The sequence below is a fragment of the Chishuiella sp. genome (assembly GCF_032109125.1).
Classification (GTDB): domain Bacteria; phylum Bacteroidota; class Bacteroidia; order Flavobacteriales; family Weeksellaceae; genus Empedobacter.
The window spans coordinates 1-50,435 of the sequence record NZ_DAMCLZ010000019.1; the positions used below are offsets into that span (position 1 = coordinate 1).

Genomic DNA, 50,435 nt, shown 5'->3' on the forward strand with positions numbered 1-50,435 from the left:
TAGAGCGCCGGATTGTGGTTCCGGAGGTCGTGGGTTCGAGACCCATCATTCACCCAGAAACAAAAAACTCTCAATTTATATTGAGAGTTTTTTATGTTTATAAACGAATTATTTTAAATAATTTCTGTTACATTTTCTTTAGATAAACGTAATTTAGGATTTAAACTAGGTTGATTAAAATCTTCATCATCTCTATAACCTACAGCTACAGCAACAATTGTTTTATAACCTTTTAAATCTAAAATTTCATTGTATTTATCTTTTTCTATTCCTTCCATTGCTGTGCTATCTAATCCTAAATCAGCACAAGCAGAAAGAAAGAACCCTAATGAGATATAAATTTGGTTATTAAACCATAATTTTATTTCATTTAGATCTTTATTTTTCATTTTTTGATTGTAATAATCAATATGTCCTTGTGATAAATTTTCATGAAGCTGTTTTTCGAATATATTGATATCATCTATTGCAGTAAAAACAACCAATAAACTAGCTTCTTTTATTTTTTGTGTGTTATGGAAAGAAACTTCTGCTAATTTATTTTTTATCTCTTCATTTTTTATAAAAAGAAATTTCCAAGGTTGACTATTAATTGATGAAGGACTTAATCGAATGATTTCTCTTAGTTCTTCAATTTGCTCTGAACTAACTTTTTTATTTGGATTGTACTTTTTTGTTGTATATCTATTATTAGCTAAATCTAAAAAACTCATTTTATTTTTAATTTAAATAAAGATAAAAATAATATCTATAACATTTGTTGGTTAATAGCTATATTCAATTAATTTAGAATATCAATTATTTATAAAATGCAAGACATAGAGAAACTAAAATATCCGATAGGAAAATTTGAAATGCCAGAGATTATTGATAAAAATATTATTGATAAATGGATTCATAAAATTGAAGAATTTCCTGAAAAAATAAAATTTGAAACAGAAAGTCTTTCAGGAAAAGAGCTTGAAAAACAATATAGACCAAATGGTTGGACAATTCGACAAGTTGTTCATCATTGTGCAGATAGTCATATGAATAGTTTAATTAGATTTAAGCTTGCTTTAACGGAAGATATCCCTACAATAAAACCATATTCAGAGAATTTGTGGGCAGAATTATCTGATACAAAAAAATATCCTATAGAAAGTGCATTAAAACTTTTGGAAGGATTGCATGAAAAATGGGTTTATTTGCTTAAAAATTTGAATGATTCTGAATTAGAAAAAGAATTTTTGCATCCAGAAAATGAAGAAAAAATTGCTTTGAAAACGAATATAGGTATTTATGCTTGGCATTGTGAACACCATTTAGCACATATAATAAATGCAAAAAAAGGTTTTTAATAAAAAAGTTGTCTTACAATATTATTTGAAGACAACTCTTTATTTTAGTAAAACATTGTTTTATCTGTAAATATTTTGCACGTCTTTATATTGGTTAACAATAGAAACTTGAGTGTTGTTCAATAATTTTCTGATTGTATAAGATATAGGTGCAGCAGTTAATAAGAATGAATCATCATTTCCTAAGCTCAAATATTTTATAAAGCTATCATAATTTGTAACAATTGTTTTTGCATCTCCCCCTATAATAGAAACTTTTACTTTATTGGAGCTAAATAATTTCTTGAAATTTTCATTGTAATTATAATCTATATTACCTCCTATTTTTCCTATCCCAACTTTAATAGAAGATTCTACCATTTTTTCGGCTTCTTTAGTACTAAGATCAGTTTCTATATTAATATAAGCCGCTCTACCATAATCTATGCTACTAATGTATACAGGTTCATAATCTCCTGCTTCTTTTTTAGATATAGAACCTTCTATCCAATCTGTCTGATATTTGGGATCTATTCCGGCTGAATATATCGTTTGATTAAGTTTGACTAACACATATTTCTTTTTTTCTACTGTATTTTGGCTATTAGAATAACCAAACGAGGCTGAAGCCAAAATAGAATAGTTAGCTTTTGCATGTACTTTGCTTGCTTTTATAAATGATTCTTCATTGTTTATTTCTGTACTTTCATAGCTATAATTAGCAGGAATATATTCAACAGAAAATTTATCTTTATAGTTTCCTAATAAAGTAGAAATTCCATTATTAACACTACTTCCTGTTGGATTTACTTGTATTGATCCATTTAATCCATTAGATTTTATGGTCAAAAATAAATTAACTGGTTTAAAAGAGTTTTTTAGAATAAGAGGATCGTAAACACCATTTATAAAAGAAGATCCTCTTAATATACTTCCAGGATATAATAATGTAGATTCTATACCAGATTCTCTACTAAGGGAAGGAACATCTACCATATCAGATTTCTCTGTAGTGACTGAATATTCTTTTTTCGCTTCACCATTTATAACGGCAGTATTTCCTGTAGCTTTTGCAGAAATTTCTTTGTCTGCTTTCATTTCGAATGAAATTGCTTTCATTCCATTTATATCATTGTCTGAAGATGAATTATCATCATTAGAACAAGATGAAAATAGAAGTACAGAGAGTAAGATTGAAAATTTAAATAAATTCTTTTTCATGTTTATTTAGGTTAAAAATTATTTTTTCCGTCATTTCCCCAGGAATCTTGTCTTCCAAAATAAGTAACGGGAATATTATCGTAAGTTATTTTAACTCTATCATTTCCTACTTCTTTAGTAAAAGCTATACTATTTATAAGAGTTGGTTTTATAGAGGGATTACTACCTCCTTCGTAATTTTGGACTGGATAAAAGTCAGAACTTAAATTTTTTTGGAAATTCTCGAATGTACTACTTAAGTGTAAAAATTTAATATCGTATTTAGAATTATTTAGAAAATTATCATTTTTTTCAAAACCTGTTTCTACATATATTTTATTGTAATAATTCCATCTTGAATGATTAAAAGTTCCACCTTTTTTAGTTTTAGTAATATAACTATAAGCAACAATTTTTACAGCATTAAAAAAAAGATTGTATTCGTCCTTATATATTTTATTGGCTTTATTTTCTGCTGATAGTATAAAAATATTATCAAAATTTCCAGCTCTTTTAATCAAATATTTGAATTCTCCTTCTTTATTGTTTGTAACAATTTTATTCACTTTTATATCATTAAAAAATATTTCATAATCTTTATTAATTACCTGATGTTTTTCCGTTATAGTGGAAATTGGTGAAATTTCATAAGGATTGTCTGATTCGAAATTCGAAGTTATTGTATACTTAAAAGTTAAGGTATCTCCAACTTGTAAGTTTAATAAATTAGAACCTGTAGAAGTTTTTTTTAGGTTGAGTAGAAGTTTTAAATCATTTTCCGAATTTTCGATTGAAATAGCATCATCATCACTTGAACAAGATATGAACGCTAAAAAAAATGATAATATTAAATTAAAAAGTATTAATTTTTTCATAGGTAGTAGTTTTTTATTTTAGGTAAGACAAAAATATATTTTTCATTATTAACACAAGAATAAAAAATGTTAATTTTTGATTTACAGCAATTTACAATAAAGTGAAGTAGTTTAATTAAGTTACTCAATAAGTTTTGAAGTTATTTTTTTGCAAAAAATAAATATTTCAATATTTCAACACAAAGTTTTTAACAATAATAGTTATTGTTAATTGAAAATTATTTAACTTACATAGTATTAATATATAAAAAATAGTATGAAAAAAGTTTTGATTGTAATTTTTGCTTCTTTAATTGCTAATATTTCTTTTGCACAAGAAGTTGTTCAAAAAAATGATACTAATAAAGGCATAGTTTGCTCCACTGATATTTCTAAATTAAAAGCTAATGATTCTTTATACATTTTAAATAATGTCAATGTATCAAAAGAAGTATTTACTAAAATAAATCCTAGTGATATTTTAACAATTAATGTTGATAAAAATATAGTAATTGTAGATGGAATAAAATATTCAGGTAAAGTAGTTGTGACTACAAAAGAAGTTTAATATTAAAAAAAAGAAGTGTAGATAAAAAATGGTTGTATTGTTATTTAAATAACAATACAACCATTTTTTATTCAAATTAGCAAAAAAAAGTATTTAAAAATATCAAAACACAACATTTGTCATGAATTGAATCATGTTTTTTTTATTAATTTAATATTGGAATAATATAAACCTCAAAAAAATGAATCAAAATCGTAAAAAGGATGCGTTGGATTACCATTCTATGGGACAACCAGGAAAAATTGCTGTAGTACCTACAAAGCCTACAAAAACACAAAGAGATTTATCTCTTGCTTATTCTCCTGGAGTAGCAGAACCTTGTTTAGAAATTGAAAAAGATCCAGAAAATGCTTATAAATATACAGCAAAAGGAAATCTTGTTGCAGTAATTAGTAATGGAACAGCAGTTCTCGGGTTAGGAGACATAGGCGCTGTAGCATCTAAACCTGTAATGGAAGGTAAAGGTCTTTTATTTAAAATTTTTGCAGATATAGACGTTTTTGATATCGAACTGGATACAAAAAATGTAGATGAATTTATAAATACTGTAAAAGCATTAGAACCAACTTTTGGAGGAATAAATTTAGAAGATATTAAAGCGCCAGAGTGCTTTGAAATAGAACAACGTTTAAAAGCAGAAATGAATATTCCTGTGATGCACGATGATCAACATGGAACTGCAATTATTTCTGGTGCAGCTCTTATTAATGCATGTGAATTACAAGAAAAGAATATTGCCAATGTAAAAATTGTAGTAAATGGAGCAGGAGCTGCAGCAATTTCTTGTACCAATATGTATATATCTGTCGGGGCAAAAAAGGAAAACATTGTTATGTTAGATAGTAAAGGTGTTATTCGTAAAGACAGAACAGATCTTAATGCAACAAAACAAGAATGGGCAACAGAACGTGATATTTCTACCTTAGCAGATGCGGTAAAAAGTGCAGATGTTTTTATTGGATTGTCTACTGCAGATGTTCTTTCGGCTGAGATGTTAAATACAATGGCACCAAAACCAATTGTATTAGCAATGGCAAATCCAAACCCAGAAATTGCTTATGATTTGGCAGTTGGGACACGTAATGATATAATTATGGGAACAGGAAGATCTGATTTTCCTAATCAAGTAAATAATGTTTTAGGTTTCCCATATATTTTTAGAGGAGCATTAGATGTTCGTTCTACAACTATTAACGAAGAAATGAAAATTGCAGCTGTACATGCAATAGCAAAATTGGCAAAAGAACCAGTTCCGGAAGTTGTAACACAGGCTTATAACAATCATTCTATTAAGTTTGGAAAAGATTATATTATTCCAAAACCAAATGATCCTCGTTTATTACCAGAAGTATCAGCAGCAGTGGCTAAAGCTGCAATGGAAACTGGAGTTGCAAAAAATAATATAACAGATTTCGAAGAGTATAAAATATCTCTTATAAAACGTATTGGTAAAGACAGTACGATTATGCGTAATCTTACACAAACAGCAAAAACAAACCCTAAACGAGTTGTATTTGCAGAAGGAGATAGATTCGAAATTCTTAGAGCGGCACAAATTGTAAAAGAAGAAAAAATTGCGATTCCAATCATTTTAGGTAATAAAGCTAAAATTCAAAAAATGATTAAGGAATATGTTTTAGAATTGGATGATGTAGAAATTATAGATCCTATTGCAGAAGAAGATTCTGATCGTTATAATCAATTTGTAGATTTTATTTATAGTAAACGTCAAAGAAAAGGAGTTACTATTTCTGATGCCAAAAAATTATTAAGAGATCGTAATTATTTTGGTTCTTGTATGGTTGAGTTTGGTTTTGCTGATACTATGATTTCTGGGATGACAAAAAACTATTCTCAATCTATTCGTCCAGCTTTAGAATTAATAGGAGCAGAAGAAGGACAAAAAGTGGCGAGTATGTATATGATGTTAACAGAAAAAGGACCAATCTTTTTGGGAGATACAACTGTCAATTTAAATCCTACTTCAGAAGATCTTGTTAATATGACAATTCAGTTCAATGAAACGGTGAAAAAACTTCGAATTGAGCCTAAGATTGCATTATTGTCTTATTCTAATTTTGGTTCAAATAAAGGTGAAACAGTATCTAAAGTTCAAAATGCTGTCAATTATTTACATAAAAATCATCCAGAAATAAAAGTAGATGGAGATTTACAAGCAAATTTTGCAGTAAATAAAGAAAAATTACAAAGTAATTTCCCTTTTTCTAAATTAGCAGGAACACATGCAAATACGTTGGTTTTTCCAAATCTAGAATCTGCAAATATTTCATATAAATTATTACAGGAATTAGGAAATATAGAAGCAGTAGGACCAATTTTAATTGGGATGAAAAAACCAATTCATTTATTGCAGTTAGATAGTACAGTGAGAGAAGTGGTAAACATGGTGACTATTGCAGTAATAGATGCTCAAAAAAGATAATTTTAAATTATAAATAGAAAGGATATTTACATGAAGTAAATATCCTTTTTTATATCAATTAACTTGTTTAAAATAATAGTTTTATTGAATTTTAATTATACTCTTGTTTCATGTCATGCTGAGCCTGTCGAAACATAAATTTTTTAGAAATTTCATAAACTCTTCTATAGGCTCAGAGTGATAATTGGCAAGTTCAGAATGACAATCGACACTCTTATATAATATAAATTCAAATCTATTAATCATCTCTAATATTCTAATTTTATATATTCTTTATAAAAACGTCTGTTTTTGACTTCTTTTTTAGAAAGTGTTTTCAAAAATTCATTAATATATTCTCTATAAGGTGAATCTTTTGCCAAAGCATCATGTTGCGAAGCTGTCAGCACCTGAACAATTCCATACATTTCTTCTCCATCTTCAAAGCTAGAAGCAATTAATGTAAAAGATTCTGGAGCTTCATTAATTACATTTCTATTTTTCCAAACCAATAAAATTTGATTGTCTTCTGTATATAAAACTTTATCCCATTTTCCGAACCAATCAAACAGCATTTTTTTAGCAACCAATGGAGTTTTGAAACTTTCAATTTTATATTCTGTTTGCGCATTAGCAGCAATAGAGAAAATAAACAGAGCAATAAGTAACAATAATCTTTTCACTTTTTTCAATAATTTGAAATATAAAGGTATCGAAAAAACTATGAACCAACTTAACAACTTACAATTTTGTAAGTTCTTGTTTTCAAAAAAGTAGAGTAATAGATTTGTGTAAATAGTATTATAAAATGAATTTATCAGACAATATCACAGCATTTCATCATTATTCAATAAAGGTCATAGATTTCGATAAAACACTAAAATTTTATGAAGCATTAGGATTCAAAGAAGTTCATTCTTGGTCACTTCCTATTTTTCAATTAAAAAAAGGAATGATGATTTATAGCGAAAAAATAAACACATTTATAGAACTTTTCGATAAAGATGCTGATATTCCTACACAAGGAAGAAAAAGAAAAGAGAACGAAGAATTTGTAGAAAATTCAATATTACATATTTGTTTTACTGTAAAGAATGCAACGTTAGCAAGAGAAGAAGCCTTAAAAAACGGTGCAAAAGATTTAAGTCAAGGTGTTTTTGAAATAAAATTGGCTAATCATCAAAAGTCTATTAACGTGAGAAATAGTTTAGTATATAGCCCAAATGGAGAAGTTATAGAATTTTTAGAAAATGTAAATTTCCAGTAAGTAATCATAAATCTAACTGATTAATATATTTTAATAAATTTAGTATTTTTTTACCTTTTTCAGTTAAAAAGTAATTGGATTGAGTTTTATTTTTATCATTTTCTATGATATCATTTTCCTTAAGTTCAGATAATTGTTTAGATAAAACTCTATCCGTTATGTCAGGTAAGATTAATTTAAATTCAGAGTAAAGTTTTTTATCCTCTTCCAAAGAAAAAATAATAGAAACCTTCCATCGTCCAGTAATTTCAGATAAAACATTGTGTGCATTACAAAAATTTCTCAATGCCACAGCATTTATTGAATTTGTAGAATTTTCTTTTTTCATTTTTGTTCAATAAAGTAAAAATAAATATGATTTTCAAAAATTTAAATAACTTTATTATTTATTAGTATTCCCATTCAATCTTATCGGGGAACATTCTCAGATATTTAAATTCATCAAAGTCTTTGAATAATTCAATTTTCGGAAAATTTTTATCATCATTTTTACCTTTCCATGTCAAATGGACTAGTGCAAATTGTTGTTCAATTTTTTTACTATTAATTTCAAATAAAACATTATTACAACCAGATTTTATGGAAAATGCAGAAAAAGAAGAACCAGCTAAAATATGATTAGAATTTATTTCTTTTTTTAATTCATTTTCAAAAGCTAATTTTTGTTCTATAGAAATACTTTCCCAAGGTTCTTCCAAAAAAGTTCTTGTATTATTAATAATAAAATCTTCAATTATTTTGGTGTCAACTCCAGCTAAATCAATTCTTTTTTGGTCATGTTTTAATTCTTCTACATCATCAAAAGTAATTCCTCCAATGGGCATTAAAAACATTTCATTTTCTAGTTGAATATTAAATTTCAGGGAATTCCATTCTTTAAAATCAGTGTTTTTAGAAGACCAAAACTTCCAGACATATTTTTGAATTTTTGAGAAGTAATTATCATTAGGATAGAAATCGCCATATAATCCTCCCATAGAAAAATCTCCAACCTCTAAATTTGTAGTTCCTATTACATCTTTATTTGAAAAAATTGTAGCTTTCATTACTCAATCTATTTTAGAGCACTAATTTATATTATTTTAATTTGTGTAATAATATTATAAAAAATATAAGCCATCTTGTCAGAATGGCTTATTGTAGTAAATCTAGGTAGGTTCAACAACTTTAATATAAAAACAATTAATAATCAGATTTTATATTCGTTGTCCTAACCATGTAATTATAGTTTGTATTTTATAACTTTTTATAAGTTTGATCAACCAAAAATGTTAATGCATCTTTTATTTTCTCACGTCCATCTTCTTTTTGTAAATCTATCCCACAAAAAATACTTCCATTAATCTGTGCATAAAGATTCATATAATAAATTCCAGAAATTAATATAGCCATAATAGCTCTAAAAGTTCCTGAATTTTCTCCAAAATGGGAATCAGCAAATGCATTAAATAATAATTCTCCATTTTCTTCTTGTTTATCTGTTAAATTTCTTAATGAACCCCTTTCTTCTGAAAGTCTCCAAAGTATTATTTTTTGAAATTCTTTATTTTGAAAAACATAATCAAACTGATTGATTAAAGATTCTCTTGTAAAATCTTTTCCGTCAAATTCTTTTTTATCGTTTTCTGATTCCGTAGTCACATTACTCCAAAAATCTTGTGATAATATGTATTCGTCTAATAAACCATTTGTATTACCAAAATACCTATAAATTAATTTTTTATCTAGTCCAGCTGTTTGAGCAATGTCATTTACTTTTAAGCCTTCATATCCTTTTTCTTTTAAAATACTTGCTACGGCATCTAGAAATTTTTGTTTGCTTTTATCTTTATTTCGTAGAGGTATTTTTTTTTCTTGCATTTAAAATTATTTTGGTAATAGTTAAGCAAATATAAAATAAAAAATATATTTTGTCACTAATTAGTGACTTTTTTTATATTTGTAAAACAAGTATTTATAGTAAATGAAAAAAGTATTATTATTAATTATAGTTACAGCTAACGCATTTGTTTATTCACAAAAGAGTAGACAAGAAAATCAATTAGATAGTATTTTTACTTTTATGTATAATCAGAATCAATTTAATGGAACTGTTTTAATTTCTGATAAGGGAAAAATAATTTACAATAAAGGTTTTGGATTTAGTAATGAAGTAAAGAAGACTAAGAATAATTCAACAACAATATATGAGCTAGCTTCTTGTTCTAAACAATTTACTGCAGCAGCAATTGTATTACTTAAACGAGATGGAAAATTAGATTATAAAGATAAAATTTCTGATTATTTACCTGAATTAGAATTCTGGAATAATGTAACTATTTTAGATTTAATAAGACATACGAGTGGAATACCTGAATACTTAATTGATTTATCAAAAAATATAGATGATAATACGATAGCTACAAATCAAGATTTAATTAATTATTATGCTGTAAAAAAAGATTCATTACAATTTTTACCAGGACAAAAACATAGATATATAAACACTAATTATGCTTTATTGGCAACTATTATAGAAAGGGTTTCTGGAATAGAATATTCAAGATTTTTAGAAAAAAATATCTTTAAACCTTTGAAAATGAAAAACACTTTTGTATATAATCGTAGACAATCTCCTAAAAAAATTAAAAATTATGCAATCGGTTATGTTTGGGCGAAAAATACTTTTGATAAAGTAATTTATGAGGCTCCAGGTTATGATGATAAAATGGTTTATAAATTAGATGGAATTGTAGGAACTGCAAAAGTAAATTCAACTGTAGAGGATTTATATAAATGGATTAATACCTTAAAAAATAATACTTTTTTTTCTCCTGATGAATTTGATTTAATGACCTCAGTTACTAAAACAACAGAAGGTCAAAATATAAATTATGGATTTGGTTTAGACCTATCTAAAGGAGAAAATAAATTTTCATTTGGTCATACAGGAAGTTGGGATGGATATTCAACATTTGTTTATCATAATATGGTAAAAGATCGAACAATAATTGTATTACAGAATTTTAAAATGGGAACTTATCCATATGCTAATATCAATGAGATTTTAGATTATAAACCTCTTTCTATTGAGTACAAAAGAAAAATTAATTCACCTGAATCTGAAATAAAAAAATATATAGGAACTTATATAGATGAAAAAGATGAAAAACAATTTATTACTTATCTGGATGGATATCTTGTTCATAATTCATCAAGAGTCGCTTGGGATATGAGATTTTTCCCTGTAGATGAGAATGAATTTCAGGCAGTACGTCAAGGAGGAACCGATGGAGTTCTTAAATTTATAAAACAAGAAGATGGAAAAATGAAATTAGAAATGTTACAGTATGGTTCATTAATGGGATCAGGAATCAGAAAATAAAAATTATATATAAAAAAATAACGTTATCAGTTTTAGGTAACGTTATTTTTTTATATTTTTTGAACTTGTTAAATTTCTATTTTTGAATATATTTTAAAGCATTCTCAGCTTTTATCTTAACATCAGGTTTTACGCCATGAAAATCTTTATCATTTGTTCCAACAGTATAAAATTGTTTGGTAGAAATAGATAAAGGAATATTTGATTCGGGTAACTTAGTTATAATTTTATCTCCATAAGAAACAATCCAACCACCAGTTTCTTCACCAATGATTTTACCAATTTTATAATGTTTAAATGCTTGAGCAAAATTCATCGCAGATGAAAAAGTTCTTGAACTTGTTAACAAATATATTTTTCCTTTAAATTGTTTTTCTTTTGGATATGGTAATATTAAATCTTTGATTGAAAAAATATCTATTTCTCCATTTTTTTTAGATTTTATATAATTATATGTTTCACAATATTGTGAATCATTTTTACAATAATCATCATAAAAATCTTTTTGCAGTTGACTATATTTAATTAATGTTTTGTCAAATAATCGGAATGGTTCTTTAGAAATATATTTCATCAATTCTTCTGCTAGAACTGAATTTCCTCCACCATTTTCACGTATATCTATAATTAATTTTTTTATTTTTTTTGAGTTAATATGTTCAAAGCTTTCTTTTAAAAAATCTTCAAACTTTTTTTTATCGTCAAAAGAATGAATATCTATAATAGCTGTTTTGTTATGATTATCAATATCTAACGAAAATGATGGGATTTCTTCAATTAATTTATTGTTTGAAGAAGGATTTCTTTTTTTTGCAATTTCCATTAATTCATTTAGTGTAACAGTTGGAATTGTAATATTGTGATTTTTGTTTTTATAATTATATTCAACATTTGTATTTTCTTTTAGCTCATGAAAAGAACCAAAAAGAAAAGCAAACATATTAAAATCTGCTCCCATTTTTAACCTATAAATATCACTTTCTCCACTTGTATTTTTAATAATTTTCTGAATTATTTCTTCTGAAGTTAGATTATCTATTTTTAAAATTTCAGCATCGACAGGAATTTGCATATACTCGTTACTTATATTTTCAGTAACTTTTAAGTAGGGTTTTTCTATAGATGCTTTTATGATATATGGAAAAAGATGATCATCTGAATTTAGAAGTTTACGACCAGGGAAAGTTAATGATGTATGCCCATCGTGTAACGAAGCTACAAATGGAGCTATAAGTTGATAGTAAGATTTAAGGTTTAGAGAATCTTTGAAATTAGTTTTGATAGAGGAAACCTGATAATCAAAATCAGATTTAGAAATCACAGAATAAGGATTGGGATGAGTTTCTTTTATTGATTTTACCAAGAAATCAAAATCTTGATTTAATTTATCTTTCGTAATGTATTTTGAAGTTGTTTGAGCATTTAGATTAATGGTTAAAATAATCGATAAGCTTCCAAGAATAGTTTTTAAATTCATTGTGTTAAATATGTTAAAACTAATTTAAAGTAAATGAATTATATGTGCAATATTGTTTTTGAGTAAGTTATAATTCAAAATTAAAATATTCTAAATAAATAATAAAAATATAAAGCTCATTTAATAATTTAAATGAGCTTTATATTTTTATTATTTACAAATTGATTATTGATTAAGATGTTCTTCAACAAAATGGATCCAATTATAATCTTCTATTGTACCATCAATAAAAATATCAGGTTGTAAACCAATATCATCAACAGCAAAATCAGGAATTCTAAAACTTTTAGATAAACCATAATATAATTCGAAATCTTTACATGGAGATTCAACAATGTTTACATTAGAAATGTCTAGCATTCCTTTTGTTGTTTTTCCGTATAATTTTACTTTTTTACTCTGTTTTGCATTAAGTAAAAATTGTTCTGTTGTACTTCCATTTTTATGATTAATTACAATTCCAATATTTTGAGGATATTCATAAACACAATCTAATTTTGTAATGTTAACTTCTTTATTAAATAGATCAACATATTTTCCTTTTGATGCATCTAATTTTTCAAAATATCCTTTGAATTTTTTTCTTGATTCTTCATCAAAGTCAGGATTATTGGATAACTCATACATTCTTTGATTATTTAATTCCGTAGAATAAAATAAAGCACTTACAGTTCTTATAGGTTGTGTGTATAAGAAAGGAATTAGTTGTTCGAAGGCATTATCACTTCCTCCAGGATTATTCCTTACATCAATAATTAAATTTTTAGTAGATAGTATAATTTCTTTATTTTTTGCAATTACACTATCAATTAGTTTTTTTTCAGTTATTTCAAAATCGGGGATTCTTAAATAAGCTGTGTTTGAATCTAATTTTTCAAAAAAAGGCTTTGTTGAAGTTAATTGTTGATAACCTTTTTCAATCGATTGATCTTGATTTACCTTTGGATAATCTTTTTTCAATAAAATATCACCTAATTTTAAATATGAATTTCCAATTTTTTTAATAGTAGATATTTTATTTTCAATTTTATTAGAAGAATAAAAAAGACCATCATTTTCATTAAATATTGTTTTTACTTCTCCTATTGCCCAATTTTTGCTATTTGTATTTAGAATAAAACCTTTGTATTGATTTTTAATCTTTACAATTCCAATTTTTTCTCCATTGTTATCCCAAATACCTTCTATGTTATTATTAATTTTTAGTTTATCTAAATATTTTTTGAAATCTTTTTCATTATATTTTAATATTTCAAGCTGTTTACTATTTTCTTCAGGTTTTGGTTTTATGTAATTAATTCCAATATGTCCATCACGAAAAAAGCGAACCCAAGTATCAATTGTATTGGCACATTGATAATTGTTTGGAAGTTGTTTTACCTTTTCAAGAAAAATTTTATTATGAAGATCATAAGCTTCTTTTCCTTTTTTCTGTAAGATGTAATTGAACCCAGCATCATTTTCTTCAAAAGTTTTTTTTGTCCATAAAAAATTACTTTCACATGTACATTCCTGACCAAAAGAGTATGAGCAAAGACCTATGAAAAATAGAAGTAAAAAATTGTTTTTTTTCATCAAATTAGTGTTCTATCGTTTTATAAATGTGTTAATTATAAAGACGAAATTAACTTATTGTTTTTGTTAAAACAATTTTGTTATTAAAAAAGACAATAAATGTTTATTCAACTTCAAAAATGGCAGAAATAGAAACAGAAGACCCAACAGGTAATGAGTTTGCTCCATAAGTATTTCTTGTATGTTTTCCTTTTTCTCCAAAAATATCAAATGTAAGATTAGATGCCACATTCATTAAGGCAGCATGATTTGTATAATCATCTTTTGTATTAAAAGTTCCTATTAGTTGTACAACTTTTTTAACTCTGTTCAAGTCTCCACCTACAGCTTCATTTAGGATAGAAATAATATTTAACATAGTTTGTTTTGTAGCTTCTTTTACTTGTTCTTCATTTACATCTACGCCTAGTTTTCCTGGGTTTAGAATTTTACCATTTTTTAAAGAAACTTGATTGATGTAAATTAAATTTCCAGTTCGTGCAAAAAGCTCATAATTACCTACTGGTTTTGGTAATGAGGGTAGGGTGATATTTTTTTCTTTTAAAGTATTATTTATAGAAGAAGTATTCTCTGTTGAAAATTCTTTTTTAGAAATTGTTCCTTTTAATGCGAATGCAATTTTAGAAAAATTTTGACCTTGTATTTCAGCCAAATGTCGTTCACTTTTTGTAGGTCTTTCTACATCTTTTAATGAAGCAAGACTTGTAGTTCCTAAGATAGAATTTCCTTGTGGAATTGTTGTGTCAATATTTTCATTTCCTCTTATACCACTTGAAACTAATATCATTCCATGAACAGCTAGACTATTCCAAAATGATTGTAATGCTAATTCTTTTCCTGCTCCACTTCCAGCTGACATAAATACAATTGCAGGAATTCCTTCAAGTTTATGATTACTCCATAATGTTGTTGTTTTTGATAGGAATTCACTCATTCTAGTACTTATATTTCCAAAATAAACAGGAGAACCAAAAGCAATTCCATCATAGCTGGGTAACTCTTCTATTGTTGCGATAGGAATATTTTTTAATTTTGGATTTGTTGATGGTTTTACTTGTTTGATGATTGCATTTGCATTTTTATTATTTTCGATTCCCTTTACAATTTCTTTTGCTAATTCATAAGTTCCTCCATTATCTGAATGAATGAGAACTAAAATTTTTGCTTTTTTTTCTTGTGCTGATATCAAGTTTGTTGTAAGTATTAATGTGATTACAGCCAATAAGAAAACATACCATTTTTTCATTTTAATTTTGTTTTGGTGTAAAATTATGAATGGCGTTTTTATTATTATTGACAAAAAGTATATATAAAACGACAATTGATATTGCGTTAGGGATAGTCGTGGAAATCCTTTTATAAGAAAACGAATTTTTGTTTTGCTAAGTTAGTGTTTTCTTATAAAAGATTGTAACAAATAGCCCGACCGCAGGGAACGCCCTATTAAAAATTATAATGAAGTATTTGTTTTAAAATTTTATTTTTTGAAAATATTAAATACATCTCTTACCGAATGAACAGTTTTATCCTCTAAGATTTTTTCTTTATCTATTTGCTCAAATATTTCTTTTGCAGATAAAGCATAATGGAAAGGTAAATTTTCTGTTTTCAACATCTTTACTAATTCATCCATTTCTGTAATTCGTCTTTTTATATGCTGAGGATAAGTAGGTGTTGTTTTTATTAAATCTTGATATGTTCCTGGTAAAAATAACTCTAATTCATTATTCAATTCATCTATAAAACCATAATGTGATGCAGCAATCATTGTTTCGAAAAATAGACCATTTATCGATTTATTTACCATAGCAAATAATAATTTGAAAGCAGAAGCAGAAGTGATATCTGAACCAACATTTTTTACATGAAATACTTGTCCAATTATATCAATAAACTGCTTTGTGTTGGTTCCGCTTACTATAATTTTAGCATTCGTTGCGACTTTATGCGAATTACCTAAAACAGCTGCATTAATAAACAAACCTTTTGTTTTGGTAATAATTTTATGAATTTTAGATACTGTTTGTGGATTATTGGAATTCATATCTATAAAAACAGGGTATTTTTTTTGAAGTTCCATTTCTGTTGCTACAATTTCTGCAACCGAAATACTAGCTTCTGCATTGGTTAAACTAATAATATAGTTTGCTTCTTTAACTATGTTTTCTATTGTTTTTACATCTTCTATTCCAGCATTTTTTATTCTTTCTATAGTATTTGTAGAACGACCATTACTTGCAGAGATTACTCTGAAATGTGCAGAAATTAATTCTTTTGCAATTGCTTGCCCCATATCGCCAGGATATAGAATAGCTATACATGTATTATTAATAGATTTAGTCATTTTTTATATTTAGTTGAACCAAAAGTTTTATTATTTATGAGTTAAAATCTCGTTTCATCATAATATCCGTTTGTACATCATTACCGAGTTTGAAAACATGTTTGTCGAAAGCTACAAAACCATTTTTTTCATAAAAATGAATTGCTTTTTTATTGTATTCCCAAACACCTAACCAAATGTAATTTACATTTTTTATTTGAGCAATTTCTAATGCTTTTTCGAAAAGTAATTGTCCTATTTTTTTTCCATGAAATTCTTTTAAGACATAAATACGTTCAATTTCGAGTGAATTTTCTGTTTTTATTTCTGTTTGAGATGGTCCCCAATTTAATTTTAAGTATCCGATAGGTTCTTCATTATACATTGCAAAATAAAAAATTGAATTGTTATCTTGTAGTTCTATTTTTATTTTTTCGATGGAAAAACTTGTTTCTAAATATTTATTCATGTCTTCTTCGTTATTATCTGTAGAGAAGGTTTCCGAAAAAGTAAGTTTTCCTATATGTTGTAATTTAGTGATATCGTTAATTGTTATTTCTCTAATTGTAACTGTTTCCATGTTGAACTTTTTTTCTACTTATTTTATTCGTTTTTTAATTTTTTATCTGATTAAATAAAAATATTTTGACAAAGTTCTGTATTTAGTAGCATGAAAAATTTAACAAATGATAAATAATGAACTCTATTTTATATTAGCTCTTATTCGGCTTAAACTAACTTGTGTTATTCCTAAATAGGAGGCAATGTAATTGAGTTGAATTCGTTGAATTAGATTTGGATAATTTTTCAAAAGTTCTATATAGCGATCTGTAGCAGTTCCGAATTGTCTAGAAATAAGTCTTTCTTCTGCTTTGATAAGTTCTTTTTCAGCAAATTTTCTTCCCCAATTTGCAATTTCAATATTTTCTAAAAATAATTTCTGTAAGTTCTCTGTTTTCAGTTCAAAAAGTTGGCAATCTTCTAATAACTCGATATTTTCGTACCCTTTTTTATTTTCTATATAACTTTTTAGAGAAATAATAGTATCACCTTCTTTTCCAAATGCAAAAGTGATTTCATTTTCGCCAACAAAAGAAAAAGTACGTGCAATTCCTTTCTTTATGAAATAAATATTTTTTTCAATTTTATCAGCTTTTATTATTAAGTGATTTTTAGGAAAATGAATTTCAGTAATATTTTGTAGAAGTAATGATTTTGATGATTCCGAAATACTATATATTCTATCAATTATTTGTTCAATATCCATTTTAAAATAAGGCTTAGGAGTTAATTTTTATTGAACTTTAGTCGTTAAAAACTCTAAATTTTCAGTTATTTTTTTCAATATCCCAATTCCACCATTCTATTTTCAATAATTCTTCAATTTTTTCTTCAGAGAATCGTTTTTTTATTTCTTTGGCAGGGTTTCCACCTACAATACTATAAGGTTCTACTTTTTTTGTTACTGTAGAATTTGTTGAGATAATAGCCCCATTTCCAATTTTTATTCCAGGCATAATTGTTACATTGTGACCAATCCAAACATCATTTTCAATGACTGTATCTCCTTTAAATGGTAGTTCTTCATTTTTCGGAGTAGATTTTGCCCATTCTTTTCCATAAATATAAAATGGGTATGCAGTTATACCATCCATTTTGTGGTTTGCTCCGTTCATAATAAACTTTACATCAGAAGCTATCATACAAAATTTTCCAATAATTAATTTATCACCTAAAAAATCAAAATGATATTTTACATTTTTTTCAAAATTTTCTACATTTTCAAAATCATCATAATATGTATAATCACCAACAATAATATTAGGGTTTTTGATTATATTTTTCAGAAAACAAAGTTTTTTATAATGAGGAAGAGGAAACATTTCATTTTTATCAGGAATCTCCATAAACTATATTTTAGATTATATGTAAATATACTTTTTAATCTATTTTTCAACGTAAATAAAACCTTCTTTTCCAGAAGAGAAAATAGTTTTTATGCGTTTGTAACTGTCTACTTCATATTCATCAGCTTGCTGTAACTCTTCATCCGTTATTTCGAAAAGAACTCCTTCCACTTTGTCACTTGTATTTCCACTGTAGGTAAGAATTGGATGAAATTTTTGTTCAGATTTTTTTAAAACTTCCTCATCAAAAATCTCAATATAATCTAATTTATAGTTTAGTAAGAAGTCTTTTTCTCCTTCTAGTATTCTCCCAAAAGTTTCTAATTGAACTTTTTCTTTTTGTAATGTTCCGTAAGAAAATAATAAATTCATAATTTGTTGTTCATGTTATATCAAAAATACATGAATTTTAACGATAAATCGTTATATTATTTTTGGGGCAATCACTGACGTGCCGCGCTTTATCACTCCCAATCTTTTTAGATTGGTTATTGAGCGGATTCGAAAAATGACCAATCTAAAAAGGATTTCCGCTACAATCGCTATTGCAGATAGAATTGTAGTAAAAATGTATAAAATAAAAAGGTTTGTAAATTTGTAATAGATTATTTAATAATAAGTTATTCTAGATTATAAATAATTATTTTATATCTTTTTTGGGTAAAGAATATTCTTGATTTTTTAAAATAGCAATAATAGCATCGGATAGCTCAAAAATTTTACCTTTATAATTATTACCTAAAAGAATTACAGTAAATTTTTCGTCAATGTTAGAAATCATGATAGCTTCATAATTTCCAGCTCTTCCATCGTGTACATGTTCAATTAGATTTTTATTTCTATACTTAGCTTCACCCAAAGCAGATTGAGAATCATCCTCATTAAATTGCTGTCCTAATTCAAACAATGAATTTTTATTAATCAATTTTTTTGAGTGAAGACAATTTGTGAATTTTAATAAATCATTCGTTGTTAAAAAAGTTCCGCCCACTAGAAAATCTGGTTTATCTTCGACTAAATTATTATTAAATCCTTTGGCAACATATTTTTTATTTTCATCAATAGGAGTTATTTCAGATGAATTCATTTTACAAGGTTTAAAAATGTATTTATTTACATAATTTTTATAATCTTCGCCTGTGATTTTTTCAATAATAAACTGTCTAAGAAAAATATTATTATTGTTGTAGTCGTATTTTGTGCCTGGAATAAAATCTAGTGAGTCAATTTGTTTTAAATCCTCAAAAATATCTTTATTACTTTTTATTTTTTTCCAGTTTACATTTGGTATTCCACTTGTATAATACAGTAAATCTCTTATAGAAACTTCATTGGACCATTTGTGTAATTCTGGAAAAAATTTCGAAACTTTATCATCTAATTGTAGTTTACCTTCTTCTTTTAACTGTTCTAATGCAATAGCACTAAATTCTTTGGTTATGGAACCAATATTGAATGTATAATCTGTTGTTAATTCTTTTGTTTTATTTGCATCAACAAAACCGAATGAAGAATTATATATTATTTTATTATTTTTTGTTACAATGATATTTCCATTAAATAATTCATTTTTACTTGACCATTTCATTAATGAATCAATTTTGTTTATATCATTTATTTGTGAATAAATTCTATTTGTAAAAAATAGTAGAACTAATAGAAGAGAATATTGGAAATTTTTACTGTACATATTTTTAAATAATCTATTATTTTTCAATAAGGTAAAATTATGAAAATAAATAAGAAAGAAAATGATTTAATGTTTATTCATTTTTATCAATAATTTTCATAAAACTTATGTTATATGTTGTGTTGAATTTTAAATGAGAATTTTTGTCCGTCTTTTAAATCTTTAATTTGAAATGCTAAATCTGCTGAGAATTCAATAAGTTTTTCAAAAGATATTTTTACTAAATTTTCTTCGATATATTTACCACCTAAAACACCAGGTTTAATTAATGTGTACTTTTCGTTTTTATTTAAACAACCTAATTTTTTAAATGCAATTTCTTTTAAAAATACAAGATCCCAATCTTCATTAAATTCAATTGTTTTTTGAAGTTGATTAAACTGATTAATATTTTCTGCTATTTTTTCGCATTGTAATTCTTCAGGACACATTCTCCATATAGTTTTGTCATCATTTAACAGAATTAGATTTCCAAAATCATTTTCATTAATAATTTAGATAAAATATGTATTAAGCCAATTCCATTTTTCATTTATTATTTCTAGCATAATGTGAATTAAAAATTATAGATAATGATTAGGGTTTTTCAAAATGATGCAAAATTGAATTGAAAGTTTAATTCATTCAGAAACATAGTCAAAGTATTTTATGTGACTAAAATAATGAAAAAGTTACAGAAGTTGAGTACTTAAACATACATTTTCAAAATCTGTGGTTAGTTGCAGTATTTTTATTAAATTATGATTTTATAGTTATAATTTATTTCAAGAATTATTGCAGTAGAAAATAATATTGTTGTAATTAAATGAACGATAAATTGGTTAATTGTTAATTCTCTTAAAACTTTTATTTTAAATAGAATGTAAATAATTAATATGCTAAATAAAATTGAAAGTATCAACGTTATAATTATAAGTAATAAATTATTTTCAACAAAGAATATTTTTTTTCTTGAAATAAGAAAAATAAAAATTAGTGTAGAAAAAATCATTGAAATAGTAATCTTCCAACTTTTATTATTCTCTTTTTTATAATTTTCACTGTCGATAATAGTTAAAAAATTATTTAAAAAATCTAGAAAGTCAAACATTGCTTAATAATTATAAAATATTCTATAAAATTCAATTTTATGTTCAAATTTTGATTAATTGTTAATGTTTTTGTTGACTCAATATTCAACTCAATTTCATAATTTTTTTCTAAAAATTGTTTAATATTTACCTCTGAAATATTTAATAAATACATGATATTTTTTATTGACTGTACTTTAGTAAATTCTACAAAATAGATCTTAGTTATTATTTTTTATTTTCAATAATTGTCTCGTAATGTTCAACTGTTGGAAATGGATCATAATAATGGTGCAAAATCTTTTTCCATTCTAAATATTCTACTGATTGTCTAAACCCAATTGTATGATCTTCCAAACTTTCCCAGTCTACAAGTAAAATGTATTTATTGTTTTGTTCTAAACATTTTTGTAATGTATGTTTCTTATAACCTTTTATAGAACTGATAAATTGTCCTGCAGTTGCAAAATCGATTTCAAATTGTTTTTCTTGTCCAATCTTTACATTTAGTATAGCTACTTCTAAAATCATATTTCTTCAATTATTGATTGTCCTTTAGATTTGTCGCCAGAAGTCCATTCCCAATTTTCGTAAAGACGAATTTTTCCATTTTCAAGAATATCAGGTTTTGATTTACAAATTCCAGTCATCAGTTCGTTTTTTTTGTTTACTTGGTGATAACGCATTTCTATATTTCCATCTTCGTCTACTAAACCAATTAAATGTCCATATTTAATTTTTTCACCAGAATATTCAGAAGTCAAAATATTTTCAATTTGTTTGTAATGGAAAGTAGTTTCGCTGCAAGTTTCTCCATTTTTAGTATTGCTTACTAATCTAAATATTTTATCGTTATAGTTCATTGTGTTAATTTTTTTAATAAAGTACTGAATGTAAAATTTGAAACGAAGCAAATACTTTTTCAAATAGTCAAATTAGTAAAAAAAACAATATGAAAAGTAGTTTGCGGAATAAATGGATTAAGTTTTTCAATTTAGAATCTAACCCTGCATTTTGCCAATATAATGTTAGTAGAAGTTTTTTTATGCCATTCCAGCAATATTTATAAAATTAATTTTTTCAGTCTTTAGATTTAGTTCTAAATAAACATTACAATTTCCTCCATCATCCATATTTGTTTCATAATACTGATAACTTTCTAATAGAAATGATTCTTTGCAAAATAAATGTGCCTGTATTATAATTTCATTTTTACCATTTCTAATAGCAACAATTTGTTTTAGATAGTCATTGAAATTTCTTAGTTTTTTATTTTTCAAAAATTCATTTTTTAAAATTTTATCTATTTTCAATAATTCTTGATTATTTAAATCATAATTTAAATATTCTCTTTGCCATTCTTGATTATTGAATTTTTTATAAAATGTAAAAATAGAATAGTTAGGAAATTTATTTATATCAATTTTGTTTTTAACATTTAAAGATGTTTTTTCAATTTTCATTCTGTCTGGATTTTTTCCATCTACAAACTCAATAAATCCGTTTTTCAAAACTGCTGTTTTTGCACCATTAAAATCAAATTTAAAAGGATCAAATTTTATAGAATCGTGAGTTATTTTGATGACTCCTTCAAAAGTTTCAGTTTTATTATGATTTGTTTCTTTTAAAATTTCAGTAAATAAATAAGTACTATCTGAATATATGGTAAAAGTTCGTTTAATTTCATAGAAATCATTAAAATTCTGATTTGCAGTTAACAGAATTTTCTTTTGTTCATTTTGCTTTTCTTCAAATTTTGAACAACTCGAAAGAATCAATAAAAAAAATATTTGTGTTACGATTTTCATAAGATGTCTCCTAAGTTTAGAGCTTGGTGTCAGTGGCGGAAATTGAAGTGAAAAGTTTCGATTTAACGTCACAGTAAGCAAAAGCCAATTAATTGATTAAATTTAATAAGAAAGTTACATAAAAACGTTTTGATAGAAATAAAAAAAATAAAAGTTGAGTGCTTTATCTGACCTTACATTTTGCGAATGTGATTTTAGCCGTTGTTATTTTATTAGCTCTATTACTTTTTTAATAGCTCTGTCTTCTTTATCCAATTCATAGTATAATGATTTTAAAAACTGTTCCTTTTCCCTTGGATAATCTATATAATAGTCAGGCGATATGCCATTCACTTCATAATGCTGTCCATTCATATCTTCATAAATTTCATTAGATAACCAATAATTCCAACCGTTAGGCAATGATTTATTCAATATATCAGAAAAAGCTCCATTTGTATTTGAACCAATCTTTTTAAAATTAGGAAAATTTAATGTCGCTAATATTGCTGTTTCGGCTGCACTAACAGTGTAGGAGCTTGTTAATACGTAAATTTGTTTAGTATAACGTTTTTTGGCCGGTTCTATTTTTATTGTTTGGTTATCTACAAAACTATCTTTATAACGTCTTTTTTTAGTATAAATATTGTATGGCTTGTTGATAAAATGACTTAAAAAATCAAGTGCCATTAAATCATCACCACCATTATTTAAACGTAAGTCGATAATACAAACTTTCGTATTTTTTATTTCAGAAATAATAGAATCGGTAATGGTATGAAGATCATCACTTTCCTCCATATTATTTAATTGAATATAACCTATTTTGTTGTTTATTAAACCATAATTTAACTGACCGTCATTATATGTTTTTACGTTTTTTAAATATTTGTTTAAAATTTTATCTTGTGCAAGTGTTTTGTAATCAGTTGTATCAATCTTTTTATTTAGCTTATGCCATTCTTCTTCAAATTCATCGGGAATTTCAAAGTCTGAATGGTCATCTTTTAGTTCAAGAACCATTTTTTCTAATAGTAAATAGAATTCAAAAGGTTCTGTTTTATCGTTGAATTTTGATTGATATTTCGATTTGATTATATTCCAATCAATATTTCTTTCTTTGAAGAATACATATTGTTCATTAAATGTATTCCAAAGTGTTTCAAAATTGTATGTGTTATTATTTTTTTGATTTTCGGTTAGTTCTGTGCATAGTTCAGGTCTATTTTTCAACTTTAGATAGGTATGTATTGTGAATCTTTCTTTATTGGTGAAAGATTTGTCAGCATTTAAAGTAATTGTAGGTGTTTGAGAATTAAAATATTCTCTTGATATTTTCCAATTAGGATAACAATTGAAATTACTACTGTAATAAGATATAACTAAAGAATCATTAATCTCTATAATTTCTCCTTCTCCTTGCTGTTGCCAATATCCACTTAAGTCTTTTTTAGTTAGTTGTTGTTGCTCTATTTTTAAACTTTTACAACTAATAATTGTGATGCTAATGATGATTATAAATATTGTTTTTTTTAGCATAAATGTTCTTTATGGTTTTCGATTATTAAAGCGAATAGATTATTTTGTGCACATTTTTTTGGATAATTATAGATAACAAAAAAAGACTTTTGAAGTGCGGGAATTCTAAGAACCAAAAGTTCAAGAATTCCGAAACGAAACAAAATACTTTATTAGATAGTTAAATTAGTAAAAAAATCAATATAAAAGTAGCTTGCGGAATAAATGGAGTGAAAGTTCAATTTCTAATTTTACAATTCTGTAAAAAAACAGAAATAAAACCTCTTTAAAATCGATCTTAAAGAGGTTTTTATAATTTTTTCTTTTTTGTATCGGAAATTAGAGTTGTACAATAGTTATTGATGTTAGTTACAATTATATTATTATTTTTTCACAAAACTTAGTTACTTCAGGATATTGCCCAATAATACCATTGTTTACTTTCACAATGTTTTTAGCTAAATACAATGTTAGCCGGAGTTTTTTTATAATTGTTCATTTATTTTATGATACTCAGAAATGGCTTGATTAATTCTAGTAAGTAATGAAAATAATTTGTTATTAATTAAAATAATATCAGCTGTTAAATCCATAATTTTTTCATCGTCAATTTCAAAAACACTCTTTATTAATATCTCAGTATTTTTTGTTTTGTGAGCACCTAATTCATTTCTAATAAACTTAAATGTGGCTAAATTTTCATTTTTAAATTTGCTAAATTCCTTATTTATAGATTTTGCTAATTCTGCAAGTTCAAGCATATTATTTTTAGTTAATTCTTTTCTTAGTTTGTTACCAAGAAAAAAATTTACGTCTGATAAATATTCATATATGATTGTTGAAGAGATTCTTGCGTAAAATTTCTTTTCAATTTCTGAATTAGTTTTTTTATAATTTATTCCAAGAAGACATAAATCACTCTGAACAATTTTGGAATGAATTGATAGTTCAGTACTTGCAATATATCTGTCAGATTTTTTCATTTCAAGACCTTTTAATATTGCATAATCCAATATTAAAGATTCTGGAATTTGTTTATTTAAACCTTCTTTTAATTTATCTAACGGTATTTTGTGTAAAATTGTGGCTAACGTTTAGAGCTTGGTGTCAGTGGCGGAAATTGAAGTGAAAAGTTTCAATTTAACGACACAGTAAGCAAAAACCAATTAATTGATTAAATTTAAGAAAAAAGTAAATATAATTGGCTTACGGAATAGAAAAAAGAAACTTTAATTTTAGTCTTAACCCTGTATTTTTCTAAGCTGATGCTAGCTGAAGTTTTTGTTATTCAGCTTGTACTTTTCCAGCGTAAGTGCCATAAGGTTTACCAGAATAATCACCTGTTTTAAAATAATCACATAGAAGTTTTATAACATTGTCTATATCTTCTTCTTTTTCAAATTGGATTTTTCCATCCTTTACATTTATTGGCGCTTTCTTTTTCTTGCCTAGTCTTTCTAATTTTTTCAGATTTTGAGGCGTTAATGTATTCAGATTTCCAAGTTTTTCTAATTTCATTAATTTCCTATGTACATCAAACTTCTTGTCAATTTTTTCAGATAATAATTTTGTGTCGCCGAAACAAGAATGTTTAGACATTACCGATGCAACTTCTATAGCTTTCTTTTTATATTCTTCTTGTAAACCGACTAATTGCTCAAAAAAGAATTTTTTAAGAACATAAAAAGTTTCTTTGTAAAAAATACAGTCTACTTGTTTATCTAAATAAACTGTATCACTTTTTAAAAGTGAAAGACTATTGGTATTTGTATCAAAAAAAGTTCTGATTTGGGAAACTTTTTGTAATAGCCCCTTTTTTTCTTGATCGTTTTCTTTTTCAATTCCGACTTTACCTGGAGATATTTTTCTAAAAGTATAAAATGATTCTTCACTATTTATTTGAAATTCCACGCAATAAGCCCATAAAGTTTCATCTTGCAAAATATCATTTAAGTTTGTTATTTTTTGTGGAGATTCAGTTAATTGATTGAATACAACATCAGAAAAAGAGCCAACTTTATTCTGTATTTGATATGTAAAAAGATGTTCAGTATCATCTGAAATCACATCATAATCTAGAAATTGAAGTTCTTCTTTTTCTTCAATTTTCTTGAATTGTTTCTGCGATAATTCGTATAAATAATTTCTAACTTCCTTTGTTACTTCTATTTCATAAACTTTGAAATCAAATTTTTCTAAAACTCTAGCATTGGCTTTTACGCCTTCTTTTAGAATTCTAGTTATGAAATACATTTTTAAATTTTCTTTACTAGCTTGATTTATTATGTCAATAAGTAGAGTTTTATCAATAATATATGTTCTTGGTTATTAAGTTCATTTTTATTTCTTGACCACATTCTAAATCTTCATCTTTTGTGATTAGTAAGGCTTTACGATTTTTACCTTTCTTACTAAATTCAATTTGATATAGGGTATGGGTTATGCTTAAAATTGGATTTATAACAATCATATTTGATTTTGTATAAATGAAGAATATGATCATCAATACAATAAAAATTGAAGAAATGTCAAAATAGTTATTCGTGTCTTGAAATATAAATGGAACAATATAAGTAGAAATATAACTTATGCTTTCGCTATTTTTATTCTCAACATCAACTACTTGTACTAAGTCACCATTAGCTTTTTTTAAGTCAAGATTAAATAATAAGAATCTTAATCCAATGTATCCAAAAATTGAAATAATAATAAAGAAATATGATAAACCGAATTTTTCAAATGCAGTTATAATGTTTTCTTTGGTTAAACCACCAAAATTTAAATATTCAATATTTTGTTTTATCTGTCGTATTATTAGTAAACCGAATAAAGGTATGTATGATGTAATGAACATCACAAACATGGTTAGTTTATTCAATTTGACTTTTTTCATACGGACTTTTGGTAAAATATTGGCTAACTTATATATACGTAAATATAGGGTAATTTTGCTATTTTTTTCCTTTTTTGTTGAAAATTAAAATTGCACAATAGTTATTATTATTAGAAGTATTATTTATTTTTTAAAATTCGAAAATAAAACATAATTAAAATCTCCTTATTCACTCACCATTTCGCGTTAGGGATTGTAATGGAAATCCTTTTCTAATTGGTGATTGAGGTTCTCGAAATGACCAATTAGAAAAGATTGTAAAGGAAAAGCCCGACCGAAGGGAACGCCCAAAATAAATTAGAACTAGGAAAGAAGACGTTAGGAATTGATGATTTCTACTAATTTCTTCGTTAAATTTTTACGACTAAATTGTTGAACTTCGCTTTCATTGGTTTCAAATTTCTGATTTGGATTTGCTAACCAATGTTTGTAAAGTGTTAGGATAAATAACTTAATAGCAGATGTATCTTGGTGAGAAAAATAATTTCCTGCTTCTGTTTTTTTTAGAATTTTTTCGACATCGGCATCTTTTGGACCAATCGCTAAAATAGGATTTCCCGTTGCCATATATTCGAACAGCTTTCCTGGAATAATTCCTTTTGAGGCTTCATTATCAAAATTGGTTAAGACCAAAAGGTTTGCTTTGTTAATAGCATTCAACGATTCTTGGTGCGATACATAGCCATGTACAACAAGGTTATCGGATAAGTTATTTTGTAGAATGGTTTGCTTGACATCTTCTGCCAATGAACCATAAAAATTGAGTTTGAAATCTTGTTTGAATGTTGTATTCTCTTTTGTGATTTCTGCTAATGCTTGCCACAAAGCGACAGGATTTCTAAGCATTTCTAATCCGCCCGAATAGGTGATTTGGAAATGATTTTTATCTTTTTCTGTTTGTTCTTGTTTTACTTCCTCGAAACCATTGGTAATTACTTCAACACGGTTTGCTCCAATTTTCTTGAAGTTTTCGCCATCTGTATAACTTGTAGCTAAAACAATGTCTGCTGTTTGCATGACTTCTCGTTCTAGTTTTTCGTGTTTTTTAGCTGCCCACGATGTTAGTTTTAGTTCTTTGTGGTAACTAATTTGTGTCCAAGGATCACGAAAATCTGCCAACCATTGTAGGTTAGGAAATTGTTTTTTTAATTTTAAACCTATTAGGTGCAAGCTATGTGGTGGACCAGAAGTAACAATGGTATCTATTTTTTCTTTTTGAATAAATTCTTGTAGATATTCGGCAGATGGTTTTACCCAAAATTTGCGTGCATCTGGAATAAAGAAATTTCCACGTACAAAAACAGAAACTTTGGATAGGAAAGATTGATTTTCTTTCTTCTCGAAATGTCCGCCTTTGTAAGCTTTATTTTTGGGATTTAGCTTTTCTGCTAATTGATAGGGTTCCCATATTTTATTGGGAATGATTTTTACCTTTGGGTTAATGTCCTTTGATAAGGTTTCATCGAGAATAGGGTAGGATGGATTCTCGGGAATATATACGTAGGTATCTAAACCAAAATCGGGTAGATATTTGGTGAATTTTAACCAACGTTGTACACCTGGACCTCCCGCAGGAGGCCAATAATAGGTGATAATTAATATTTTTTTCATGATAGAATTAAGCTGTTGCAGGTTTTACATCAGAATTCTTTGAGCATTTTTTGTACCCTAAATAAATTCCTCCAGCAACAACAATCAATAAAATGATATTCGAAATGATTACAATTGTATTTCCAGTAGAAATAATTTGTGGTTTAAACTCGAATACAATCGTATGATTTCCTTTTTCCACAGGAATTGCACGTAAAACGTAATTCGCTTTTTCGATAGGAACTTCTTTTCCATCGACTGTAGCAACCCAACCATGTGGATAATATATTTCTGAGAATACAGCAACTTGATCAGTTTTTGATGAAGATTTGTATGTCATTTTCATTGGCGAATAATCAACCAAATCTATTTTTGAAATACTATCTGCAGCAACATTTATATTTTTGTTTGCAACTAAATCTTTACGTAAAATAACTGTATTATTTACTGGAACAGAATTGATGGCAAGGATTTCGTCGTTGGCATTTTCCGTCCATTTAATAGTTGAAGCAAACCAAGCACTTCCTAAAGCTGTAGGATTTTTTTGTACTTCTGGTTCTGTAGGACTTCCGTGAACGACATATTTTGTATTCAACATATTTAGAACATTGACTAATCCTGTTTCATCTTGTATTCCGTACTGTTTAAGACGAGAATCTTGAGAGAAATAGATGTCAACAACATCTTGGTATTTACCTAATTTTGCAGCATGATATCCACCAATAGAAGGTACAAAATAAGATGTTCCTGCTTCGTTGAATGTACTTACAGCTGTATTATACACACGGAAATGTGATTTATCTTGTTTTGATATACTAGACAATAATTTGTTCATTGGAACTTTGTAAGCAATTTGTGCTACATTATTGTTTTTGCTTGCTTCGTCTTGTAAACGAGTTGACATTTCTGTAGGAAATGGATTTTCTACAATGCTTTTTGAAATGAAGTTATCATCATTCAAATAACGTTTGTTTATAGTGTAACCATCAATTAATGCTAATGCACCAATTCCTAATATGACAATTCCAGATTTTTTTATAAATTTTAGGTTATAAGCTAATAATAATCCTAATGTTAATAATACAAATATCAATGTACGTAATGTATCTGCTTTGAACATAGCAACACGGTCCATGATAAGTGCATCATCTAAACGTTTCATTAATCCATCCCAAAGAGCAACAGCATTTGGATTGGCTTGTTGTATTTGTCCAATTAATTGTTCAGTCATTAATTTTTCGTCACCAGATGTAAACGAGAATAATAATCCACCAAATAAATAAAATAGGATTAATACACCAACTGTAGAACCACCAGCTATATAAAGTACTTTCTTTTTGAATTCATCTGTTTCGTCTGAATTGAAAAAGTAATATAGCGTTAGTATAGCCAAAAATGGCATTGTAAATTCTGCGATAACTAGGATAGACGATACAGCACGGAATTTATCGTACATTGGGAAATAGTCGATAAATAAATTGGTGATGAATGGTAAATTTTTACCCCAAGCTAAAACAAAACTTAATATAGTTGCAGCAACTAACCATTTTTTATAGGTAGCGTATTTACCACGAACCATAAACATTCCTATAATAAATAAGAATACAACGACAGCTCCTTGATAAGCTGGTCCTGAAGTACCTGGTTGATCTCCCCAATATGCACTTCGTGGCATTCCTGAAATAGCTTGATAAACTTGTTGATTAAATTCATCTTCACCAAGACTATACTGTGTATTTTGTAATTCGGATGTATAATTTTTTAAATCTTCTGGATTAGTTTGCGAACCTCCACCCATAAGATTAGGAATAAAAAGATTTAATGTTTCTAATTTTCCATAACTCCATTGTGTAATGTAATCGTGGTCTAATCCGTTTGAGTTCTTTTTTAGTAACGTCATTTCAGATTTTCCACGAGTTGTTTCTTTACTATATTCGTAGGTAGATAACAAACGATTGGCATTTAAACCAACGGCAATTAATATAGCTACAACAGCTAAAGCAGATGATTTTAAGAAATCGGGTAATTCTTTTTTCTTGATGCTATCTATGAATTGAACAATTGCAAAAACTAACATCGCTAAAAACAAATAGAATGTCATTTGGATGTGATTAGCTTGTAATTGTAAGCCCATGAATAATGTTGTAAGAACAAATCCAGTAATATATTTTTTACGATACAATAGTAGAATTCCTGCAATAAGAGGTGCAAAGTATCCTATAGTATGTAATTTACCATTATGTCCAGCAGCAATTAATTCGAAATAATACGAACCAAAAGCGAAGAATATAGCACCAACAAGTGCATATTTCCACTTTTTGAAAACAGTTAATCCTAAAATAAAGAATCCTGTGAACAGTAAGAAGATGTAATCGGCAGGACGAGGTAAAAATCGAAAGATACCATCAATAGATTTTATTACGTCAAAATCAAATTTTGCTCCAGTTTGATAAGTTGGCATTCCACCAAACATAGCATCAGACCAATATACATTTTCTCCTGTTTTATTTTGGTAGGTTAACATTTCTTGTGCACTACCTCTGTAATTGATAATATCTGGTTGTATAACAGATTTACCAGATAAAACTGGAGAACAATAGAGTAAAGCTATTACTACAAAAAGTAGTAATGAAATAAGAACATAGATTAAATTCTTTTTATTTTTCATCCTTTTTTTCTTCGATTATTTCATAATCCACTGTTTCGGCGTCAATATTATATTTCGGCTTGTCAAATGATTTTTGAGTTTGTGATTCTTGTTGAGAATCAGTCGTATTTCTACTTTGATTGTAGGCATTTTGTTGCTGATTAAGCGCTTCTTTAAAAACCTTCTTAATCACGAATAATTTTCTTAAAAATCGAAAGATAGTTAAGAAAATTATACTTAAAACAATAATCCAAATTATATTTTTCATTTTAGTTAACTGTTGTTACAGTAGTAACAGTTTCTGTCATTGTTTGTTTTTGACCTTGAGCTTCTACTGTACGTTTTAAAGTTTCTTTTTTTGTTAAATTAACTTTGTTTATCCATCCAGATTTTGTGTCGATTAAAATCTTTCCATCAACATTTGCATCACTATTAGCAGACATTTTTACTTCATTCTGAGAATCACTTCCTTTCATATCTTGTGAACCTTTTACAGTAATTGTTGTATTTGTAGGATCTACACTAGTAAGTGTTCTTTTCATTGAAATATTACCTTTCATTGGTCCTTGATCAATTTTTTGACTGTCACTCCAAGACTCTTTTAAATCAATTGATTTTTTAGGAAAAACATTCATTGTTTCTTCAAATTGACTAGATATAGCATCTTTATTCAATGAATTATTAATGACTTCTGTAAAGAATTTGAACTCTTCTGCACTTACTTGTTTTTTTACAGAATTTAAAATAGAAGATTTTACAGTATCTAGTCCATCAACACTAATTACTTTACCTGTTTGATCAATTTTCATTGTATACGTTTTTCCTGCCATAGCTTTATAGATAGACCAAGAAACAGCAATTTCTTTATCAGCAGGTTTTGAAGAGTTGGTATCGTATGAAATAGATTTACCAGAGGGATCTGTCATTTTTTCACTGTATTGTTTTGATTTTACTTCCAGCGTGTAAACTCCATCTTTAAAATCTTTTACAGTATAATCGACTTGTTTTTTACTTTCACTAGACATTTTTTGCGATTGTTTACCATCTGTAGCAGAATGAGTATTTTTAATCGTTAATGTCATTGGATATGTTTTACCAACTTCTAAGTTATATTTATAAGAATATTTTCCATCTTCACCTTTTTCTACAGCCATTGGCTCTGGTTTAGCAGGAGTTGCTACACTTACAGAATCTGTTGATTCAGATTTTGTAATGGTATCACCTTTTTCATTTACGATTACCTCTTTACCATCTTTTGTAACTTTCTTATCGTCTTTTTTACATGATACAACTGCCATGGCAATAGCCATCATGAATACTATTTTTTTCATATAAATCTTTCTTTGATAATTGGTTTTAATACCAAAATCAATCCAAAAATAATGAATTTAGTTGATTTTTTAACATTAAGCTTAAAATTGATTGGGATTGAATTAAATAATTTTTTTTCTTTATCTTATTTAATAATTCACTTTTCATGACATTTGATACTTAAAAATATAAGCTTTTCAAAAACATAATTTTAGGATTAGTAAATAAAAAAGCCTCAAATTGTCAATTTTGAGGCTTATAATTATAATTGGTCAGATTATAATTTCTACAGAATTCCCATATCTTTACAAATAGCTATCATTTCGATATTATTTCTAGCATTAAGAGAGTCCCGTAGGTCATTTAGTCGTTTTTCAATAGCACTTCGGCTGTTGGGTTGTAATCCTTCTTGTTTAAAATGAGCACAAATTTCATGCTGTTTCCAGCCTCTAGATAATGAATCAAGTAAATTAATGTCATAATCAGTTACCTCGATAGTATTATTTCTGATAGAATTTAGAATATCTTGAGGGATTACTATTTCATCAGCAAAAACTCTTTTGATTGTATTTTTTAATTCTTTTGCATCATTTCTCCCTTTACTCACATAACCATTAATTCCTAATCCGTGAAAAAGCTCATCAATAAGTTGAGTTTTTTTTTCGATAGAAAAAGCGATTATTTTAATATTAGGTTGAATTTTTTTTACCTCAGCAATTAATTCCTGTCCAGAATTAATACTTTGTTCAACAAAATCATCATCAAATTCTAAGTCTGTAATCAAAAGTTCATATGGTTTTTCTTCTGTTATAGCTGATTTTACTTTTTTTAAAGCAGCATCACAGTAACTTACAAATTCAAATTCTGGTACAAATAATTCTTCTAAAGTGTTGATTACACCTAAATTTCTAATTTCATGATCTTCAGCAATAAGTACTTTTTTAAACATTGTTTATTATGTTGGTATAGTAATATGAATAACCAATCCTTTGGTCATATTTTTTTCAAAAATAATTTTTCCATTTATTGTGGCAATACGGTTTTCCATATTTCGGATACCAGAAGTCGATTTTTTTTGTAAAAAATCCATACCAACCCCATTATCAGTGTATTTGATTTTTAAAAATTTTTCAGTTTTTTCAATTTTTATACTTACTAATTTAGCTTTACTATGTTTTATCATGTTAATCATGCACTCTCGTAAAGTATAAAAAACCTCCATTTGGATGTTATTTGATATGTTATTCCACTTCTGTTGATTGTTACCAACAATTAAAATTTTGTGTTTATCTGAAGAATATGAATTGAGCATTTCAGCTAATCGTTTAGAAAAATCTTTATCTTGTAATTCTTCAAGATCTTCTCGAGCAATATCTCTAGATTCTTCATACATTCTTTCAATATCATTTAGAGTACGTTCTTTATCAAAATCTGGATTATTTTGTATTTGCATCATTGTATGATATAATCCGTTTGCAACAACATCATGTACTTTTTTAGAATATTTAATTTGAGTGTTTTTAACTTCTAATTCTTTTTGTTGTTGTAGTCTTTTTTTTCTTCTCTTGTACCAGATAAATCCAATACATAAACTAATAAAAAGAATAGCAATAACAATATATTGTTTTAATATATGATTTTGTTTTTTTATATTTTCAGATTTCTCTTTTTCAGTATCATAACGTATAAGGGCAAATTGATTTTTAGATTTAGCTCTTACAGTTTGTATGCTATCACTCAACATTTGATAATCATGAAAATACTTTTTGGAATTATCTGGTGTTTCAAGTAAAATTAATTTTTCTAATGCTTCTAATTTATCATCAGGATTATTTATTTTTTTTGTATTCAAAAGCATTTCTTTCGCATAAAAAAGAGATTGAGATTTATCTTTTTTAAAAAAGTAATTAGATAAATGAGAATTACTTGCACTTATTCCGTAAATGTCATTTTCTTTTTCTCTCATCTTTAATGCATTTAAAAGCATTGGTAATGCATTATATGTAGAATCTTGTAAAAATTTAGCATATGCTAAATTATCAATTATTTTAGATTTTAGATTTTTATGGATTTCAGGATTTTCTATTTTTATGGATTCTAATAGAGAAATAGCTCTTTTAAATTTTTTTTCTTCATATAAAGAAGTTGATAAATTATTAATTATATGAGCTCGTTCATTTAAATTATCTGTAATATCTAAGGCTTTTTCGTACCATATTATAGCATCTTTATGATCTTTAAGATTTGTTTTTGAAATGGCAATAGAATTATAAATTGATATTAGATTATTTTGTTTTTTTCCAAGAATTTTTAAAGCTTCTATACATGTTTCAACACTTCCAAAATAATCTCCTTTCTCATTTTGAATAAATGATTGATATATAAGTGCATTTGAACTATTAATATTATCGTTCTCTTTTTGATAATATTCAAATGATTTATTAAAATAGTAGTAAGCACTATCACTATTTTTATTGAATAAACTCTCACCTTTTGAATAAAATTCATCTCCTTTTTTTATTGAAAGTTGTTTTTTTTCATTTTCTGAACAAGAAAATAAAATTAGCAGTAAGAAGAAATAAGAAAAATACCTCATACTGCTAATTTAATAAAACTATTTATTCAAAATAATAACTCTTAATTATTTTTTAGGGGGTATTTGTGCTGTATCTCCAATACTATCTGTATTTATTGCCTGAACTTTTACTTCGGTTGTTTTTGTTGTTGTATTTGTGTTAGTTTTTAAAGTTGTAGTGTTGTTATTGCTACTGCTACTGCTACTTGGACTCACTAATCCTATCAACATTAATAAAAAATTTAACATAGTTTAAAATTTAAGTTTTAATAATTATTACGTTAACCTAAAACACAATGTCTTAGGCATTTTTAACATGAATAACAAGAAGCGCTTCTTAAATTTCATGAAAACAATGTTTCTCAAAACAATCAGAATAAATGGTTTACCTCATTTAATTCTTACTAAATGTTTTGTTCTGCATCATTAAAAATCATTCTTTTAATTTCACTTATTTAGAGTGAATTTTTCATCTTGATTTCTGGTACAAATTAACATTCATTATAAGGTATTTTTTCAGACACAGAAGGGACAAATTATTGACAAAAATTACTAGTATACTTATGGAAAACCGTAAGTATATTGTCTTTTTTTTGTCTATTTTGGACGCCATTTTATTTTATTGTTTCAAAAATGTTTGACAAAAAAAGAAAATTGGTTGAGAAGGTATTTGAAAAAGCAAAAAATGAATTACCAAAAAGTAGTAAAACTGCAATTGCTTTTTATCTGAGTGCTCTATTTGAAGAAGAATATGGTTTTTCTAAAGATGAAAGAACATTTGTTAGATTTTATAAAAAATTAGTTGAAGAAGAACTTGATTATAATATTGATCTTATAACATTAGATCATATGAGTTTGTATTTAGGTTATGAAAATTTTAATGAATTTTCTAAAAATTATAGAAATGAATCTATAACATATGATTATGGCACGTTAAAAGTATCTATTTCCGAATCATCCGAAGGAGAAGATATTTTATCAAGAGTTGTAGTTAATATAACTAATGCACCTATTTTTACAATACCTGAGTTTATAACTAAACATAAGAATAGTTTTGGTTTTTTTTCTGTATTAATTTTTTTAGGGATTTTAATTTCTCCTTATAATTTTTTTAATAAAAATAACCAAAATAGAATAGTAGAGGTTAGAGAAGAAATATATTTAGATAGCATATTAAATAATAATACGCCATCTAATCTTATAATTAATTTAATAAAAGAAAATAAACCAATTAATAAAAGACTAAAATGTATTTATTGGAATATTGATCATTATGAAGCTGTTTATGTAATAAAATGAGTAATGGTTATAAACAAAAAAAATCCTCAAACTAATGTTTGAGGATTTTTTTATATCTAAATGGAGTTGATTATTTAACTTCTTCGAAGTCTACATCTTCTACACCATCATTTTTATCTTGAGCTTGATCAGCACCTGGTTGAGCATCAGTACCTCCTTGTTGACCTTCGTTCATTGCAGCATAAATTTCTTGAGAAGCTGCATTCCAAGCTGTATTTAATTTTTCCATAGAAGCATCAATAGCAGCGATATCTTTTGCAGCGTGTGCAGATTTTACTTCAGCTAAAGCTTCTTCAATTGGTTGTTTTTTATCAGCAGGGATTTTATCTCCGTACTCAGTCAATTGTTTTTCTGTTTGGAAAATTAAAGAATCAGCAGCATTTACTTTTTCAATAGTTTGTTTTGCTTCTTCATCTTTTGCAGCATTTTCTTGAGCTTCTTTTTTCATTCTTTCGATATCAGCTTCAGATAATCCAGAAGAAGCTTCAATTTTAATAGATTGCTCTTTTCCTGTTCCTTTATCTTTTGCAGAAACACTTAATATACCATTCGCATCAATATCAAAAGTAACTTCGATTTGTGGAACACCACGTTGTGCTGGTGGGATATCAACTAAATCAAAACGTCCAATTTCTTTATTATCATTAAATAAAGGACGCTCTCCTTGTCCAATTCTTAATGTTACTGCTGGTTGATTATCTACTGCTGTAGAAAAAACCTCAGATTTTTTAGTAGGAATTGTAGTATTTGCTTCAATTAATTTAGTAAATACACCTCCTAATGTTTCGATACCTAAAGAAAGAGGAGTTACGTCTAATAATAATACGTCTTTTACATCTCCTGTTAAAACACCACCTTGAATTGCAGCACCTACAGCAACTACTTCATCAGGGTTAACTCCTTTTGATGGTTTTTTACCAAAGAATTTTTCAACTTCTTCTTGAATTTTTGGGATACGAGTAGAACCACCAACTAAGATAACTTCATCAATATCAGAAATAGATAAACCAGCATCATTTAATGCTTTTTGACAAGGATCCATAGAACGTTTAACTAAGCTTTCTGTTAACTGATCAAATTTAGAACGAGTTAAAGTTTCAACTAAGTGTTTTGGTCCTGTTTCGTTAGCAGTAACGTATGGTAAGTTAATTTCTGTTTGTGCAGAAGAAGATAATTCGATTTTAGCTTTCTCAGCAGCCTCACGTAAACGTTGTAAAGCCATTGCGTCTTTTTTCAAATCAACACCTTCTTTTGCTAAAAATTCAGAAGCTAACCAATTGATGATTGCATCATCAAAATCATCACCTCCTAAGTGAGTATCACCATTTGTAGATAATACTTCAAATACACCATCACCTAATTCTAAGATAGAGATATCAAATGTACCACCTCCTAAATCGTAAACAGCGATTTTTTTATCTGAATTTGCTTTGTCTAATCCGTATGCTAATGCAGCAGCAGTAGGTTCGTTAATAATACGTTCTACTTTTAAACCTGCGATTTCACCAGCTTCTTTTGTCGCTTGACGTTGAGCATCGTTAAAGTAAGCAGGAACTGTAATTACAGCTCTAGAAACTTCTTGTCCTAAGTAGTCTTCAGCAGTTTTTTTCATTTTTTGTAAAATCATTGCTGAGATTTCTTGTGGAGTATAATTACGTCCATCAATGTCAACTGCAGGAGTATCGTTGTTTCCTTTAACAACAGAGTAAGGAACACGACCAATTTCAGCAGCGTCATTATTGAATTTAGTACCCATAAAACGTTTAATAGAATAAATCGTTTTCTTTGGGTTAGTAACAGCCTGACGTTTTGCTGAATCACCAACTTTTATTTCACCTCCTTCTACGAATGCTACGATAGATGGAGTAGTTCTTTTACCTTCTGCATTAGGGATTACAACTGGCTCGCTACCTTCCATTACAGAAACACAAGAGTTTGTAGTACCTAAGTCAATTCCAATTATTTTGCTCATATTATATTTTATTTTTTATATTATTGATTATACTTTTCGTTTAATTAAATTATGCATCATTTTTTATTTGATGTATCATCTTTTAGACAATCTTTGTGCCAACGTGTGTTTTAATGACATGATATTATTATTAAATGACATGTTGACATAAATAATAATTATATAGTTTAATTTTATGATAATTAGACATATTTTTTAGTTATAAATGACAATTTTATAATAAAAATTATACTTTATCTTTTACAATAAAAATTATATCTAATGCATGTTTTTTTTATTACATAAATCAAAACTTCATTATATATTTTCTAAACTAGAACATTTGTTTTATTTATTGAAGTACATTTTTATTTTTTTTAATGTTTAAATTGATTAATAATTTTAAATGTTTAAGTTATTGTTGTTTAAAATTTTATATATTCTTTATATATATTATTGTAAATCAAATATTTACATTTTATAAACTTTATCTGTACAATTGATTTACAATATAATTAACTTTCTTTAATGATGTTTTAAGATTCTGTTAACATTAGGCTGCTATTTTTGGTAAAACAAAAAAAATGAAAAGGAATTTACTCTTGTTATCTATTCTTTTATTAACTTCAAATTATACTTATAGTCAAGAATTGGATTTAATTTCAGGTTTAATTCAAGGTGTTGATAAAGAGCCATTAAAAGAAATTGTTATAACAAATTTATCAACGAATGAAAATGTAAAGACTGATCCTGAAGGAAGATTTAGCATTAAAGCAAATAAAAATGATACACTTGTAATTGAAGGAATAAATTATCAAACTATAGAATTAGTTATTTCTAATAATTTAAATTATGAATTAACTTTATTTAAAGAAAATGATAATGAATTAAATGAAGTTGTAGTTACAGCATTAGGAATAACTAAAGAACAAAAGAAAATTGGTTATGCTACACAAGAAATAGGAACAGAAACTATAGAAAAAATAACAACTCCTAATGTTGGGAATTTATTTTCGGGACAGGTAGCTGGTTTGTATGTTTCTAATCCTCCAGGCATGCAGCAAGCTCCAAAATTCAATCTAAGAGGAAAAGTTCCTGTGATAGTTATTGATGGAATTATTGTTGGTGAAGATGCTTTTAATGCATTAAATCAAAATGATATAGAAAATATTAATGTATTAAAAGGTATCTCAGCATCAGCATTATATGGTTCTAGAGGTAAAGATGGTGTAGTAATTATAACAACTAAACAAGCTAAAAAAGGAGGTGTTTCCATTGAATTATCTCAAAACATAATGTATACAGCAGGTTTCACTGTTTATCCAAAAACCCAAAAGCAATATGGAAATGGTTCTAACGGTAAATATGAGTTTTGGGATGGAGCTGATGGTGGTATTAGTGATGGTGATATGATTTGGGGACCAAAATTAAATCAAGGTCAATTAATAGCACAATGGAACAGTCCAATAAGAAATAAAGTTACTGGAGACATAATTCCCTGGTATGGGAGTGTTTCAGGAACAATATATAATGATCGTTCATTGTATGAAAGAGTTCCTTTACCTTGGGAATATCACGATAATCTAAAAAACTTTTTAAAAACAGGAGCTATATCAAATACCAATTTTGCTGTCAATTTAAATAGTGAAAAAGGGTCTTTACGATTGTCAGGTAATTACTTAGATTTGAAGGATAGAATACCTGGATCAAAATTAAATAAAGGAGGTATTTCATTAAATGGAACAATAAATATTACAGATCAATTAAAATTAAATTCTAAAATAGCTTATAATCGATCATATTCTCCAAATGTTCCAAATTATGGGTATAACCCAAGTGGACATATGTATACAGTTTTAATTTGGATGGGAAATGATGTTAATGGTAATGATCTTAGAAATCATCAGTGGGTACCTGGAATGGAAGGTTACAGACAAGCTAATTGGAATTATGCATGGTATAATAATCCTTGGTTTAGTGCTTCAAACTATAAAAATGAAAGATTAGCTGAAGTTATTAATAGTCAAATTGGTTTAGAGTTTAAAGCAACTGATAATTTATCTTTTAAGACTAATGTATCATTGATAAAAGAAAATGAACAGTTAGAAATGAAAAGCCCTAAATCATTTTTTAATTATAATGCACCAAGGGAAGGGAGATATAGTATAACCAAAAATGATGATGTCTTAGTTGATTACGATTTTTTAGCATCATACAAGGATAAATTATTTGATGATAAAATAGAATATGTAATTAATGCTGGTGGGGCAATAAATTATTGGAAAACAGATAATTTATATTCAGAAACAGATGGTTTAATAGTTCCTGGAATTTATAATTTAGGTAATTCAGAAGGGAATGTATTATCAAGAGGAAGATCTCAAGAAAGATTGATACAAAGTTTGTTTGCAACAATTGATTTGAGTTTTTACAATGCATTATTTATTAACGCATCACTTAGAAATGATTGGAATTCGACATTACCATCAAATAATCGATCATATTTTTATCCCTCTATATCATCTAGTTTGGTTCTTTCAAATTTTATTAAGTTACCTTCTTTTATAGATTTATTAAAAATATATGGGTCTTGGGCTCAAGTTTCTGGAGGGCTTGATCCATATAGTTTAAAAAATTATTATAAAACAGGTGAATTAAATTATAATGGAAATCAAACAGCTTATTACCCATCTTTATTAGCAAATCCAAATATAAAACCTGAAACATCACAATCTATAGAGTTAGGTCTTAATACTAATCTTTTTAAAAATAGAATAGATTTTGGATTTACCTATTATCGTGTTAAAGATTATACTCAAATTGTTGAATTACCTACGTCAGAAACTTCAGGTTTCGAAAAAAGATATGTGAATGGTAATGAATATACAACAAATGGGTTTGAAGTTACTTTGGGTTTAACTCCTATTAAAAATTCTAATTTCTTATGGAAATCTCAAATAAATTGGAGTAAGTATGAAAAAAAACTGACACAGATATTCAACAACCAAGAACGTTATGGTAATCTTAAATTAAATGATAGAAGTGATAGTTATTATGATTATCAATGGTTGAAAAATAGTGAAGGAGAAGTTATTTTAGATCCAAATACAGGAATGCCAACGAGGGATGCTTATGTTAAAAATATTGGACATTTAAATCCTGATTGGACATTTGGATTTAATAATACATTTAAATATAAAAATTGGAATTTAGATATTGGAATTGATGGAAGTATTGGTGGTGTAATGCGTTCTGAAGTAATTGAAAAAATGTGGTGGGGAGGAAAGCATCCCAATTCTGTTCAGTATAGAGATCAAGAATACCAAGGGAATGGTTATGTATATATTCCGAATGGAGTAAATGTAACTGGAGGAGCGGTTCAGTATGATGTTTATGGAAATGTAATTTCGGATACTAGAACTTATACAAAGCATAGTAAAGCAATTAGTTGGCAATCTTGGGCGCAAAATTATCCTTATAGAGCTAGAGTAACAGAGTCTGAAAGTAAAGAATTTGCTAACGTATTTGATAGAACATTTATTAAATTAAGATCTGTTGTTTTGTCTTATGACTTTTCTCCTCTTCTTAAAAACTCAAAATCTTTTAAAGGACTTGTTGTTAATGTCTCTGGTTACAACTTAGCTATTTGGAAAAAGGCGAAAGGTCTGTATTCTGATCCTGATTATAACAATAGTGGAAGTAATGATATTCAAGATCCTTCTTCTAGATGGATTGGAATGGGAGTTAATCTAAAATTTTAAAACTACTACAAAATGAAAATTATACAGTCAATTATTTTAATCATTATAATAACTTTATTTTATTCTTGTGAATCTGATTTAGATAAAGTAAATGAAAATAAAAATGATCCCTCTAAAGTTTCACCTGCATTATTACTAACAGAAATTTCTAGAACAACATTTCAAGTTGGTGGGAAAAATCAATTATATGCTTCAAGAATGATAATATCTACCTCAAGAGATGATGTTTATCAGTTTTTTAAATGGAATCAAGGGTCTTATGATCCATATAAAACACTTTTACAAGTAACAAAAATGATAGAAGAAGCTGCTTCTTCTAACAATAATAATTATATAGCAATAGCTAAATTTTTTAGAGCATATCATTTTTATAATTTAACAATGACATTTGGTGATATACCATATACTGATGCACTAAAAGGTGAAAGTGAACAAAATTTTAATCCTAAGTATGATAAACAAGAAGATGTTTTTATTGGAATACTGACGGAATTAGAAGAAGCAAATAGGATGATAAGTAGTAATAGTACAATTTCTGGAGATATTATCTATAATGGGAATGTAAATAAATGGAAAAAATTAATAAATGTATTGAGATTAAGAATATTATTAACTCTTTCAGGAAAATCATCAATTAATAATATAAATATAGCTAATCAATTTTCATCCATTGTTGAGACTGAGAATTTAATGACTTCAATAGATGATAATGCACAGTTGATATTTTTAGATAGAATAAATAATCGTTATTCTTCTTTTAATGATAGTGATTATGGATCTAGTTTATATATGTCAAGTTCTTTCATAGATATAATGAAAGAAAGAAAAGATCCTAGATTATTTACTTTTGCAGAAAGAACAGGTAAAGCGTCTTCAGAAGGTCTTTTAATTAATGATTTTAATGCTTATAATGGAGGGAATCCAATAATTCCTTATTCAGAAAATGAAAAATTGGTTCAAGAACAAAATATATCAAAAGTAAATCAACGCTTTTATAAAAATCCAATTAATGAACCTCATATTTTATTAAGTTATACTGAACAAGAATTTATTTTAGCAGAGGCTTCGCTTAAAGGATGGATTTCATCTGACCCTAAACAACACTACGAAAATGCTATTGTATCTTCATTTAATTTTTATCAAAAATATTTAATTGATGCTTCGATTTATTTTGAAGGTTTTGATATTAAAAATTATCTTAATCAAGATTTAGTAGCTTTTGATAAAGAAAATTCATTTGAAGCAAAATTAGATTTAATAATGACTCAAAAATACATTACTACTTTTCATCAAGAAGGTTGGCTTTTCTTTTTTGATTATTTAAGAACAAATTATCCTCAACTTCCTATTCAACAAGGCACATCAAAACCTTATAGGTTTTTATATCCAACAAGTGAATATAATAATAATACAAAAAATTTAGAAGAAGCGATTAATAGACAATTTAATGGTATTGATGAGATTAAGCAAAAAACATGGTTGTATAATTAATAATTTAAAGATAAAAAATGAAAAAGATAATGACATTTTTATTATTTATTGGATGTATAAATCAATATATAATAGCACAAGAACAGAAAGTTATATTTATAACTTTAGATGGATTTAGATGGCAAGAGCTTTTTAATGGAATTGATAAGGAGCTTGTAAATAATGATAAATATAACTCTAAAATTGAAGAGCTAAAAACTAAATTTGATGCAGATTCTCCAGAAGAAAGCAGAAAAAAAATATTACCTTTTATATGGAGTTATGTTTCAAAAAATGGAATTATTTTAGGAGATAGAAATCAAGGTAGTTTAGTTAATGTTTACAATATAATGCATTTCTCTTATCCGGGGTATAATGAAACAATTACAGGTTATGCGGATGATGTTAATATTAAAAGCAATGATAAAATATTAAATCCTAATATTTCTATTTTTGAAAGATTAAATAATCATCCTTGGTATAAGAATAGTGTTTATATTTTCGGTAGCTGGGATGTTTTTCCCTATATATTTAATTATGAGAGAAGTAAACTACCTATTAATGCAGGATATGATCATGCGAAAAATCCTAATCAAGTTGAAAAAAACTTAAATAAATACCAAGATGAAACTCCAAAAAGATGGGATGGAGTTCGCTATGATATATTTACACATAATTTTGCTTTAGAGACTTTAAAAAATAAGAAACCAAAAATTTTATATATAGGTTATGGTGAAACAGATGACTTTGCCCATAATGGTAGTTATAATCATTACATTGAATCTGCTAATGTTAATGATTTGATGATAAAAGAATTATGGGACTACACACAAAAAGATCCTTTTTATAAAAATCAAACAACATTTATTATAACAACAGATCATGGTCGAGGAATTGGAGATGATTGGCAACATCATGGTAGTAAAATAAAAGGAGCAGATCAATCTTGGATTATAATGTTTGGGAATAAAATTAATTCTATTAATACCAATGGTCAATTTTATAATAATCAATTAGCAGAAACAATGACCAAAATAATTGGAATAAACTTTAAGTCAGATAAACCTATAGGTAAATCAATATTATAATTATTATTTTTAATGAACGAATAAAATCAGCTTTTTAGCTGATTTTATTCGTTATAATCTTATTTTTGATAGGTTTTAAAAATGAATATGAAAAAAATAATAATATTACTTGGTTTTTTATCTACTGTTACAAATGCTCAAGTATTAAATCATAAAGAAGGATTTAGTCGTCAAGATTCTTTACGAGGTACAAATAATGAATACAGAAGTTGGTGGAATGTTACACATTATTCAGTAAGTGTAGAACCTATAGAAAAAGATAAGTTTATTTCTGGAAATGTTATCATAAAATTTGATGAAGTCAAAAAACAACATGATAAACTTTTACAAATAGACTTACAAGAACCAATGCAAGTAAAATCTTTTGTTTTGAATGGAAAAACAATCAATGATTTTAAACGTGAAGGCAATGTATTCTTTATAAATACTGCTAAGGGTAAAATAAAATCAAAAAATAATAGTTTAGAGATTTCTTATTCTGGTAATCCAAGAGTTGCTGTAAAAGCTCCTTGGGATGGAGGATGGATTTTTGCAAAAGACCAACAAGGTCGTTCTTGGATGTCTGTTGCTGTACAAGGTTTAGGCGCTAGTGCATGGTATCCTAATAAAGATTACCAAGGAGATGAACCAGATAATGGTGCTGATTTAGAAATTATAGTTCCCAAAGAATTAGTAGGAGTTGGTAATGGACGATTAGTTTCTAAAAAAGAGAAAGGAGATAAAACTTCTTATAAATGGAAAGTTGTTAACCCAATTAATAATTATAACATCATACCATATATAGGACATTATACAAACTTTAAAGATTCTTTTCAAGGTGAAAAAGGAAATCTGGATTTAGATTATTATGTTCTAGATTATAACGTAGATAAAGCTAAATCTCAATTTGAACAAGCAAAACTAATGCTAAAAAGTTTAGAAGATTGGTTTGGCCCTTATCCATTTTATGAGGATTCATATAAGATAATCGAAGCACCACATTTAGGTATGGAACATCAATCTGGGATAGCTTACGGGAATGGATATAAAAATGGATATTTAGGTCGAGATTTATCAGGTTCTGGCTGGGGATTAAAATGGGATTTTATTTTAGTACATGAATCAGGACATGAATGGTTCGGTAACAACATAACTTCAAAAGATATTGCTGATATGTGGATACATGAAGCATTTACAGCTTATTCCGAAACATTATTTACAAACACTTACTATGGAAAAGAAGCTGCTGATGAATATGTTCGAGGAACAAGAAAAGCAATTCAAAATGATGTTCCTATTATTGGAGAATATGGCGTAAATCAAGAAGGAAGCGGAGATATGTATTATAAAGGAGCTAATATGCTACATACACTAAGAACTTGGATGAATGATGATAAAAAATTTAAACAAATGCTTCGAGGTTTAAATAAAGAATTCTATCATCAAACAGTAACAACAAAACAAATAGAAAATTATATATCCGAATTTTCTGGATTAGACCTAACAGCTTTTTTTAATCAATATTTAAGAACAACAGAAATTCCAACATTACAAATTAAGCAAAACGGTAATCATATTGAATTTAAATATATAAATGTTGTTGATGGATTTACAATGCCATTGCGTTTAAAAGATTCCAAAAAAGTTATATATCCAACAACAACTTGGCAAGTATTAGATGATAGCTTGATCAATAAAGCAATAGATTTATCTATAGATTCTAATTATTTTATAGAAACTCATATAGAATTATAAAGCAAATTTAATTTTTAGGGCAACTATTCCGCCTTCCGTTCCCACTTTTTTTATTTTTCAAAAAAATAAAAAAAAGTTCCACTCAAGTCGGGTTGCAAAACAAACTAAAAGTTAATCAAAACAAATATCATCATTCATAGATAATCAAAAAAGCATAAATTTGCTTCATGAAAAAATACATTGCATACGCAATCGCAACAGGATTATTATTAACAGCAGGTTGGCCTTCTCATGGTTTTCCTTTGTTATTATTTATAGGTTTTGTTCCTTTAATGCTTGCAGAACACCAGATTTCTCAACGGGCAGAGTTTAAAAAGAAAGGACGTAAAATATTCGGATTATCTTTTTTAGCATTCTTTATTTGGAATGCAGCCGTAATTTGGTGGTTACATTATGCAAAGGAAACAGATGCAAATGGAGATTTGCATAATTCTTGGACCGCATATCTTATTCCTGTTATTGCAAACTCACTGTTCATGTCAATTGTTTTTCAATTGTATCATTTTGTAAAGAAAAGAGCAGGGAATTTGTATGGTTTAATATTTCTTCCTGCCATTTGGATTTGTTTTGATAAGCTTACTTTAAACTGGGAATTAACTTGGCCTTGGTTTAATCTTGGGAATGGATTTGCTAATTATCACGAATGGGTTCAGTGGTACGAATATACTGGAACTTTCGGAGGAGCTTTATGGATTTGGATTGTTAATATTGTTCTATTCTTTTATATGACAGCTTATATTAATAAGAAAGAAATAAAGTACCTTAATAAATTAGGAATATATACAACAATATTAATTGTTGTACCTATAGGGATATCATATATTATATATGCAAATTACAAAGAAGAAGGTAAAGCGCTTAATGTTCTAGTATTACAACCAGACTTAGATCCTTATCAAGATAAGTATACAAAAGATGGGTTACAAATTTATAACGAACTAAAAACATTAGCATTAAATAATATACAATCTAATACTCAATTTATTGTAGCTCCAGAAACAGCAGTACCTGGTTCATCTGCATTAGTTTTTGATAATTTGTATAAAGATTTAATAGTACAAGATATTCAGCAGCTAACAAAAACTAAAAAAGATTTACATTTTATTACAGGGGCATCTTTAATTAGAATTTATCCAGTATCATCTTTAGCAACAGAAACAGCTTCTGTAATGAATGATGGAATCACATGGTATGATACTTATAACTCTGCTTTACAGATAGGTTCTAATGATTCTATTCAAGTTTATCATAAGAGTAAATTAGTGCCCGGAGTAGAAAATTTTCCATATCGTCAATATTTAATGCCAATTATTGGAGAATTTATGCTTAACTTTGGCGGCACAACAAAAACGTTGGGGATTCAACCTCATCGTTCTGTTTTCAAGAATAAAACAAACAACGCTACTGTTGCTCCGGTTATATGTTACGAATCTATTTACGGAGACTATACAACAGAATATGTGAGAGAAGGCGCAAATGTTATATTCACAATGACCAACGATTCTTGGTGGGGCTCTACCGATGGTCATCGTCAATTACTATTATATGGTAATTTGAGAGCTATTGAAAATAGACGCGCTATCGTTAGATCTGCAAATTCAGGTATTTCGGCTTTCGTTAATCAGCGAGGAGATATAATGAAGTCTTTACCATATGGAGAGCAGGGTGCTTTAAATGGTACAATTTTAATGAATAGTGAATTAACGTTTTATACAAAATATGGCGATGTAATCGCGAGGATAGCGCTGTTGGTAATGGGAATTATCTTGGCTTATACTCTTGCGCAGAAGTTGTTATATAAACAAAATAAGAAAAAAATATAAAATTAATAACCTAAAGAGTTGTATAAGTAATATATAATTTGTTACTTTGCACTCCGTTTAAAATAGGACAATACAAAATAAGATGTCAAAAATTTGTCAAATTACAGGTAAGAAGAGATTAGTGGGAAACAATGTTTCTCATGCTAATAATAAAACAAAACGCACTTTTGAAGTGAATTTGTTCAAAAAGAGATTTTTTATGCCAGAAACTGGTGAGTGGATTACATTAAGAGTTTCTGCACACGGTTTAAAAACAATCAACAAATTAGGAGTTGATGAGGCTGTTAAACGTGCACGTAAAGAAGGTTTAATCAAATAATTTAAGACACCATGGCAAAAAAAGGAAACAGAGTACAGGTTATTTTAGAATGTACAGAGCATAAAGAAAGTGGTATGCCAGGAATGTCTCGTTATATCACAACTAAAAACAAAAAAAATACTCCAGATCGTATTGAGTTGAAAAAATACAACGCAGTATTGAAAAAGTATACAATTCACAAGGAGATTAAATAATAAAATTTTAGACGATGGCAAAGAAAACGGTAGCAACCCTACAAACTGGGTCTAAAAAAATGACCAAAGTAATCAAAATGGTAAAATCTCCTAAATCTGGAGCTTACGTATTTGTTGAAAAAGTAGTTAGTGCTGATGATGCAAATTCTTTCTTCACGAAATAATTTGTACTTCACCTTACAGAAAAATATTTAAGGTTAATTGAGCTGCCTCGTTTTAGGGCGGCTTTTTTATTTCCTTTAATTTTGTGTATCTTCGTACGGAATTTTTAAGATAAATTAACTTTTAATGAGTTGGTTCAAAAAAATATTAGGAAAAGAGAGTAAAGAAAAGTTAGATGATGGTTTAGAAAAATCAAAAACTTCTTTATTCGATAAAATTAGTCGTGCTGTTGTTGGTAAATCAAAAGTAGACGATGAGGTTTTAGATGATTTAGAGGAAGTGCTAATTTCATCTGATGTAGGGGTAGAAACAACAATTAAAATTATTCGTAGAATAGAAGAACGTGTAGAACGAGATAAATATGTTTCAACTTCTGAATTGGATACTATTCTTCGAGAAGAAATTGCAGGATTACTTTCCGAAAATAATGTAGAAGATACAAATGGTTTTACAATTCCTAAAAAAGATATTCCTTATGTTATTATGGTTGTCGGAGTAAATGGAGTTGGAAAAACAACAACAATTGGTAAATTGGCATCTCAATTCAAGTCACAAGGTTTAAAAGTTGTTCTTGGTGCTGCAGATACTTTTCGTGCAGCAGCAGTAGATCAATTAGTGATTTGGTCAGAACGTGCGGGTGTTCCAATTGTAAAACAAGCAATGGGATCAGATCCTGCATCAGTAGCTTTTGATACAATTCAGTCAGCTGTGGCTCAGAATGCAGATGTTGTATTAATAGATACAGCAGGTCGTTTGCATAATAAAATAAACTTGATGAATGAATTATCAAAAATAAAACGAGTAATGCAAAAGGTTATTCCAGATGCACCTCATGAAGTTTTATTAGTCTTAGATGGTTCAACAGGTCAAAATGCATTCGAACAAGCAAAGCAGTTTACTCAAGCAACAGAAGTTTCTTCTTTAGCAGTTACAAAATTAGACGGTACAGCAAAAGGTGGTGTTGTAATAGGTATTTCAGATCAATTTCAAATTCCTGTAAAATATATAGGAGTCGGAGAAGGAATAAATGACCTGCAGGCATTTAATAAAATGGAATTTGTAGACTCATTCTTTAAGCGAAATAAATAAAAAAAATCAATAAAAAAATCCTCAAGAATTTCTTGAGGATTTTTTTTATATTCTATAATTTTTTAGAATTGTCTCCGATGACTAGATTTTACATTTAATATAGGTGGGCTTATTTTTTTTGAGCAATCCTTTAAGGTCGCGCTTTCCGTTTCAATCTTTTTACTTCGCTAGGATGCTTCGCAAAAAGG

At 27.2% G+C, this 50,435-nt stretch carries 46 protein-coding genes; 15 read left to right on the top strand and 31 right to left on the bottom strand.

Annotated elements, in window-relative coordinates; translation table 11 throughout:
- Positions 1 to 113: 113 nt before the first annotated feature.
- On the bottom strand, positions 114 to 713 hold the full coding sequence (locus tag RT575_RS14590; protein WP_313581828.1) for a nitroreductase family protein: 600 nt from the start codon (positions 711 to 713) through the stop codon (positions 114 to 116).
- A 96-nt stretch (positions 714 to 809) separates the two neighbouring features.
- Here RT575_RS14590 and RT575_RS14595 point away from each other — a divergent pair, with 96 nt between their 5' ends.
- Positions 810 to 1,340: a YfiT family bacillithiol transferase gene (locus RT575_RS14595; protein WP_313581830.1), complete on the top strand. Its 531-nt coding sequence runs from the start codon at positions 810 to 812 to the stop codon at positions 1,338 to 1,340.
- A 60-nt stretch (positions 1,341 to 1,400) separates the two neighbouring features.
- Here the strand turns inward: RT575_RS14595 and RT575_RS14600 are convergent, their stop codons facing one another.
- Together RT575_RS14600 and RT575_RS14605 are read right to left on the bottom strand one after the other, a co-directional pair.
- Positions 1,401 to 2,540 (bottom strand): thiol-activated cytolysin family protein, encoded by a 1,140-nt coding sequence (locus tag RT575_RS14600; protein ID WP_313581832.1) that lies wholly within the window; start codon positions 2,538 to 2,540, stop codon positions 1,401 to 1,403.
- A gap of 11 nt (positions 2,541 to 2,551) precedes the next feature.
- Positions 2,552 to 3,394 (bottom strand): hypothetical protein, encoded by an 843-nt coding sequence (locus RT575_RS14605; RefSeq protein WP_313581834.1) that lies wholly within the window; start codon positions 3,392 to 3,394, stop codon positions 2,552 to 2,554.
- 256 nt (positions 3,395 to 3,650) lie between these two features.
- On the opposite strand from RT575_RS14605, the gene RT575_RS14610 reads away from it, so the two are divergent.
- Both RT575_RS14610 and RT575_RS14615 read left to right on the top strand, forming a co-directional pair.
- A complete protein-coding gene (locus tag RT575_RS14610; RefSeq protein WP_313581835.1) occupies positions 3,651 to 3,941 on the top strand; it encodes a hypothetical protein in 291 nt (96 codons plus the stop codon).
- A 181-nt stretch (positions 3,942 to 4,122) separates the two neighbouring features.
- Positions 4,123 to 6,384 (top strand): NADP-dependent malic enzyme, encoded by a 2,262-nt coding sequence (locus RT575_RS14615; RefSeq protein ID WP_313581837.1) that lies wholly within the window; start codon positions 4,123 to 4,125, stop codon positions 6,382 to 6,384.
- 248 nt (positions 6,385 to 6,632) lie between these two features.
- On the opposite strand, the gene RT575_RS14620 is transcribed toward RT575_RS14615, so the two are convergent.
- Positions 6,633 to 7,046: a hypothetical protein gene (locus RT575_RS14620; RefSeq protein ID WP_313386045.1), complete on the bottom strand. Its 414-nt coding sequence runs from the start codon at positions 7,044 to 7,046 to the stop codon at positions 6,633 to 6,635.
- 125 nt (positions 7,047 to 7,171) lie between these two features.
- On the opposite strand from RT575_RS14620, the gene RT575_RS14625 reads away from it, so the two are divergent.
- Complete coding sequence (locus tag RT575_RS14625) at positions 7,172 to 7,630, top strand: VOC family protein (protein WP_313581839.1); 459 nt, start codon at positions 7,172 to 7,174, stop codon at positions 7,628 to 7,630.
- A 4-nt stretch (positions 7,631 to 7,634) separates the two neighbouring features.
- Here RT575_RS14625 and RT575_RS14630 read toward each other — a convergent pair whose 3' ends face one another.
- The 3 genes from RT575_RS14630 to RT575_RS14640 all read right to left on the bottom strand — a co-directional run bounded on the left by RT575_RS14630 (position 7,635) and on the right by RT575_RS14640 (position 9,490).
- A complete protein-coding gene (locus tag RT575_RS14630) occupies positions 7,635 to 7,958 on the bottom strand; it encodes a helix-turn-helix domain-containing protein (RefSeq protein ID WP_313581841.1) in 324 nt (107 codons plus the stop codon).
- Between the two features lie 61 nt (positions 7,959 to 8,019).
- Complete coding sequence (locus RT575_RS14635) at positions 8,020 to 8,676, bottom strand: hypothetical protein (protein ID WP_313581843.1); 657 nt, start codon at positions 8,674 to 8,676, stop codon at positions 8,020 to 8,022.
- Positions 8,677 to 8,866: 190 nt separating this feature from the next.
- Positions 8,867 to 9,490, bottom strand: a complete 624-nt coding sequence (locus tag RT575_RS14640) for a TetR/AcrR family transcriptional regulator (RefSeq protein WP_313581845.1) — start codon at positions 9,488 to 9,490, stop codon at positions 8,867 to 8,869.
- Positions 9,491 to 9,593: 103 nt separating this feature from the next.
- Between RT575_RS14640 and RT575_RS14645 the strand changes: the two genes are divergently transcribed.
- Positions 9,594 to 10,994, top strand: coding sequence for a serine hydrolase domain-containing protein (locus RT575_RS14645; RefSeq protein WP_313581847.1), 1,401 nt, complete (start codon positions 9,594 to 9,596; stop codon positions 10,992 to 10,994).
- A 76-nt stretch (positions 10,995 to 11,070) separates the two neighbouring features.
- Here RT575_RS14645 and RT575_RS14650 read toward each other — a convergent pair whose 3' ends face one another.
- The 23 genes from RT575_RS14650 to RT575_RS14760 all read right to left on the bottom strand — a co-directional run bounded on the left by RT575_RS14650 (position 11,071) and on the right by RT575_RS14760 (position 35,378).
- Entirely contained in the window at positions 11,071 to 12,471 is a 1,401-nt protein-coding gene (locus tag RT575_RS14650) for a S41 family peptidase (protein ID WP_313581849.1), read from the bottom strand.
- A 165-nt stretch (positions 12,472 to 12,636) separates the two neighbouring features.
- Positions 12,637 to 14,046 (bottom strand): S41 family peptidase, encoded by a 1,410-nt coding sequence (locus RT575_RS14655; RefSeq protein WP_313581851.1) that lies wholly within the window; start codon positions 14,044 to 14,046, stop codon positions 12,637 to 12,639.
- 103 nt (positions 14,047 to 14,149) lie between these two features.
- On the bottom strand, positions 14,150 to 15,292 hold the full coding sequence (locus RT575_RS14660; protein WP_313581852.1) for an Atu1372/SO_1960 family protein: 1,143 nt from the start codon (positions 15,290 to 15,292) through the stop codon (positions 14,150 to 14,152).
- Positions 15,293 to 15,523: 231 nt separating this feature from the next.
- Positions 15,524 to 16,390: an NAD(P)-binding domain-containing protein gene (locus RT575_RS14665; protein WP_313581853.1), complete on the bottom strand. Its 867-nt coding sequence runs from the start codon at positions 16,388 to 16,390 to the stop codon at positions 15,524 to 15,526.
- Between the two features lie 34 nt (positions 16,391 to 16,424).
- A complete protein-coding gene (locus tag RT575_RS14670; RefSeq protein ID WP_313386035.1) occupies positions 16,425 to 16,949 on the bottom strand; it encodes a GNAT family N-acetyltransferase in 525 nt (174 codons plus the stop codon).
- A 123-nt stretch (positions 16,950 to 17,072) separates the two neighbouring features.
- On the bottom strand, positions 17,073 to 17,636 hold the full coding sequence (locus RT575_RS14675; RefSeq protein ID WP_313581855.1) for a Crp/Fnr family transcriptional regulator: 564 nt from the start codon (positions 17,634 to 17,636) through the stop codon (positions 17,073 to 17,075).
- A 61-nt stretch (positions 17,637 to 17,697) separates the two neighbouring features.
- Positions 17,698 to 18,276, bottom strand: a complete 579-nt coding sequence (locus RT575_RS14680) for a Vat family streptogramin A O-acetyltransferase (RefSeq protein ID WP_313581857.1) — start codon at positions 18,274 to 18,276, stop codon at positions 17,698 to 17,700.
- 39 nt (positions 18,277 to 18,315) lie between these two features.
- On the bottom strand, positions 18,316 to 18,648 hold the full coding sequence (locus RT575_RS14685) for a gamma-glutamylcyclotransferase family protein (RefSeq protein WP_313581859.1): 333 nt from the start codon (positions 18,646 to 18,648) through the stop codon (positions 18,316 to 18,318).
- Positions 18,649 to 18,916: 268 nt separating this feature from the next.
- Positions 18,917 to 19,864, bottom strand: coding sequence for a serine hydrolase domain-containing protein (locus RT575_RS14690; RefSeq protein WP_313581861.1), 948 nt, complete (start codon positions 19,862 to 19,864; stop codon positions 18,917 to 18,919).
- Between the two features lie 212 nt (positions 19,865 to 20,076).
- Positions 20,077 to 20,397, bottom strand: coding sequence for a T6SS immunity protein Tdi1 domain-containing protein (locus RT575_RS14695; RefSeq protein WP_313581863.1), 321 nt, complete (start codon positions 20,395 to 20,397; stop codon positions 20,077 to 20,079).
- An 867-nt stretch (positions 20,398 to 21,264) separates the two neighbouring features.
- Positions 21,265 to 21,567 (bottom strand): antibiotic biosynthesis monooxygenase, encoded by a 303-nt coding sequence (locus RT575_RS14700; protein WP_313581865.1) that lies wholly within the window; start codon positions 21,565 to 21,567, stop codon positions 21,265 to 21,267.
- The gene (locus RT575_RS14705) at positions 21,564 to 21,899 is read right to left on the bottom strand and encodes a n-acetylglutamate synthase (protein WP_313581867.1); all 336 of its coding nucleotides are present in this window, start codon (positions 21,897 to 21,899) and stop codon (positions 21,564 to 21,566) included. Before RT575_RS14705 ends, RT575_RS14700 begins: the two co-directional genes overlap by 4 nt.
- A 180-nt stretch (positions 21,900 to 22,079) precedes the next feature.
- A complete protein-coding gene (locus RT575_RS14710) occupies positions 22,080 to 22,844 on the bottom strand; it encodes a hypothetical protein (RefSeq protein ID WP_313581869.1) in 765 nt (254 codons plus the stop codon).
- A gap of 204 nt (positions 22,845 to 23,048) precedes the next feature.
- On the bottom strand, positions 23,049 to 24,362 hold the full coding sequence (locus RT575_RS14715; protein WP_313581870.1) for a S41 family peptidase: 1,314 nt from the start codon (positions 24,360 to 24,362) through the stop codon (positions 23,049 to 23,051).
- A 464-nt stretch (positions 24,363 to 24,826) separates the two neighbouring features.
- Positions 24,827 to 25,324: a hypothetical protein gene (locus RT575_RS14720; RefSeq protein ID WP_313581872.1), complete on the bottom strand. Its 498-nt coding sequence runs from the start codon at positions 25,322 to 25,324 to the stop codon at positions 24,827 to 24,829.
- Between the two features lie 301 nt (positions 25,325 to 25,625).
- Positions 25,626 to 26,594, bottom strand: a complete 969-nt coding sequence (locus RT575_RS14725; RefSeq protein WP_313581874.1) for a Kiwa anti-phage protein KwaB-like domain-containing protein — start codon at positions 26,592 to 26,594, stop codon at positions 25,626 to 25,628.
- 52 nt (positions 26,595 to 26,646) lie between these two features.
- Complete coding sequence (locus tag RT575_RS14730) at positions 26,647 to 27,234, bottom strand: hypothetical protein (protein ID WP_313581875.1); 588 nt, start codon at positions 27,232 to 27,234, stop codon at positions 26,647 to 26,649.
- Positions 27,235 to 27,552: 318 nt separating this feature from the next.
- The gene (locus RT575_RS14735; RefSeq protein WP_313581877.1) at positions 27,553 to 28,845 is read right to left on the bottom strand and encodes a glycosyltransferase; all 1,293 of its coding nucleotides are present in this window, start codon (positions 28,843 to 28,845) and stop codon (positions 27,553 to 27,555) included.
- Between the two features lie 7 nt (positions 28,846 to 28,852).
- Entirely contained in the window at positions 28,853 to 31,492 is a 2,640-nt protein-coding gene (locus tag RT575_RS14740) for a YfhO family protein (RefSeq protein ID WP_313581879.1), read from the bottom strand.
- Positions 31,482 to 31,739: a hypothetical protein gene (locus tag RT575_RS14745; RefSeq protein ID WP_313386017.1), complete on the bottom strand. Its 258-nt coding sequence runs from the start codon at positions 31,737 to 31,739 to the stop codon at positions 31,482 to 31,484. The genes RT575_RS14740 and RT575_RS14745 overlap by 11 nt, the downstream gene beginning before the upstream one ends.
- Position 31,740: 1 nt before the next feature.
- Positions 31,741 to 32,802, bottom strand: coding sequence for a DUF6263 family protein (locus RT575_RS14750; RefSeq protein ID WP_313581881.1), 1,062 nt, complete (start codon positions 32,800 to 32,802; stop codon positions 31,741 to 31,743).
- A 266-nt stretch (positions 32,803 to 33,068) separates the two neighbouring features.
- The gene (locus RT575_RS14755; RefSeq protein WP_313581883.1) at positions 33,069 to 33,731 is read right to left on the bottom strand and encodes a response regulator; all 663 of its coding nucleotides are present in this window, start codon (positions 33,729 to 33,731) and stop codon (positions 33,069 to 33,071) included.
- A gap of 6 nt (positions 33,732 to 33,737) precedes the next feature.
- Positions 33,738 to 35,378, bottom strand: coding sequence for a hypothetical protein (locus RT575_RS14760; protein WP_313581885.1), 1,641 nt, complete (start codon positions 35,376 to 35,378; stop codon positions 33,738 to 33,740).
- A 612-nt stretch (positions 35,379 to 35,990) separates the two neighbouring features.
- On the opposite strand from RT575_RS14760, the gene RT575_RS14765 reads away from it, so the two are divergent.
- Positions 35,991 to 36,656 (top strand): hypothetical protein, encoded by a 666-nt coding sequence (locus tag RT575_RS14765; protein ID WP_313386012.1) that lies wholly within the window; start codon positions 35,991 to 35,993, stop codon positions 36,654 to 36,656.
- A gap of 70 nt (positions 36,657 to 36,726) precedes the next feature.
- Here the strand turns inward: RT575_RS14765 and dnaK are convergent, their stop codons facing one another.
- Positions 36,727 to 38,628, bottom strand: a complete 1,902-nt coding sequence (dnaK, locus tag RT575_RS14770; RefSeq protein ID WP_313581887.1) for a molecular chaperone DnaK — start codon at positions 38,626 to 38,628, stop codon at positions 36,727 to 36,729.
- 563 nt (positions 38,629 to 39,191) lie between these two features.
- Here dnaK and RT575_RS14775 point away from each other — a divergent pair.
- From RT575_RS14775 to ftsY, 9 genes are all read left to right on the top strand, one after another.
- Positions 39,192 to 42,368 carry a SusC/RagA family TonB-linked outer membrane protein gene (locus RT575_RS14775; protein ID WP_313581889.1) on the top strand — a complete coding sequence of 1,059 codons (3,177 nt, stop codon included), beginning with the start codon at positions 39,192 to 39,194 and terminating at the stop codon, positions 42,366 to 42,368.
- A gap of 12 nt (positions 42,369 to 42,380) precedes the next feature.
- Positions 42,381 to 43,859 (top strand): SusD/RagB family nutrient-binding outer membrane lipoprotein, encoded by a 1,479-nt coding sequence (locus tag RT575_RS14780; RefSeq protein ID WP_313581891.1) that lies wholly within the window; start codon positions 42,381 to 42,383, stop codon positions 43,857 to 43,859.
- Positions 43,860 to 43,876: 17 nt separating this feature from the next.
- On the top strand, positions 43,877 to 44,926 hold the full coding sequence (locus RT575_RS14785; protein ID WP_313581893.1) for a phosphoglyceromutase: 1,050 nt from the start codon (positions 43,877 to 43,879) through the stop codon (positions 44,924 to 44,926).
- 87 nt (positions 44,927 to 45,013) lie between these two features.
- Positions 45,014 to 46,660, top strand: a complete 1,647-nt coding sequence (locus tag RT575_RS14790; RefSeq protein ID WP_313581895.1) for a M1 family metallopeptidase — start codon at positions 45,014 to 45,016, stop codon at positions 46,658 to 46,660.
- A gap of 167 nt (positions 46,661 to 46,827) precedes the next feature.
- Positions 46,828 to 48,483, top strand: coding sequence for an apolipoprotein N-acyltransferase (gene lnt / locus RT575_RS14795; RefSeq protein WP_313581897.1), 1,656 nt, complete (start codon positions 46,828 to 46,830; stop codon positions 48,481 to 48,483).
- 82 nt (positions 48,484 to 48,565) lie between these two features.
- Positions 48,566 to 48,802, top strand: coding sequence for a 50S ribosomal protein L28 (rpmB, locus tag RT575_RS14800; RefSeq protein ID WP_038337064.1), 237 nt, complete (start codon positions 48,566 to 48,568; stop codon positions 48,800 to 48,802).
- 11 nt (positions 48,803 to 48,813) lie between these two features.
- A complete protein-coding gene (gene rpmG / locus RT575_RS14805) occupies positions 48,814 to 48,996 on the top strand; it encodes a 50S ribosomal protein L33 (protein ID WP_038337065.1) in 183 nt (60 codons plus the stop codon).
- Between the two features lie 14 nt (positions 48,997 to 49,010).
- Entirely contained in the window at positions 49,011 to 49,160 is a 150-nt protein-coding gene (locus RT575_RS14810; RefSeq protein WP_313385990.1) for a DUF4295 domain-containing protein, read from the top strand.
- Positions 49,161 to 49,284: 124 nt separating this feature from the next.
- On the top strand, positions 49,285 to 50,247 hold the full coding sequence (ftsY, locus tag RT575_RS14815) for a signal recognition particle-docking protein FtsY (RefSeq protein WP_313581900.1): 963 nt from the start codon (positions 49,285 to 49,287) through the stop codon (positions 50,245 to 50,247).
- Positions 50,248 to 50,435 lie beyond the last annotated feature (188 nt).

Excerpts from the sequence above, each read along its gene's own strand:
- RT575_RS14590 (WP_313581828.1), bottom strand. The coding sequence starts at position 713 with ATGAGTTTTTTAGATTTAGCTAATAATAGATATACAACAAAAAAGTAC.
- RT575_RS14595 (WP_313581830.1), top strand. The coding sequence starts at position 810 with ATGCAAGACATAGAGAAACTAAAATATCCGATAGGAAAATTTGAAATG.
- RT575_RS14600 (WP_313581832.1), bottom strand. The coding sequence starts at position 2,540 with ATGAAAAAGAATTTATTTAAATTTTCAATCTTACTCTCTGTACTTCTA.
- RT575_RS14605 (WP_313581834.1), bottom strand. The coding sequence starts at position 3,394 with ATGAAAAAATTAATACTTTTTAATTTAATATTATCATTTTTTTTAGCG.
- RT575_RS14610 (WP_313581835.1), top strand. The coding sequence starts at position 3,651 with ATGAAAAAAGTTTTGATTGTAATTTTTGCTTCTTTAATTGCTAATATT.
- RT575_RS14615 (WP_313581837.1), top strand. The coding sequence starts at position 4,123 with ATGAATCAAAATCGTAAAAAGGATGCGTTGGATTACCATTCTATGGGA.
- RT575_RS14625 (WP_313581839.1), top strand. The coding sequence starts at position 7,172 with ATGAATTTATCAGACAATATCACAGCATTTCATCATTATTCAATAAAG.
- RT575_RS14630 (WP_313581841.1), bottom strand. The coding sequence starts at position 7,958 with ATGAAAAAAGAAAATTCTACAAATTCAATAAATGCTGTGGCATTGAGA.
- RT575_RS14635 (WP_313581843.1), bottom strand. The coding sequence starts at position 8,676 with ATGAAAGCTACAATTTTTTCAAATAAAGATGTAATAGGAACTACAAAT.
- RT575_RS14640 (WP_313581845.1), bottom strand. The coding sequence starts at position 9,490 with ATGCAAGAAAAAAAAATACCTCTACGAAATAAAGATAAAAGCAAACAA.
- RT575_RS14645 (WP_313581847.1), top strand. The coding sequence starts at position 9,594 with ATGAAAAAAGTATTATTATTAATTATAGTTACAGCTAACGCATTTGTT.
- RT575_RS14650 (WP_313581849.1), bottom strand. The coding sequence starts at position 12,471 with ATGAATTTAAAAACTATTCTTGGAAGCTTATCGATTATTTTAACCATT.
- RT575_RS14655 (WP_313581851.1), bottom strand. The coding sequence starts at position 14,046 with ATGAAAAAAAACAATTTTTTACTTCTATTTTTCATAGGTCTTTGCTCA.
- RT575_RS14660 (WP_313581852.1), bottom strand. The coding sequence starts at position 15,292 with ATGAAAAAATGGTATGTTTTCTTATTGGCTGTAATCACATTAATACTT.
- RT575_RS14665 (WP_313581853.1), bottom strand. The coding sequence starts at position 16,390 with ATGACTAAATCTATTAATAATACATGTATAGCTATTCTATATCCTGGC.
- RT575_RS14670 (WP_313386035.1), bottom strand. The coding sequence starts at position 16,949 with ATGGAAACAGTTACAATTAGAGAAATAACAATTAACGATATCACTAAA.
- RT575_RS14675 (WP_313581855.1), bottom strand. The coding sequence starts at position 17,636 with ATGGATATTGAACAAATAATTGATAGAATATATAGTATTTCGGAATCA.
- RT575_RS14680 (WP_313581857.1), bottom strand. The coding sequence starts at position 18,276 with ATGGAGATTCCTGATAAAAATGAAATGTTTCCTCTTCCTCATTATAAA.
- RT575_RS14685 (WP_313581859.1), bottom strand. The coding sequence starts at position 18,648 with ATGAATTTATTATTTTCTTACGGAACATTACAAAAAGAAAAAGTTCAA.
- RT575_RS14690 (WP_313581861.1), bottom strand. The coding sequence starts at position 19,864 with ATGAAATGGTCAAGTAAAAATGAATTATTTAATGGAAATATCATTGTA.
- RT575_RS14695 (WP_313581863.1), bottom strand. The coding sequence starts at position 20,397 with ATGTGTCCTGAAGAATTACAATGCGAAAAAATAGCAGAAAATATTAAT.
- RT575_RS14700 (WP_313581865.1), bottom strand. The coding sequence starts at position 21,567 with ATGATTTTAGAAGTAGCTATACTAAATGTAAAGATTGGACAAGAAAAA.
- RT575_RS14705 (WP_313581867.1), bottom strand. The coding sequence starts at position 21,899 with ATGAACTATAACGATAAAATATTTAGATTAGTAAGCAATACTAAAAAT.
- RT575_RS14710 (WP_313581869.1), bottom strand. The coding sequence starts at position 22,844 with ATGAAAATCGTAACACAAATATTTTTTTTATTGATTCTTTCGAGTTGT.
- RT575_RS14715 (WP_313581870.1), bottom strand. The coding sequence starts at position 24,362 with ATGCTAAAAAAAACAATATTTATAATCATCATTAGCATCACAATTATT.
- RT575_RS14720 (WP_313581872.1), bottom strand. The coding sequence starts at position 25,324 with ATGAAAAAATCTGACAGATATATTGCAAGTACTGAACTATCAATTCAT.
- RT575_RS14725 (WP_313581874.1), bottom strand. The coding sequence starts at position 26,594 with ATGTATTTCATAACTAGAATTCTAAAAGAAGGCGTAAAAGCCAATGCT.
- RT575_RS14730 (WP_313581875.1), bottom strand. The coding sequence starts at position 27,234 with ATGAAAAAAGTCAAATTGAATAAACTAACCATGTTTGTGATGTTCATT.
- RT575_RS14735 (WP_313581877.1), bottom strand. The coding sequence starts at position 28,845 with ATGAAAAAAATATTAATTATCACCTATTATTGGCCTCCTGCGGGAGGT.
- RT575_RS14740 (WP_313581879.1), bottom strand. The coding sequence starts at position 31,492 with ATGAAAAATAAAAAGAATTTAATCTATGTTCTTATTTCATTACTACTT.
- RT575_RS14745 (WP_313386017.1), bottom strand. The coding sequence starts at position 31,739 with ATGAAAAATATAATTTGGATTATTGTTTTAAGTATAATTTTCTTAACT.
- RT575_RS14750 (WP_313581881.1), bottom strand. The coding sequence starts at position 32,802 with ATGAAAAAAATAGTATTCATGATGGCTATTGCCATGGCAGTTGTATCA.
- RT575_RS14755 (WP_313581883.1), bottom strand. The coding sequence starts at position 33,731 with ATGTTTAAAAAAGTACTTATTGCTGAAGATCATGAAATTAGAAATTTA.
- RT575_RS14760 (WP_313581885.1), bottom strand. The coding sequence starts at position 35,378 with ATGAGGTATTTTTCTTATTTCTTCTTACTGCTAATTTTATTTTCTTGT.
- RT575_RS14765 (WP_313386012.1), top strand. The coding sequence starts at position 35,991 with ATGTTTGACAAAAAAAGAAAATTGGTTGAGAAGGTATTTGAAAAAGCA.
- dnaK (WP_313581887.1), bottom strand. The coding sequence starts at position 38,628 with ATGAGCAAAATAATTGGAATTGACTTAGGTACTACAAACTCTTGTGTT.
- RT575_RS14775 (WP_313581889.1), top strand. The coding sequence starts at position 39,192 with ATGAAAAGGAATTTACTCTTGTTATCTATTCTTTTATTAACTTCAAAT.
- RT575_RS14780 (WP_313581891.1), top strand. The coding sequence starts at position 42,381 with ATGAAAATTATACAGTCAATTATTTTAATCATTATAATAACTTTATTT.
- RT575_RS14785 (WP_313581893.1), top strand. The coding sequence starts at position 43,877 with ATGAAAAAGATAATGACATTTTTATTATTTATTGGATGTATAAATCAA.
- RT575_RS14790 (WP_313581895.1), top strand. The coding sequence starts at position 45,014 with ATGAAAAAAATAATAATATTACTTGGTTTTTTATCTACTGTTACAAAT.
- lnt (WP_313581897.1), top strand. The coding sequence starts at position 46,828 with ATGAAAAAATACATTGCATACGCAATCGCAACAGGATTATTATTAACA.
- rpmB (WP_038337064.1), top strand. The coding sequence starts at position 48,566 with ATGTCAAAAATTTGTCAAATTACAGGTAAGAAGAGATTAGTGGGAAAC.
- rpmG (WP_038337065.1), top strand. The coding sequence starts at position 48,814 with ATGGCAAAAAAAGGAAACAGAGTACAGGTTATTTTAGAATGTACAGAG.
- RT575_RS14810 (WP_313385990.1), top strand. The coding sequence starts at position 49,011 with ATGGCAAAGAAAACGGTAGCAACCCTACAAACTGGGTCTAAAAAAATG.
- ftsY (WP_313581900.1), top strand. The coding sequence starts at position 49,285 with ATGAGTTGGTTCAAAAAAATATTAGGAAAAGAGAGTAAAGAAAAGTTA.